Annotated in this window: 44 protein-coding genes (1 of these 44 cut by a window edge); 25 read left to right on the plus strand and 19 right to left on the minus strand. The window is 58.5% G+C overall.

Annotation, left to right across the window (positions count from 1 at the left end):
- From repC to ABWV64_RS14995, 5 genes are all read right to left on the minus strand, one after another.
- Positions 1–338, minus strand: partial view of a plasmid replication protein RepC gene (repC, locus tag ABWV64_RS14975; RefSeq protein WP_353346698.1) — the start only. It extends 718 nt beyond the left edge of the window; the window shows 338 of its 1056 coding nt (coding positions 1–338); the start codon lies at positions 336–338; the stop codon falls past the left edge of the window.
- Positions 339–578: 240 nt separating this feature from the next.
- The gene (gene repB / locus ABWV64_RS14980; RefSeq protein ID WP_353346700.1) at positions 579–1547 is read right to left on the minus strand and encodes a plasmid partitioning protein RepB; all 969 of its coding nucleotides are present in this window, start codon (positions 1545–1547) and stop codon (positions 579–581) included.
- Positions 1547–2746 (minus strand): plasmid partitioning protein RepA, encoded by a 1200-nt coding sequence (repA, locus tag ABWV64_RS14985; RefSeq protein ID WP_353346702.1) that lies wholly within the window; start codon positions 2744–2746, stop codon positions 1547–1549. Before repA ends, repB begins: the two co-directional genes overlap by 1 nt.
- A gap of 342 nt (positions 2747–3088) precedes the next feature.
- Positions 3089–3997, minus strand: coding sequence for a recombinase family protein (locus tag ABWV64_RS14990; RefSeq protein WP_353346704.1), 909 nt, complete (start codon positions 3995–3997; stop codon positions 3089–3091).
- A gap of 59 nt (positions 3998–4056) precedes the next feature.
- On the minus strand, positions 4057–4581 hold the full coding sequence (locus tag ABWV64_RS14995; RefSeq protein ID WP_353346706.1) for a hypothetical protein: 525 nt from the start codon (positions 4579–4581) through the stop codon (positions 4057–4059).
- Positions 4582–4655: 74 nt separating this feature from the next.
- Here ABWV64_RS14995 and ABWV64_RS15000 point away from each other — a divergent pair, with 74 nt between their 5' ends.
- A complete protein-coding gene (locus ABWV64_RS15000; RefSeq protein WP_353346708.1) occupies positions 4656–5228 on the plus strand; it encodes a Crp/Fnr family transcriptional regulator in 573 nt (190 codons plus the stop codon).
- Here the strand turns inward: ABWV64_RS15000 and ABWV64_RS15005 are convergent.
- From ABWV64_RS15005 to ABWV64_RS15020, 4 genes are read right to left on the minus strand one after another with little or no spacing between them, the layout of a single operon-like run.
- Positions 5225–5674 carry a DUF411 domain-containing protein gene (locus ABWV64_RS15005; protein ID WP_234139516.1) on the minus strand — a complete coding sequence of 150 codons (450 nt, stop codon included), beginning with the start codon at positions 5672–5674 and terminating at the stop codon, positions 5225–5227. The two genes, ABWV64_RS15000 and ABWV64_RS15005, sit on opposite strands and share 4 nt — an antisense overlap.
- On the minus strand, positions 5671–6654 hold the full coding sequence (locus tag ABWV64_RS15010) for a cation diffusion facilitator family transporter (RefSeq protein ID WP_353346710.1): 984 nt from the start codon (positions 6652–6654) through the stop codon (positions 5671–5673). Before ABWV64_RS15010 ends, ABWV64_RS15005 begins: the two co-directional genes overlap by 4 nt.
- A gap of 1 nt (position 6655) precedes the next feature.
- The gene (locus ABWV64_RS15015) at positions 6656–7321 is read right to left on the minus strand and encodes a TVP38/TMEM64 family protein (protein WP_353346712.1); all 666 of its coding nucleotides are present in this window, start codon (positions 7319–7321) and stop codon (positions 6656–6658) included.
- Complete coding sequence (locus ABWV64_RS15020) at positions 7312–7764, minus strand: DUF6010 family protein (RefSeq protein WP_353346714.1); 453 nt, start codon at positions 7762–7764, stop codon at positions 7312–7314. The genes ABWV64_RS15015 and ABWV64_RS15020 overlap by 10 nt, the downstream gene beginning before the upstream one ends.
- A 221-nt stretch (positions 7765–7985) precedes the next feature.
- On the opposite strand from ABWV64_RS15020, the gene ABWV64_RS15025 reads away from it, so the two are divergent.
- The 11 genes from ABWV64_RS15025 (at position 7986) to ABWV64_RS15075 (ending at position 17377) form a co-directional block, all read left to right on the plus strand.
- Positions 7986–9182 (plus strand): sialidase family protein, encoded by a 1197-nt coding sequence (locus ABWV64_RS15025; protein ID WP_353346716.1) that lies wholly within the window; start codon positions 7986–7988, stop codon positions 9180–9182.
- Between the two features lie 2 nt (positions 9183–9184).
- Positions 9185–9913 (plus strand): response regulator, encoded by a 729-nt coding sequence (locus ABWV64_RS15030; protein ID WP_353346718.1) that lies wholly within the window; start codon positions 9185–9187, stop codon positions 9911–9913.
- Positions 9913–11364, plus strand: coding sequence for an ATP-binding protein (locus ABWV64_RS15035; RefSeq protein ID WP_353346720.1), 1452 nt, complete (start codon positions 9913–9915; stop codon positions 11362–11364). Before ABWV64_RS15030 ends, ABWV64_RS15035 begins: the two co-directional genes overlap by 1 nt.
- A gap of 145 nt (positions 11365–11509) precedes the next feature.
- The gene (locus ABWV64_RS15040) at positions 11510–12058 is read left to right on the plus strand and encodes a L,D-transpeptidase (protein WP_502902681.1); all 549 of its coding nucleotides are present in this window, start codon (positions 11510–11512) and stop codon (positions 12056–12058) included.
- Between the two features lie 125 nt (positions 12059–12183).
- Positions 12184–12498, plus strand: a complete 315-nt coding sequence (locus tag ABWV64_RS15045; RefSeq protein ID WP_502902682.1) for a c-type cytochrome — start codon at positions 12184–12186, stop codon at positions 12496–12498.
- Between the two features lie 24 nt (positions 12499–12522).
- The gene (locus ABWV64_RS15050; protein ID WP_353346726.1) at positions 12523–13098 is read left to right on the plus strand and encodes a c-type cytochrome; all 576 of its coding nucleotides are present in this window, start codon (positions 12523–12525) and stop codon (positions 13096–13098) included.
- 69 nt (positions 13099–13167) lie between these two features.
- Positions 13168–14007 carry a c-type cytochrome gene (locus tag ABWV64_RS15055; protein ID WP_353346784.1) on the plus strand — a complete coding sequence of 280 codons (840 nt, stop codon included), beginning with the start codon at positions 13168–13170 and terminating at the stop codon, positions 14005–14007.
- A gap of 9 nt (positions 14008–14016) precedes the next feature.
- On the plus strand, positions 14017–15402 hold the full coding sequence (locus tag ABWV64_RS15060) for a multicopper oxidase family protein (RefSeq protein ID WP_353346728.1): 1386 nt from the start codon (positions 14017–14019) through the stop codon (positions 15400–15402).
- Positions 15399–15884, plus strand: a complete 486-nt coding sequence (locus tag ABWV64_RS15065; RefSeq protein WP_353346730.1) for a c-type cytochrome — start codon at positions 15399–15401, stop codon at positions 15882–15884. Before ABWV64_RS15060 ends, ABWV64_RS15065 begins: the two co-directional genes overlap by 4 nt.
- Before the next feature lies 1 nt (position 15885).
- The gene (locus ABWV64_RS15070; protein ID WP_353346732.1) at positions 15886–16614 is read left to right on the plus strand and encodes a DsbA family protein; all 729 of its coding nucleotides are present in this window, start codon (positions 15886–15888) and stop codon (positions 16612–16614) included.
- A 73-nt stretch (positions 16615–16687) separates the two neighbouring features.
- Positions 16688–17377: a L,D-transpeptidase gene (locus ABWV64_RS15075; RefSeq protein ID WP_502902679.1), complete on the plus strand. Its 690-nt coding sequence runs from the start codon at positions 16688–16690 to the stop codon at positions 17375–17377.
- Between the two features lie 316 nt (positions 17378–17693).
- On the opposite strand, the gene ABWV64_RS15080 is transcribed toward ABWV64_RS15075, so the two are convergent.
- The gene (locus ABWV64_RS15080) at positions 17694–17900 is read right to left on the minus strand and encodes a heavy-metal-associated domain-containing protein (RefSeq protein ID WP_353346734.1); all 207 of its coding nucleotides are present in this window, start codon (positions 17898–17900) and stop codon (positions 17694–17696) included.
- A gap of 155 nt (positions 17901–18055) precedes the next feature.
- Between ABWV64_RS15080 and ABWV64_RS15085 the strand changes: the two genes are divergently transcribed.
- The 6 genes from ABWV64_RS15085 to ABWV64_RS15110 all read left to right on the plus strand — a co-directional run bounded on the left by ABWV64_RS15085 (position 18056) and on the right by ABWV64_RS15110 (position 25051).
- Positions 18056–20566, plus strand: coding sequence for a heavy metal translocating P-type ATPase (locus ABWV64_RS15085; RefSeq protein ID WP_353346736.1), 2511 nt, complete (start codon positions 18056–18058; stop codon positions 20564–20566).
- A gap of 13 nt (positions 20567–20579) precedes the next feature.
- Positions 20580–20978, plus strand: a complete 399-nt coding sequence (cueR, locus tag ABWV64_RS15090) for a Cu(I)-responsive transcriptional regulator (RefSeq protein WP_353346738.1) — start codon at positions 20580–20582, stop codon at positions 20976–20978.
- A 56-nt stretch (positions 20979–21034) separates the two neighbouring features.
- Positions 21035–22561, plus strand: coding sequence for a multicopper oxidase family protein (locus tag ABWV64_RS15095; protein ID WP_353346740.1), 1527 nt, complete (start codon positions 21035–21037; stop codon positions 22559–22561).
- An 80-nt stretch (positions 22562–22641) separates the two neighbouring features.
- The gene (locus ABWV64_RS15100) at positions 22642–23604 is read left to right on the plus strand and encodes a DUF305 domain-containing protein (RefSeq protein WP_353346742.1); all 963 of its coding nucleotides are present in this window, start codon (positions 22642–22644) and stop codon (positions 23602–23604) included.
- A gap of 23 nt (positions 23605–23627) precedes the next feature.
- Positions 23628–24395, plus strand: a complete 768-nt coding sequence (locus tag ABWV64_RS15105; RefSeq protein ID WP_353346744.1) for a MauE/DoxX family redox-associated membrane protein — start codon at positions 23628–23630, stop codon at positions 24393–24395.
- The gene (locus ABWV64_RS15110) at positions 24392–25051 is read left to right on the plus strand and encodes a DUF3047 domain-containing protein (RefSeq protein WP_353346746.1); all 660 of its coding nucleotides are present in this window, start codon (positions 24392–24394) and stop codon (positions 25049–25051) included. The genes ABWV64_RS15105 and ABWV64_RS15110 overlap by 4 nt, the downstream gene beginning before the upstream one ends.
- Before the next feature lie 5 nt (positions 25052–25056).
- Here the strand turns inward: ABWV64_RS15110 and ABWV64_RS15115 are convergent, their stop codons facing one another.
- From ABWV64_RS15115 to ABWV64_RS15125, 3 genes are read right to left on the minus strand one after another with little or no spacing between them, the layout of a single operon-like run.
- The gene (locus ABWV64_RS15115; RefSeq protein ID WP_353346748.1) at positions 25057–27183 is read right to left on the minus strand and encodes a protein-disulfide reductase DsbD family protein; all 2127 of its coding nucleotides are present in this window, start codon (positions 27181–27183) and stop codon (positions 25057–25059) included.
- Positions 27184–27636: a rhodanese-like domain-containing protein gene (locus tag ABWV64_RS15120; protein WP_353346750.1), complete on the minus strand. Its 453-nt coding sequence runs from the start codon at positions 27634–27636 to the stop codon at positions 27184–27186.
- Positions 27637–27687: 51 nt separating this feature from the next.
- Positions 27688–28470 (minus strand): DsbA family protein, encoded by a 783-nt coding sequence (locus ABWV64_RS15125; protein ID WP_353346752.1) that lies wholly within the window; start codon positions 28468–28470, stop codon positions 27688–27690.
- Between the two features lie 164 nt (positions 28471–28634).
- Between ABWV64_RS15125 and ABWV64_RS15130 the strand changes: the two genes are divergently transcribed.
- Positions 28635–28934 (plus strand): SHOCT domain-containing protein, encoded by a 300-nt coding sequence (locus tag ABWV64_RS15130; protein ID WP_353346754.1) that lies wholly within the window; start codon positions 28635–28637, stop codon positions 28932–28934.
- Positions 28935–29020: 86 nt separating this feature from the next.
- Complete coding sequence (locus ABWV64_RS15135; protein ID WP_353346756.1) at positions 29021–29521, plus strand: disulfide bond formation protein B; 501 nt, start codon at positions 29021–29023, stop codon at positions 29519–29521.
- Here the strand turns inward: ABWV64_RS15135 and ABWV64_RS15140 are convergent.
- The gene (locus tag ABWV64_RS15140) at positions 29518–30132 is read right to left on the minus strand and encodes a hypothetical protein (protein WP_353346758.1); all 615 of its coding nucleotides are present in this window, start codon (positions 30130–30132) and stop codon (positions 29518–29520) included. The two genes, ABWV64_RS15135 and ABWV64_RS15140, sit on opposite strands and share 4 nt — an antisense overlap.
- Positions 30133–30440: 308 nt before the next feature.
- Here ABWV64_RS15140 and ABWV64_RS15145 point away from each other — a divergent pair, with 308 nt between their 5' ends.
- The 5 genes from ABWV64_RS15145 (at position 30441) to ABWV64_RS15165 (ending at position 35805) form a co-directional block, all read left to right on the plus strand.
- Positions 30441–31187 (plus strand): hypothetical protein, encoded by a 747-nt coding sequence (locus tag ABWV64_RS15145; protein WP_353346760.1) that lies wholly within the window; start codon positions 30441–30443, stop codon positions 31185–31187.
- A gap of 824 nt (positions 31188–32011) precedes the next feature.
- Complete coding sequence (locus tag ABWV64_RS15150; protein ID WP_353346762.1) at positions 32012–33721, plus strand: copper resistance system multicopper oxidase; 1710 nt, start codon at positions 32012–32014, stop codon at positions 33719–33721.
- A gap of 29 nt (positions 33722–33750) precedes the next feature.
- A complete protein-coding gene (locus ABWV64_RS15155) occupies positions 33751–34467 on the plus strand; it encodes a copper resistance protein B (protein ID WP_353346764.1) in 717 nt (238 codons plus the stop codon).
- 94 nt (positions 34468–34561) lie between these two features.
- Complete coding sequence (locus tag ABWV64_RS15160) at positions 34562–34924, plus strand: copper resistance CopC family protein (RefSeq protein ID WP_353346766.1); 363 nt, start codon at positions 34562–34564, stop codon at positions 34922–34924.
- 2 nt (positions 34925–34926) lie between these two features.
- Complete coding sequence (locus ABWV64_RS15165) at positions 34927–35805, plus strand: CopD family protein (protein WP_353346768.1); 879 nt, start codon at positions 34927–34929, stop codon at positions 35803–35805.
- 66 nt (positions 35806–35871) lie between these two features.
- Here ABWV64_RS15165 and ABWV64_RS15170 read toward each other — a convergent pair whose 3' ends face one another.
- The 5 genes from ABWV64_RS15170 to ABWV64_RS15190 all read right to left on the minus strand — a co-directional run bounded on the left by ABWV64_RS15170 (position 35872) and on the right by ABWV64_RS15190 (position 39768).
- Positions 35872–36633, minus strand: a complete 762-nt coding sequence (locus ABWV64_RS15170) for a MauE/DoxX family redox-associated membrane protein (protein ID WP_353346770.1) — start codon at positions 36631–36633, stop codon at positions 35872–35874.
- 11 nt (positions 36634–36644) lie between these two features.
- Positions 36645–37469 carry a DUF6692 family protein gene (locus ABWV64_RS15175; RefSeq protein WP_353346772.1) on the minus strand — a complete coding sequence of 275 codons (825 nt, stop codon included), beginning with the start codon at positions 37467–37469 and terminating at the stop codon, positions 36645–36647.
- Between the two features lie 76 nt (positions 37470–37545).
- Complete coding sequence (locus ABWV64_RS15180) at positions 37546–37950, minus strand: c-type cytochrome (protein WP_353346774.1); 405 nt, start codon at positions 37948–37950, stop codon at positions 37546–37548.
- Positions 37947–39326: a multicopper oxidase family protein gene (locus ABWV64_RS15185; RefSeq protein WP_353346776.1), complete on the minus strand. Its 1380-nt coding sequence runs from the start codon at positions 39324–39326 to the stop codon at positions 37947–37949. Before ABWV64_RS15185 ends, ABWV64_RS15180 begins: the two co-directional genes overlap by 4 nt.
- 1 nt (position 39327) lies before the next feature.
- Positions 39328–39768: a c-type cytochrome gene (locus tag ABWV64_RS15190; protein WP_353346778.1), complete on the minus strand. Its 441-nt coding sequence runs from the start codon at positions 39766–39768 to the stop codon at positions 39328–39330.
- Positions 39769–40459 lie beyond the last annotated feature (691 nt).

Below are 40459 nucleotides of genomic sequence, written 5' to 3' on the forward strand. Positions count from 1 at the left end.
GAGCGAACGCGGTAGCGCTTTCGGTTCGAGCTGTCATTGCGCTTGATGAAACCGAGTTCAACGAAACGGTTTATGTGTCTGCGGAGGGTCCGTTCGTCGATTCCGCCGACGCGCTGGCAAATCGAGTTGTTGGACGCGAAAACCGTTTCGCCGTGGCCTGGTTTCAAGAAACTGAGCATTGCTTGAAGTGTTTGGATATGGCCAGGACGCAGACCGAACACGCTGCGGGCATCTCTCAGCGCCCTGAAGATGGTCCAAATGTCGGTTTCAGCCGCAGAAATTGAGCCGCGTGATGCATCAGCACCAGCGGATCTGATCGATAGTTTTGTAAATGCCATGGCTTGTTCACGACGACCGTTCGGCCCACAACTTCCCAGTCTCTTCCCGAGATTTCGCTCAGAAAAAGGCAATAAAAATCCGTCCACCGAATCGGTGACTCTTGACCGGTTTGCTGGAGGTTGCTACATCATGAGTGCTAATCGAATGATGAGGGCTCTCCAGGGGAAACTTTGGGGGGCTCTTTTCTTTCTGGTCTTCGCTTTTCTCCTCTGCTCGCGTTACTCTGTGTGGCTCGGGGCTTAGGACCCAGAGCCGCTCTCATTCCGCCACTGTTCGAAGAGCTGCAAAAGCGTTGCCTCCGCGCGCTCTTCGATCCATTGGCCGAATTCTGGGTGGTCCTTTTTGGCGATCTTGATGGCGATCGTTTTCTGATCGACTGTCAGCGTTCCCACAGAGCTACCGTCCGCATCTTTGACGACGGACGTTAGGCTGCCGTTGGCTTGTTTCTTGTCGCTACGCGCCTTGTTCGAGCAAGCTGAGTAGACTGCCTGAAACTTTTCCGCGCTTGGAGTGTCGTCGGGCAGGGCGGTAATCACCTCTTTGGCCGTGTTCACCAGATCTATCTTTTTTGAGAAAGCAGCCAGGTCACCCCATTGCCGTCGTCCGATGCCATGTGCCGGCCCTATCTGCTGTACAAGCCCTTCTGGCAGTTGCTCTATGACGACGCGATGATTGGACACGCCCTGCCGTGTCAAGCCGAGAGCATCCTGGATGACGTTTGGCTTGTAACCTGATTCCTGCATCTCTTTGATAAAAAGAGATTTCTCAATGAAAGACGGGTCTAGTCGGAGGTTGTTCTCTTGGCCCTGTGCGATCAGAGATGCGTCGTCATCCAAGGTCCGAACGATCGCCTTGACCGTTCCGCCGACCATGCGGATCGCTGCAAGCCTGCGTCGTCCGTAGATGATGCGGTATCTGTCCGGTTGCGCTGATGGTCGGACCATAATCGGCACTTGTTGCCCATGCTTGCGAATGCTTTCGGCCAACTCATCAATACTGGAATCCTCCAGAACCAACCGATCGCGCAGACCATCCATGTCAATCTGATCGGGCTCGAGGTCCCGAATGGAATTCGCGGTGATTTCGCGCAAAGAGTCGCGCAAGCCGCCAACAGATCCTGGCAGTTTTGCCGCTTTTGGCGGGGTAGGGGAGGGGGCTGCGCTCTCCTTCTCGTCCTTTGGAGGCTGATTGAAGATATTTCGGGCCATCAGCGACGCCCCCATGCCATTTGAATTGTTTGTTCCAACTCATCGCCAACGCCGTTCACGCTGGTCAGAGCGCGATCAATCGTTTTCCTGATGAACTGGCTCGGATCAACTTCGTAGACGGTTTGCTGGGTCATACCGGCGTCCGAGATTGCTGTAGACTTCAGCATTGGCTCAGTCATGACCTGTCCGGCCAAGATCGATCTCAGGTAGCCCGCCATCTGGGTCTGAGGCCCGTCCGACGGCTCGTATCTCGTGATCAAGAACTTTACGAAGTCCCATGTAACGCGCTTGCCAATGGCTTCTTCGACAGCCTTTACCGTTTCCGAAGCAAGTTTCAGGAACTGGCTCATTGAAGCAATGTCGAGCATGCCTGGCACGACCGTTACCAGGAGTCCCGTCGAGGCTGCCAACGCCGTTAGGGTCAGAAAGCCAAGTTGAGGCGGGCAGTCGATCAGCACGATGTCGTAACTCGCCTCAACTTCCTCGAGCGCCAAGGCGAGGCGCTCCGCAAATATGGGCTGCACCCGACGGGCGAGGGCGTTTGCCGTCTCAGTTTCGTATTCCGAGAGCATTAGGCCCGCCGGAACCATATCGAGCTTGTGGAAGTAGGTCGTTTGGATGACGTCGGAGAGTAGAACTTGCTCCTCATATCTCAGAGCATCATAGATTGTGCCGCCTTCAGCGAACTCGAGCTCAGGCCGAAAACCGAAAAAAGTGGTCAGACTTGCCTGTGGATCGAGATCCAAAACCAATACTCGGTAGCCTCGCAAGGCATACCGTTGTGCAAGATGTATCGTCGCTGTCGTTTTTGACGATCCGCCTTTGAAATTGACGACAGATATCACCTGGAGACGATCGCCCTCACGTCGACCAGGGCGGTAGTTTTCTGCGTTCTTTCCAGTGCGCCCCAGAATATCGCGCAACTCATCAATCTCTTGGGCTGTGTAGAACCGGTGTCCGCGGTTGTCTGTATGCACTTCAGGGAAGCTGCCGTCCTTGTGCCGGTTGCGTAGGTTAGATGTGCTCACGCGTAAGAGGCTGGCGACCTCGGTAGAACTGAAACGGCGCAGGGACTTTCGTTCTTCGGGCTCGAAAGCGATCTTCATCTGGCGATCCAAAGACTCAGCCAGATTGTCGGCAAATGCTCCGATGTCGGAAGACCCTATGCCTTGCGCGTATCCAACGTTACGATCATCCATATCCTGCCGCCCACTCTCGGCCTCTGTTGAGGCTCTTGGTCATTCTGACGGTGTACAGCGTATCTGACGCGTTTTGCCGTCAGGATGGGAATGCCACGATCCGGTGAGTCCGGCAAGAAGAATCTAGATGTAGTGTGAAAGTTATCCACAGCACCAATACGTTCAGTCGCTTCAGGATAGTCGCAAACGTTTGATTTTATTGCATTAAGTCGACACGATCGCGCTTCCAACTACCAATCCGAATTGTTTGGATGATTTCAGCTAAACCCATGCAACCAGTGGCACAATTGACCTTTTGACGGCGTCTGGAGCGATAGATTCAGTTGGATGAGTCCCTGCTAGTTACAGTCGGGAGTGAGCCGATTCTGATGAAATTAGACCAAGTCGTTCCGCCCGTTCCAACAGCATCCTGACGGAGGACGGTTGCCAGCTGGTGCGGCCTCGAGGGGTGCGCTCACGCATGGATTCCAACCGGTCGCAGATCGCTTGTAGCGTGATATCCGGGTCCGACCCTTTGATGGCCGCCACGATGGCCGGCAGGCGGTCATCGGTCTCGCGCCGTCCGGCGCGGCCAAGCACTGCATCGGGCAGGAACCCGTCGCGCACATAGGCCTTCACGGCACGGAGCAGTCGGCTTTGTGTCCAATGGCGATCTGGGGGCAGGGGGCCATTGATGATCCGCAGGACGTCCTCCCAAGCCATATCGGGGCGCAAACGGCGCACATGGGGCGCCCAATCCTGCGCAATTTCGTTCAAGCGCTCCATGTAGCCGTCCTGTCGCGCCAGCCGCACCTTGCGCAGCGCAGCGGGATCCTTGGCGCGCAGCCCAGGATTGCCACCAACGCGGCCCTTGGCGCGCGCAGAGGCAAGCCCGGCCTTTGTGCGCTCACGTATTAGCGCGCGCTCGAACTCGGCCGCGGCGCCCAGAACTTGCAGCGTGAATTTGCCCTGCGGGGAAGCGGTGTCGATGGGGTCCTGCAGGGAGCGGAAGAAGGCACCCTTGGCCTCCAGACGCTCGATCACTTCGAGAAGATGCGACAAGGACCGCGCAAGCCGGTCGATTCGCACGACGACCAGCGTGTCGCCCTTGCCAATCCGCTCCAGCACGCGGGCAAGCACAGGCCGCGCACGATTTCCACCTGAGGCGTGCTCTTCGAAAATCTCGGAACATCCCGCAGATTGAAGGGCCTCTGACTGGGGCAGGGGGGTCTGATCCTCTGTGGATACGCGTGCATAGCCTATCAAGGGCATGAAATCGGGCCGTTTGCAATTTCAGGTATTGCTACTAAACGACCCAATGAATCCGCTTCTCAGTTGTTAGATCGTTCTCCTTTTGCCAACATCAGATGATGTTCTTGATGATGTGCCCCGATCGTCATCACTCCGAAGAAGCCCAGACCCTGGATTTGTGCAGCGTCACCATCGACCATCATAGCCACGCCGTCTTCAAGTTCTTCGGTTGAGACATCCCAACCCGTCTCCGCAGCGAGGAAAGGTGCGTGGGCCGGCACCATGGCGCGGATCGCCCCAAGAACATGCTGAGTTCCCCGTATCTCGAATCTGGCTCCTTCGGGGCGTTCGATGACGTCGACCTTGGACTCCGTGGTCAGCAAGTCCATGTCGACGAGATGTCGACGGAGAGCGGCGATATCGACCGCGCTCCAGTCGGTTTCGGGGTCGTCTCTGAGGATCGTCACGATTTCGGTCAGGGCAGCGAAGCCGGATTGGCCGGACTCCTGTGGGTCCGCCATCGTGTGGTCGTTTCCTGAGTGGCTGTGTTGAGCAAACGCAGGGGCTGCAACCAGAAGGGAGAATACCAAAATGGGGAAACGCATGTGTTGATCCTTCGCGAAGATGATTTCGGCAAGCTCTAGCAAGAGCACGGATCTCTGAATATGATTTCAATCATATGATACCTGATCCGTACGCCCGCCTCCCACATTCTGCGCAGAAACGCTTCTCCGCTGAGGCTCGCGAAACCCTCTTTCGGCAAGGCGCCGAGACGACGGGACTGTACATCGTGCTAACCGGGCGGGTGCATCTTGAGCGTGTTGGACCGAATGGCGAGCGTTTCGTGATCCATCGTGCGAAAGCTGGGACGAGTTTCGCCGAGGCCTCGATATTCTCGGAACGCTACCACTGCGACGCTCTTGTGATCGAAGCGGGTGATTTCATGAGGATCGACAAAACTGCTGTCCTAAGAGCGTTCGAAGATGTTGAGTTCGCGCGCGCCTATGGTCGTCACGCTGCCAGACAGATACAGGCGCAGCGACAGCTTCTCGAAATCGTCGGCATTCGAAGCGCGGAAGAGCGTGTGATGGCCGGGCTTGTCGCCGGATTTCTCGATGGCCAAGTTGTCGACTTCGCGGCGCTCTTGCGTCTGAGCCACGAGGCGACGTATCGCGCGCTTCGGGCGCTCGTTGAGGCGGGACGTGTCACAAACCCGTCCCGCGGTATCTATCGTTTACCGGAGGCTTTCTAACTGTGGCTGGCAAAAACGGAGGTTGATCCGTCCGAGCCCACAAGCAGCGTATCAAAGGTATCTCCCGCGCCGGGCCCGCCCATTCCAGGCGAGCTCATCGGCATGCCGGGTACGGTCAGGCCGCGCGCCGAGGGCCGCTCAGCAAGAAGGCGCTCGATGTCCGAGGCAGGCACGTGGCCTTCAATGAAATAGTCGCCCACAACCGCAGTATGGCACCCGGCAAGGTCCGGGGCGATTTGCAGCCTGTCTTTGAATGCGTAAAGCGCGTCCTGATCAACGTTTTCCGCCTCGACCGCGAAACCGGCTTGTCGGACGTGCTCCACCCATGCCGTGCAACAGCCGCATGTCGGTGTCTTCAGCACCTGGATAACTGGAGAGGTGTTTGCCCACAGCGGACTAGCCAGGACTGTAGAGGCCGTGGAAATCAGAAAAACTCGTCGTTTCAATGGTGGTGGCTCCCTTTTGTTTTATCACCAGTTGTAGCGGGGTGCTCGTCCATGTCGAGCGTGCTGCCGCTCGTGTCGCGCGTCACGTCAAGGTCTTGAGCATGTCGTTCGTCGAGGCAGTCGGTCTCAAGTTGCAGGGTCACCATATGGAAGCCATGGTCGCGGGTCAGCTGACTGTACGCGTTTTCAAGAATCTCCGCGGCATCATGCGGATCAGAGTGGCGCAAATGCGCGGAAAAGGCATGTTTGCCGCTTGTCAGGGTCCAGGCATGTGCATGATGGACATCGAGGACACCGTCCAGATCACGGAGATCGTCGATCACTGCATCGAGGTCCGTCTCCTCTGGTGTCCCCTCCATGAGGATGTGAACGGCTTCGCGAATGACGCCAATCGAGGCCCAGAGCAGAACGACCCCGAATGCGGCCCCAAGGATCGGGTCGATTTGAAGAAAGTCGGTGAACTGGATCACCAGGGCCGTCACGATGATCAACAGGCTACCGACGAAGGTCTGGATAATGTGCCAAAGCGCGCCGCGTGCGTTCAGATCGTCGCGGCTCGATTTCCACATCAGGCCGAGCGAGATGACCTCTGTGACCAATCCACCGAACGCCACCCACAGCATAGGACCGGTGGGCAGATGGATCGGATTGCCGAGCCGCATCACGCCCATCCAGATGACGAGAAGCGCCATGCCCAACAGAAAGCCGCCATTGACCAGCGCGCCGATGATCTCGGCACGGTACCAGCCAAAGCTCCGTTGCGCGTCGGCAGGCCGTTGCGCAATACGTTGTGCAATGATCGCAACAAGGACGCCGCCCACCGCAGAGAGTGTATGAAACGCATCGGAGAGCACGGCGATCGAGCCGGTCCAAAGCCCGACGGCGAGTTCGATGACAAAGTAGACGCCTGTCAACCAGGCGGAGATAACCAGAGCTTTTCCGGATGATGGCATATGTCCGGCGTGAGAATGGGCAGCCATGTCAGTCCTCCTTTGGTGTGTTGCCGCGGTCGCGCCAGATCGCGATGACAAGAGACAGGGCCGTGAAGCCACCAAGCGCCGCCGCCGTCCAAGTCGCGGTGCGCGCATCTCCGTTCATCGCTTCACTGCCGAGATGCGCGAGAAGAAAGCTTGCCGGAATGATTCCGGCCAGAGTGGCGACGGCAAATCGCCAGAAGTGCAGGTTGCTGAGGCCCGCCGCATAGCTAATCATGTCGAAGGACAGGAACGGCAGCAGACGGCTGCCGAATACCAGAAACGTCAGCGTATTCTGCGAGCCGAGTAATCCCTCACTCAGCTTCTGTCCGACATGTCTCTCAACAAAAGGTCGCCCTAGTCCGCGCGCTAGCAAGAATGCCGCGACAGCGCCGAGCTCGGCTCCGAGGACAACCAACATCGTCCCAAATGTGTGTCCGTAAGCGGCCCCGGCGGCGAGTGCGACGGGCGCAGAGGGCAGGGGGCTGGCAACGATTGCCACTGTCATGAGGGCGACCACCAAAACAGGTCCGAGGAGGCCTGCGGCATCAATCCATCCTTGGAGTTCCTCGCGTTGCGGAAGATCGATTTCGAAGCCGAATGCATCGCGCCAAGCCAACGCGATAATCAGGAGCACTAGAAGAACGAGAAGAATGAGACGGGTCACATCCATACTCCGTAGAGCAGGATCAAGAAGGACGCCGCCAGCAGGTCGTAGACAACGCAAAGAGGGATGTACCATCCGGGGATTCGCGCAAGTTTGTTCGGCTTGTGGTGGAGCAGGTCCCAGAGAGCATGAAGCGCAAGGCCAAGCGGCAGGGCGAGCCAATGCCAGAGCATCCCTAATACGGCAGCTGTCCCGAAAAGAATGGCGACCGCCAGTTCGGACCAGAACACACGGGCTTTGCCATCCGCCGCGCCGAAACCGATATAAGCTCCGCCAATCAGTGCAAGTGTAACTGCGGCGACAGCGACGGACGCATTCGGCTCGAGGAAAAGATGCAATGGTGCGGTTATCCCGAACAGGCCTGCTCCGACCCATGCTGGCCGATGAACAGTGGCGGTGTTCTGGGATCCGACAACACGGTCGGTGGTGTTTTCAATCTCACGCTTCATGAGACATGACCTAGGGCTTCCAGTGACTGGAGGGTCAAGGCCTCCGTGACGCTTGATACATTTTGCGACAAAGGAAGTTCGGGTCATTCGGGAAAAACCAAACTATTCTGGGCCTTATGAAGTGTGGTTCTGACATACGAAAACGCGCGTGGCCGAACTGGTGGCGCCATGGACCGGTTTGTTTCGGACTGATCGTCGTACTTAGTGCCGCGATTCTGGCAATGACGCCGCATCCGGTCGCCGCACAGATGAGTTCGACGCTCTTTGAACAGATCGAGGATGTGCCCGCACCTTCGCCTCCGGGTGCCAATGAACCGTCACTGACGAGCCATGAGGATACGCTCTACATGAGCTGGATGGAGCAGGTGGGGCCAGAGACCAAAGTCATGATGGCAGTCCGGACGGCCGAAGGCTGGTCCGTTCCGCGTCTCGTACAACAGGGAGACGATCTCTTCGTCAACTGGGCCGATTTTCCCGGAATCGCCGTATTCGACGACGGAACGATTGCCGTGCACTGGCTTCGGGAAATCGGTCCATCGAGTTTTGACTACCAGGTTGAGATCTCTCTGTCGCATGATGGCGGCACGACCTGGGGGCAACCTCTGATCCCGCATGCGGACCGGTCATTTGCGCAGCACGGTTTCGTCTCGATGTGGCCTGCGAAACAGGATGGTTTGGCGGTGATTTGGCTCGATGGGCGCGCCTATGGGGCTGAGGGTGATAAGGCACCTACCGCGCCGGACGCCATGCAGCTGCGCGCGACGATGCTGACAAGCGGTGGTGTGCTCCGCGATGACGTCGCCATCGATCTGCAGACCTGTTCGTGCTGCCAGACAAGCCTCGCAGCGACGGGGGACGGCAAAATCCTTGCCGCCTATCGCGACCGCACCGAGGGAGAGATCCGGGACATCTCGGTTGCACGACTGACCGAAAAGGGATGGGAAACGCCTGTTTCGGTCCACGATGATGGATGGGAATTGTCGGGCTGTCCCGTGAACGGTCCGGCCATCGACGCCGAGGGCGGGAATGCAGCCGTCGCCTGGTTCACGGGCGCCAATGACGTTGCTGCTGTCAAAGTTGCTTTCTCTGACAATGGCGGGCGCAACTTCGATACACCGGTCCGGATTGACCAAGGCAATCCAGTCGGGCGGGTCGATCTTGAACTGCTCGATGATGGGACGGCCCTGGCAAGTTGGGTCGAATGGGTTGAAGGGAATGAAGCGCTCTATCTTTGCAAGGTCCATCATGACGCGGGATGCATTTCACCGGAAATCCTGACCATCAACTCGGCAGGTGCGTCAGTGAATTTCCCGCGTATGGCGCGACTAGGCCGGGACTTCTATCTGGCCTGGACCCAGCCCGACGAGAACGGAGACAGTATTGCAATCCGACGCGCAGTTCTGGCGGAGCGCAACTGATCATGACCTTGCAGCCGCATATCCTCGTCGTCGACGATCATGCCGAGATACGCCAGTCGGTCACCCGATACTTAGAGAAGAACGGCATGCAGGCCACTGCTGCGGGCAATACGGTCGAGATGGATGCCAAATTGGCCAGAGAAAGTATCGATCTGATTGTCTTGGATATCATGATGCCAGGAGAACACGGACTTTCTGCTTGCGCACGATTGCGTCAAGAGAACTGCACCACTCCCATCCTCATGCTCACAGCACTTGGCGAGGATGATGAACGTATTACGGGTCTTGATACGGGAGCGGATGACTATCTCGCCAAGCCGTTCAATCCACGCGAACTTCTGGCGCGCATCAAGGCGATCCTGCGGCGCTCCAATAGTGCACTGCCCCCGCACGGCGGCGAATTGGCCGGGAAACGGGCCCGGTTTGCCGGTGTAACGTTCGACCACGATGCCGGACACGTTATCAGGGAAGACGGCGATACGATCACGCTCACGACAGCTGAGGCGAAGTTGCTTACGGTGTTTCTGGAGCGCCCTCGCGCGGTTATCAGCCGTGATGATTTGCTCGAGCTCAGCGCCGGTCGCGTTGCTGGACCGCTGGACCGGACCATTGACAATCAGGTGTCCAGGCTGCGCCGGAAGATCGAGCCGGATGTGTTGAGACCGCGGATCATCTCGACGGTCCGTAACGGCGGCTATTGCCTGAATTGCGATGTGGAGTTCGAAGCCTGATGCGGTTGGGGTTTCGCACGCAGATTGCGCTTCTTGTCGTTTCGGTGCTGTTCGTTGCCCAGGTCGTGGGGCTTTGGCTGTTCGTCGATGAAAGGTCGCTGGCGGTCCAGGCGGCGATTGGAAGCGAGGCGGCGGGACGTGCCGCCAATGTTGCCCGGCTGATCGAAGGTGCGCCGCCTGAGTTGCACGATGAGATCGTTGCGGCGGCAACCTCGCCTCTGGTGCGTTTTGAGCTTGGCGAGGGTCCATCGGTGACGCACACGCATCACGACGAGAATGGAGCCGTTGAGGCGCGCATCCGTGCGCTTCTGAATGACGGGTATAGCCGCGACATTCGGGTCGAGGTCCACGAGATCGAACAGGGACTCCTGCCTTTGCCCAATCTCTCTCCAGAGATGGCGAGGATGCATGCGGAGATGATGCAAGGCACGCTAGCGGCTATCGAAATGGAAGTTTCAATCGCCATTGCGGGAGGTCGTTGGTTGAATGTCGCTACGCGGTTCGAGAAACCACCGATACAATGGTCATGGACATCCACTCTGTCATTTGCGCTGACATCCGCGGTGCTGCTTCTTGCGATCTTCTGGTTTCTTCTGACACGCTTGACGCGACCACTGAACGAGCTCGCGGCGGCGGCCGAGGAATTCGGTCGTGGGGGCGGAGAAGGACCGATAACGCCGGTCGGTCCGAGCGAAGTCCGAAACCTGACAATCGCTTTTAATGACATGCAGGCGCGGCTCGCGCGTTTCGTAACGGACCGGACCCGGATGCTCGCCGCACTCGCGCATGATCTGCGCACGCCGCTGACAGCACTGCGGGTCCGGGCAGAAATGGTGGACGACGTCGAAACGCAAGAGGGTATCTCGGCGTCGCTCGATGAAATGCAGGATATGGTTGAGGCCACGTTGGCCTATGCCCGCGGTGTTGGGCAGGGCGAAGACCTGCAGCGCATCGATGTGGCGGAATACCTCTCGAACATCCAAACGGGGACACATGGCGGACTCGATCTGCGAATGGGGCCTGAAGCGGTAATGCAGATAAAGCCAAAGGCGATGCGTCGTGCGTTACGCAATCTCATCGACAACGCGCAACGGTACGGGGAGGATCCGGTCCTGTCCTGGGATGTGACCGGTGCTGGCGTCGAAATCCGGATCGACGACACAGGACCGGGCATCCCCGAAGGTCATATCGCTGACGTGTTCCAGCCTTTTCAGAGAATCGAACAATCCCGCTCTCTCGACACTGGCGGTCATGGTTTGGGCCTTTCCATCGCTCGTAGTATTGTTCTTGAACATGGCGGGACCATCGAGTTGTTGAACCGTGACGAAGGCGGGCTCCGCGCACGGATTATCCTGCCCTTGGCAATGCCTCACACGTCAATGTCGGAGCAAAGCGCGCAGGTCGATCCCGTTTCAGACGGCGCTTTGCCTGCTCAAAGGAGCGAAGACTGATCGGTTCTGTTGCATCCCGCTTTGATACATTTCCTTACAAAAAAGCAGGGCCCAAAGCGTTCCGAGAATGCGTGAAGTTCGATAGAAAACAAAGCGTTCGACATGGATATGAGGCACAACCATGCAGACAAGAAACCGATTTGCGATGTCCCGGCGAGCTTTCACAGGAAGCTTGGGGGCGGCGGTAATGCTTTCGCCATCCATTTCGGCGGCAGAAACAAGCGACGCTGTACGTCGGAACATTTCATCTTTTCGGACCCACGCCTGGGAAGACCACTTTGACACGCTCGGGGTCGGAGTGATCATTTCGGACACGTCGTCGAAAGTGCTCCAACACTGGACGGCTGATGGAGAAATGCGACTCTACCCGACCTCTGTTCCGATGTCGGAGGAGTTGACGCGGCGTGGGTATACCGAAGTCGTGGAAAAGCGAGAAAACCCGAGTTGGGCGCCGACACCTTCAATGCGCGAACGGAACCCGGAATGGCCTGCACGTATTCCGGGCGGTGACCCGGAGAACCCGCTTGGAACGCGCGCGCTCTATCTTTCGTGGCAGTACTATCGAATTCACGGCACGCAGGATACGCGCAAGATTGGCCGGCGATCCTCAAACGGATGCATCGGCCTCTACAACGAGCATATTGAGGAAGTGTTCGATCGTGTTCCCGTTGGTACTCAGGTCAAGCTGATCTGATGGGAAAGTACACTGTCATCGCACTCGCACTGGCGGCATTGCTGGGTTTGGGCTTTTGGTGGTCAGGGAGCAACGACACCAACACTCCGGTTGCTGCAAATGTCTCGGATAGCCCTGGCCCGGCAATGGTGGATGTCACGGTTCCAGATACGCTCTCGGCCAACGCCGAAATCGGAAAAGTGGCGTTTGAAGCGAAATGTGCGGTGTGCCATGGCGCAAATGCCGCCGGTCAGGACGGCGTGGCGCCACCGCTTGTGCACAAGATCTATGAGCCCAGTCACCATGGCGACGCAGCGTTTCTGCTGGCGGCGAAGAACGGGGTGCGGGCTCATCATTGGCGCTTTGGAAATATGCCGGCGGTCGAAGGCGTGACGGATGGAGATGTGAAAATGATCATTGCCTATGTCCGTGAGCTGCAACGGGCGAACGGTATCAACTGAGAACCGAGCAGAAGGAGAAGCAACATGAACGTAAGAATTTGGATGACGGCCCTCGTTGCTTCATCAGTTGGCTTGGCCGCATTGGCGCATTCCGGTGCGACCGGTGTGATGAAAGAACGAATGGACGCGATGGGCGAGATGGGAGACGAGATGAAACGTCTCGCACCCATGATGCGCGGGCAGACCGAGTACGATCCTGACGTCGTGCGTAATGCCGCCGATACGATGATCGGGCACGCCGGGGCGCAAATGACCGAATTGTTCCCTGAGGGCTCGAATGGGGAACCTTCCGAGGCGCTTGATACAATCTGGGAGGATTGGGAAGAGTTCACGGCGCTGGCAGAAGCGCTCCGGACCAGTGCTGAAGGTATGAAACTGGCGGCCGACAATGGTTTGGCAGGGCAGGGTGAGATGCCGGGTGGTGGCATGATGGGATCCGGCCAGGGTATGATGGGAACCGGGCAGACCATGATGGGTGCCGCTCCGACGCAGATGATGACCACAGAGATGCTGGCTGAAATGCCGGTCAATGCCGGGTTCATGGCCGTGACGCAGACCTGTTCGGCCTGTCATCAGAAGTTTCGCGCAGAGGATAACTGACGCGTGTCGCGCCTGTTCAAGTCTTTGCTGCTCGTCGGTGTATTGGGTCTGGCCAGCGTTGCTGGCCTGATGGCCTGGCCGATCGGAGTCGAACCTCCGAGCGCGCTTCAGGAACTGGAAGGCAATGTTGATCGCGGCGCATATCTTGCACGCGCCTCCGGTTGTATTGCCTGTCACAGTGATTTCGAGGCAGGCGGCGCGCCCTTGGCAGGAGGCGCACCTCTTGAGACCGACTTCGGGACATTCTATCCGCCAAACCTGACGACCGATCCCGATCATGGGATGGGGGCCTGGACAATTTCCGATTTCGCGCGGGCCGTCCGGCAGGGTGTTTCGCCTACCGGTGACCCGTATTATCCGACCTTCACATACCCTTTCTACGCGGGCTTCACGGACCAGGACATCGCCGACCTCTGGGCAGCATTCCAAACCGTCCCTGCGGTCCCAGAACCATCGCTTGAACACGAGGCCGGGTTCCCATTCGATCAACGTTGGGGATTGAAGCTTTGGCGCGCCGCCTACCTTTCGGAGCCGGATACAGCTCCAGAGGCAGGCCGCAGCGAGGCCTGGAATCGCGGAAAGTGGCTCGTGAGGGGGGCTGCCCATTGCGGTGCCTGCCACACGGACCGGAACTTGGCAGGCGCGCGGATCGCGAGCCGCATCTTCGCCGGAAACGACAGCTTACCGGGTGACAAGCGCGCGCCCTCCATTCTGGCCTCCGATCTACAGGCCGGGGGTTGGGACGTGGACAGCTTGGCCTATGCCCTGCGCACTGGGATCACACCCGAAGGCGATGTTTTTGGGGGAAGCATGGCAGAAGTCGTCAATTATGGAACAGCGTTTCTGAGTGATGCCGACCTCGCTGCGATGGCAAGCTATATCATGGACAACGACTTGTCCGAGAACTGAGAGCACTTGATGACCCTGAAACTCAACCGAAGACAGTTCATCGCGACAGGAACAGCATTCGCTGCCCTTGGGGCGAGAAGTGCCGCGGCCGCTTCGCCCGAGTTGAACGCGCGTGTCGCCGATATTCAGCTTTTGCCGGAAAACTACGGCTCAACGCGTATCTGGGGTTTTGAAGGCATGGCGCCGGGGCCGGAAATCCGGGTAGTGCAGGGTGCAAGGGTGCAAAGGCGATTGGTGAACGGTCTGCCCGACGTGACTTCGACACATTGGCATGGCATCCGCATCGACAACTCCATGGATGGTGTGGCCGGTCTCACCCAGGAAGCGATCGCTCCTGGAACATCATTCGACTACGATTTCATTGTGCCTGATGCGGGGACCTATTGGTACCACGCGCACAACCGCTCGTTCGAGCAGGTGGCGCGCGGCTTACACGGCGCTTTGATCGTCGAAGAGCCCGACCCCCTCGACATCGATCACGAAGAGGTCCTGGTTCTCGACGATTGGCTCATTGATCCCGACACGGCTCAGATCGCGGAGACGTTCGGGGCGATGCATGATCTGAGCCATGCGGGGCGGCTCGGGAATTACATCACGACCAACGGCAAGTACAACTTGTCCAAACCGGTCAATCGTCATGAGCGTCTTCGATTGCGCCTGATCAATGCGTCGAACGCGCGTATTTTCCAGCTGGCACTGGACGGTCTCGAGGGCTGGATTGTCGCCTTGGATGGCATGCCCCTGGCCCAGCCACGGGAGGTCGAGGGGACCTTCCTGCTGGCTCCCGCGCAGCGAATCGACCTTATCGTCGATGTTACTTCCGAGACGGGTGGGGCAGGGCACATCGTGCAGTTCGACCGCAATGAGAGTTTCTCGCAGGTCGCGTTCGAAGTGACAGGTGACGGTGCCAAGTCGCGAAGAGCCGCGCCGGGGCCGCTTCCACCGAACAACCACGCCATGCCCCAACTGGCAGGGGCCCGCGATCTGAGTCTCCTCATGGAAGGCGGCGCGATGGGCGGCATGCGTGGCGCGATGATGGGTGGGCGGATGTCGTCGATGCGCGAAATGATGCAATCTGGAAACTTCTGGGCGTTCAATGGCAGCGTCGGCGGCTTGGACGGTGCGCCACTCGCATCCTTATCACACGGCGAAACAGTGCGTCTGAAGATCACCAATGACACTGTGTTCCCCCACGCAATGCACCTGCATGGCATGCACTTCCACGAGATATCGCCTGATGGCAGCCTTGGCCCGCTTCGGGATACCACGTTGCTGGAACGCGGTGAGGTCCGAGATATCGCCTTTGTGGCGGACAACCCCGGCAAGTGGCTGCTGCATTGCCATATGCTGTCGCATGCGGCCGCCGGCATGATGACCTGGATCGAAGTGGCATGATCCGGGGAACGGCGATCCTCGGGGTAGGCTTGGTCCTTGTTGCTTTAGCCAGAGCTTTTTTCTGGACGGCGGATGCAGCAGGCTCGGGTCTTGGTGTGATGCCGGAAGACGTGGATATTGCGGCGGGTGAGGCGTTGTACGCTGAGAATTGTGCGGCTTGCCATGGGGCCAATCTGGAAGGGCAGGATGACTGGCGAAGCCCGGGCGAAGACGGTCGCCTGCCGGCACCTCCGCACGACGAGACCGGCCACACATGGCATCACGGAGATCAGGTTCTTTTGGAGTACACGAAACTCGGGGGCCGCGCGCTGATGGCTTCTCAGGGTATGGAATTCGACGGCGGCATGCCCGGCTTCGGTGATCAACTCTCAGACCAGGAGATCTGGAACATTCTTGGATACATCAAGTCGACATGGCCGGAGCGCGTGCAGGAGATGCAAGCCGTGCGAACCGAAGGTGAGACGCGGAAGAGGGAAAATTGACATGAATTTGGTTTGGAAACTGGTGGCGGTGATGGCCCTGATCGTCCCGATTGCCGCGCAAGCGGAGAGCTTGAGCGAAGATCGCGTGAAGGAACTTGTTCTCGAGGCCATTCGCGAAAACCCCGAAATCGTTCTCGAGGCGGTGCAGATCATCGAGCAGCGGGAACAGCAGCGCCAAGCCGAGGCTGCGGCAACTGTTCTGTCGGACAATCGCGATCTTTTGGAAAACGACCCGAACGCGCCAGTTCTCGGTAACCCAGAGGGCGATGTAACGGTCGTCGAATTTTTCGACTATAACTGTCCCTACTGCCGTCGGGTGAAGCCTTACATTGAAGCACTGCTGGAAGAAGATCCGAATGTCCGTCTGGTCTATCGGGAGTGGCCGATCCTTGGCGACGGGTCCGTTTTCGCAGCGCGCGCGGCGCTCGCGTCGCGGGAGCAGGGCAAATACGAAGAGTTTCATTGGGCTCTGATGGGAATGGCAGGGCGGGCAGAAGAAGCGTCTGTCATTCAAGTCGCGGAACAGGTCGGATTGGATATCGCACAGCTGCGACGTGACATGGAGGCGCCTGAGATCGATGCGCATATCGCGGCGTCGATGGAACTCAGCCGCGCGCTTGGCTTTAACGGCACGCCGTCATTCGTAATCGGCGACGCTCTGGTGCCCGGCGTCATCGAAGCGGACCAGATGATCCAACTTGCCGAGGAAGCCCGCGCTGCGGGACAATAGTTGCGGGCAAATTGCACGTGGCAGAGCAGCCGATACCTAACCAAGACTTTTTCAGCGACTGAACGCAGGTAAGATGAGTGACAGAGATACAGCAATAACCCGTTTGCCGCGGCGACACTTTTTGGTCGGAGCGACAATGCTCTTTTCTGGACCTCTCGCCATGCCACTGGCGGCATCACCCTCATCTCCGCGAGACATGTGGGAAGTTTGGGATGCGCAAGTTACTCCCCCCGGATACGAGCCATCATCATCCAATCCATGGGGGGTTCCTCCACGTTTTCTTCCGGTTCGCGTCGAAGCAAAGGCTGGCCTTATCCCGGGAGACATCCACGTCGATGCCGTTGCGCGGTACCTGTATCATATCGAGCCAGGCGGCAGCACGGCCATGCGCTACGGCGTGGCGATCGCGCGCGGGTCATTGTACGAACCTGGCGTCTACACGATCCGGCGCAAGGCCAAGTGGCCGACTTGGCGTCCGACGGATGAAATGATTGAACGTGATCCAGATTTGTACGCGCAGCATGCGGACGGAATGGACGCAGGCCCGACTAACCCTTTGGGGTCGCGTGCGCTCTATCTCTACGTCGGGAACAGGGACACCTATCTGCGTATCCATGGTTCACCGCAACCGAGATCGATTGGCGGTCGCGCGAGCTCTGGATGTGTCCGTATGATCATGGCGCATATCAACGATCTCTATCCGAATGTTGAAACCGGCAAGACCGCGCACCTTTACCCGCCCGAAGATGTGATAGGCGGCTGAATTCAAGACCTGTGCGCTGGCAGTATCTGGAGTTAGCTGGCGGCTTGGCAAATCGGATTGCCCCGGGATGTTCTCAACGGGAGCCACGTCGCTTCGACAGGACCATCGTGTAGATACCAAAAGCAATTGTCATTCGGATCGAGCCGCACCTTGGCAAGATTCTGGTAGGGCGCAGCGAGACCGACAAGTGGCTCGGGCAATTCCGTGAAAGCCCCGTCCGCATCGACAGCTGGTGCTGTCGCGCAACCGGTCAATGCCAGCGCGACTGCCACCGTGTTCAAGGCTATAAAGGCCGGTCTGGTCCGAACCTTCATTTTCACTGACTGCCCTCCAGGGCGGTCGAAGGATACCCGGCAGTCGCGAGAACTTGAGAAATGGCATCGGATGAGACCGCCGTCTCGATTTCTGCCGTGCGTGCGTCCAAGTCTGTCCGAAGGGTTGCCGTCGGGTCTGCGGCTTTCAGCGCTTTTTCGATCGTGGCCACACAGTGGCCGCAGCTCATATCAGGAACGTGGAATTTCATGCGAGGTCCTTTCGTAGATTGAAGATCAGATAGAGATTCCAGTTGGTGGAAGGCAACAAAAGAAATTGGCTCCAAGAAAATTGCATCCTACCCCTTGAGATTCCAGTGACTGGAAGCCCTATGTCAGGATCGAAGCCAATTCGAAGGGATTCGTTATGACCCATAACACGCACACCACATTGAGCATCGTTGGCATGTCCTGCGCGTCGTGCGTGGGCCGTGTCGAAAAGGCCCTTTCAGCTTTGCCAGGCGTTTCGGATGTCTCGGTCAACCTCGCATCAGAACAGGCACGCCTGTCGGTCGATAGCCCGGACCGTCTGCAAGATGCCGCGCATGCGCTCGACACGTTGGGGTACCCGGCGCGTACGGCCCGAATCACTCTGAACATCGCGTCCATGTCTTGCGCGTCCTGTGTTGGGCGAGTCGACAAAGCGCTCGCAGATGTGCCAGGTGTACTGTCGGTCACGGTGAACCTTGCCGCAGAAACTGCGGTAATTGAGTACCTCGAAGGAGCGGTTACACCTGCCGAACTGATGGCCGCGACATCCGCCATTGGCTACCCGGCGGAAGTCGCTGAAGCGAACGCCAGCCAGTCACGCGTCGAACGCAAGGCTGAGGAAGCGGATACGCTGCGCCGCAACGTCTTGCTAGCAGCTGCGCTGACCCTTCCTGTCTTCGTGCTGGAAATGGGGTCTCACCTGATCCCGGCTTTTCATATGGCCATCGAAAACAGCATCGGGACGCAAACCTCCTGGATCATCCAGTTCGTTCTGGCGACCATTGTCCTGTTCGGCCCGGGGCGGCATTTCTTTGCCAAGGGCATACCGGCGCTGCTGCGCGGCGCACCAGACATGAACAGTCTTGTCGCCGTGGGAACGGGGGCCGCATGGAGCTACTCTATCGTCGCCACCTTCCTGCCTGGACTCCTGCCAGAGGGTGTGCGTGCGGTTTATTTCGAGGCCGCCGCTGTCATTGTTGTGCTGATCCTGATTGGCCGCTGGCTCGAGGCACGTGCCAAAGGGCGGACAGGCGCCGCGATCCAGGCCCTTCTCGGGCTACAGGTGCGCACCGCGCGTGTCCTCCGCGATGGTGAAACCGTTGAGGTGGATGTCGATGTGCTGAGAAAGGGCGACACGATCCTTGTACGTCCAGGCGAGCGCATTCCGGTAGATGGAGAGGTCCTCGAGGGATCAAGCAACGTCGATGAAAGCATGATCACCGGCGAACCTGTTCCTGTGACCAAGGCTGCGGGCGCAACGATAACCGGCGGTACGGTCAACGGCACGGGCAGCCTGACTTTCCGGGCGTCTCGCGTCGGCGCTGATACGACGCTCGCGCAGATCATCCGTATGGTTGAAGACGCGCAGGGCGCCAAACTGCCGATCCAGGGGCTCGTAGACCGCGTCACGCTCTGGTTCGTCCCTGCCGTCATGGCCCTGGCCGCCCTGACGGTGGTAATCTGGCTGGTGGTCGGCCCCGATCCGGCGATCACCTTTGCGCTGGTGGCCGGGGTCTCCGTGCTCATCATCGCGTGTCCCTGTGCCATGGGGCTGGCCACCCCGACCTCGATCATGGTGGGAACGGGCCGGGCGGCCGAGATGGGCGTGCTGTTCCGCAAAGGAGACGCCCTTCAGGAGCTGTCGAATGTCGACGTGGTCGCGCTCGACAAGACAGGCACGGTGACAGAAGGCAAACCAACGCTGACGGATGTGGTCGTCGCCGAAGATTTCGACCGGGAACGCGTACTCGCCCAGATCGCCGCCGTAGAGGACCAGTCAGAGCACCCGATTGCCGAAGCCATCGTCCGTGGTGCGCGGAGTGAAGGTATCAGTGTTCCGTCTGCCTCGGGTTTCCGGTCGGTGACCGGCTACGGGGTCGCGGCCATGGTCGACGGTCAGGAGGTCATGGTCGGCGCAGATCGCTACATGCTCCGCGAGAATGTCGAGATCTCCGCTCTCATCAACACCGAACAGGATTTGGCCAGTTGCGGTCGTACTGCGCTTTATGCAGCGGTCGATGGTAGGTTGGCCGCCGTGATCGCGGTCGCCGATCCGGTGAAACCCGCAAGCCGCGCTGCGATCTCCGCCCTGCATGACCGTGGCTTTCAGGTCGCCATGATCACCGGCGACAAGCAGGAGACGGCGGAGGCCATCGCACGTGAGACCGGGATCGACCATGTGATCGCTGGTGTGCTGCCGGACGGCAAAGTCGCGGCGCTTGATGACCTTAGGGCAGGGGGACGCAAGATCGCTTTCGTGGGCGACGGCATCAACGACGCCCCCGCGCTTGCACATGCGGATGTCGGCATCGCCATCGGCACCGGTACGGACGTGGCGATCGAGTCGGCCGACGTGGTTCTGATGTCGGGCGATCTGCGCGGTGTTGTGAATGCGGTGGAGGTGTCCAAGCGGACGATGTCGAATATTCGGCAGAACCTGGTCTGGGCGTTCGGATACAACGTGGCATTGATCCCGGTGGCCGCAGGGGTGTTGTACCCGGCGTTCGGGCTTTTGCTGTCGCCGGTCTTTGCAGCGGGTGCGATGGCGCTGTCTTCGGTATCGGTCCTGACCAACGCCCTGCGCCTGCGCCGCATCGCGCCGGCGATGAACGAACAACGTTCACCTGGCAGGCATATCCCGCAAACCAAGACCCAACCAGCGGAATAGGAGGCTCGTACCCATGAACATCGGAGAAGTCGCGGAACGCTCGGGCATCCCGCCGAAGACCATTCGCTACTACGAGGATATCGGGCTAGTGCGCCCGCAACGAAGTGGCAATGGCTACAGGGCGTTTCGCGAAACCGATCTGCACAAGCTCGCATTTCTCGGTCGCGCCCGCGCTCTCGGATTTTCCATCGAGGACTGTCGGACTTTGCTCAGTCTCTATGAGGACGAAAGCCGGGAAAGTGCGCAAGTCAAGGCGGTCGCTGAAGAACACCTGAAAGCGATCGACGACAAGATCGCGCAGCTTCAATCCATGCGCGAGACACTCTCGCATCTGGTCAGGTCATGCCACGGCGACCATCGCCCGGACTGTCCGATCCTTAGCGATCTGGCGGGCGGCCCGGCGGGAGCCTGAACGACGACACCAGCGTGTAGCAACGGGCGAAAGCGCCCTTTTGAAAGCATCAGAAAATGAAGTCTCTTTCGAGGCGCACCTTCCTCTCGGGCTCTGCGGCGATGCTCGGCATGGCAGTTCTTCCGGCGCGTTTCGGCAGCCCGGTCAACGCGCAGATGGGCGCGAATAATCTTCAGGTCACCACCCGAACGCTCGACATTGGGGGCAGGGCGGCGACGGTCAAAGGAATTCTGGATGGGTCTGGAAGATCCGGTCTGGTTCTGGATCCCGGTGCACGTTTTCGGGTCGAACTGAGCAACGCTTTACAGGATGAGACCATCGTGCACTGGCACGGACAGATTCCGCCGAACTCCATGGACGGTGTTTCAAACACCGCGCCCATGATCGCACCGGGGTCCAGCCGGATGTTCGATTTCGTGCCGCGCCCGGGCACCTATTGGATGCACAGCCATGTTCCGGCTCAGGAGATCGATCTTTTGGCAGCGCCCCTCATCGTGCGCAGCGCCGAGGACGCGGGAAGCGATCGGCAGGAAGTGGTGATGTTCCTGCATGACTTCTCTTTCAGGTCCGGGGAAGAGATTCTGGCGGATTTTACCTCTGGCGCTGCGATGGATCACGGTATGGTTCAGCATGGCAGCCGCATGGAAGCGACGCCGCGTCGGATAATCGGTAACCACAGTGCGGACCCCATGCAGGTACCTGGCAGCGCCGGAATGGATCATGGTGCGATGGCGATGCCCGGCATGGGTCATGGCGGCATGGCTATGGACCTGAATGATTTCGAGTTTGACGCGTATCTTGCGAATGACCGGACACTCGACGATCCTGAGGTTGTGCGGGTTGATAAGAGGGGCCGTGTTCTTCTTCGCATCATCAACGCTTCTTCGATGACTGCGTTCTGGATTGATCTCGGAGATGTGCAGGGCGATCTGGTAGCTGTGGACGGAGACCCGGTCGAGCCCCTGCGCGGCTCGCGGTTCGGGCTTGCGATGGGACAACGGGTGGATATCGAACTCACGATGCCTGAAAGCGGGCTGGCGGTGCCGGTTCTCGCTCTCCGCGAGGGCGCACAGGAACGGACCGGGCTCATCCTTGCGCCAGCGGGCGCTGAAGTTTCAAAGCTGGCAAACCAAAGCGACAGCACGCATCCCGCGTTTTCAGGCGATGTTGCGATGGAGTTAGCTCTCCGTGCGAGGCACCCGCTCGACATCAAGCGCCCGGACCGGACCCATATGGTGATGCTCGGCGGGGCGATGGCGCCCTATTCCTGGACGATCAACGGCCAGCTTTGGGGACGCCACACACCGATTGCGGTCCTTCAGGGCGAACGGGTGGAAATGATGTTTCACAACATGTCGATGATGGCGCATCCGATGCATCTACACGGTCATGTCTTCCAGGTCGTTGACATCAACGGAACCCGCATCGCAGGCGCTGTCCGCGATACAGTTCATGTCCCCGCGATGGGAATGGTGACCGTCGCCTTCGACGCGGGCGAAGTGGCGCCGTGGATGCTACATTGTCACCATATGGCGCATATGGCGACGGGCATGATGACGGAACTGGATGTCAGAGCCCCCTGAAAAGAAAAGATAATCCTAATTATTCGGAACCCTCCAGCGCTGGAGGGTTGTTTCTGTAGAAACTATTTCGGAGGATCATCATGTCTGACGCAACGCATCAGAATACTCAAGCAGCGACTGCCTCACACGGTGCGCGGCAGATTGCGGGGGACAAAGCATCGGGGCATTCGACGTCATCCTATGGCAAATTCTTTGCCATGATCGGCACGTCGACGGCGATCATGCTCGCTCTGATGTACTTTGATACCTACCAGTGGACTCATCTGTTCTGGTCCGAAACACGCTTCTACATGGCCTTCGTGATGGGTGCGGCCATGGCCCTTGTAATGCTGACCTTCATGCTCGGTATGTACAAGAGCAAGGCGATGAACGCTGCAATCTATCTCGGATCAATCGTCGTTTTTGCTGGGGCTCTCTGGCTTGTTCGAAGCCAGGTTACAATTGGCGACACCAGCTTCATGCGCGCTATGATCCCGCACCATTCCATCGCGATCATGACGTCGTCGCGATCGAACCTGTCAGACCCTCGCGTCCAGAAGCTTGCTGATGAAATCGTTTATGCGCAAGACAAGGAAATCGCTGAAATGCGATACCTGATCGAGGATATCGAGGCAAATGGCGACGGGACCGAGGAGGAGGCACCTGAAGCACAGATCGTCCCGCTTTCGGAGGCGCTGTCGACCGCCATGGTTGCCGCCATTGATCCGGAATTCCTGACCGAGGCCGATATCGCCAAGCTGTTTCCCGATGGCGCGGCCTGCACGTTCAACTTCACCGCCACAGCCGAACCTACTGTTGCCATGGGCGACGTCGACGGCGAAGCGGTGGCTCTGATGAAGCTGAGCGGCGACCTGATCCGCCTCTCGGCCTCGGAGACTGCGAGCGATGGCGCTGTCTCGCTTTCGACTGATGGGATGGCGGTTTCCATAACGCCGACCGAGGACGGGTCTTCGGACGACGCACTTGCCAAGTCGACGCTGATTTACACGCTCGATGCCGGATCCCGAGCCGGGTTCATCGGCTGGACACGCTGCAACGCGTGACGTCAAACCGACAGGAGCTGATCATGCCGAAAGATACCGTATCCGATTCGAAAAAAGCCGTTCTCTATCGAATGGTGATGAAGGATCACCTCTGCCCATACGGGCTCAAGTCGAAGGATTTACTTGAGCGGGAGGGCTACGAGGTAGAGGACCACCACCTCACGTCTCGCGCGGAGACCGACGCATTCAAGAAGGAGCACGGCGTCGAGACGACGCCTCAAACCTTCATCAACGGTGAACGTATTGGTGGGTACGACGCGCTCCGGAAGCGTTTTGGACAGGAGGTGCGAGGAGCGGACGAAACCACCTATCAACCCGTCATCGCGATCTTCTCGGTTGCTTTCCTAATGGCGCTCGGGCTGAGCTGGGCTTCCTTCGGGTCCATTTTCACCTTACGCGCCTTTGAGTGGTTCATCGCAATCTCAATGTGTTTTCTCGCGGTTCAAAAGCTGAAGGATGTCGAAGGTTTCTCCACGATGTTCTTGAACTACGATCTATTGGCGCAACGGTGGGTCCGTTACGGATATGTATACCCATTTGGCGAGGCGTTGGCTGGCATTCTCATGGTCGCCGGTGCTCTCGTTTGGATAAGCGCGCCCGTTGCATTGATTATCGGGACCATAGGCGCTGTTTCGGTCGTTAAAGCGGTCTATATCGACAAGCGGGAGTTGAAGTGCGCCTGCGTCGGCGGAGGCTCGAATGTACCACTGGGATTTGTGTCGCTGACCGAGAATTTGATGATGATTTTCATGGGGCTGTGGATGCCTGCACGCGCACTTGGGTGGTTGTGAAAAACGTGATTGATACGAGAAGGACGATCTTCGCGGCGTTGCTTGCGCTGCAACCTGGGCTGGGGTTTGCCGAAGCGCTCGTGGAGTTCGACGGCAGCTGGAGGGAGCAGGGGTTCTTAAGGCTGTTTTCCAACGACTACGTCCAGCGAGGAGGACAACTGGACGTGGTTTCCAATGGGACAGTTTCACTCTTGTGGCGGCCGGTCGATCAATCTGAACGAGACGCTGTTGAGGCCAGATGGGCGTGGCGCGTGCAAGAGGGCGTCACTGCGACGGATCTGACGGTCAAGGGGAGCGACGATCGCAATCTGTCAGTTTATTTCGTCTTTGTGGATGAAACCCGCGCCGACGCACTTTCTGGTGGAAACGCCAGGCGGATTTTGCGCGAAGAATCCGCCCGCGCTCTTATCTATGTGTGGGGTGGGGCACATGAAGTCGGGTCCATTTTGCCCAGCCCATATTCTCCACGGCTGCGCACCAAAGTCCTGCGTACAAGCGGCTCCGGGGAGCATCGGGAAAGCGTGGATCTGGCAGGAGATTTCAGAGCAGCGTTCGGCGATGATCCTGGTACACTGATTGGTCTGGCCATATCGGCCGACAGCGACGACACAGATGGTAGGATTGTCGCTTCAGTAGCGAACCTGGTTCTGAAATAGTCTCGTCATTCGTTTCCGGGTTTTCGTGTTGAAGCAGCGGCCAGCGCATCAATGACAACTGCTTGCGTCAGAACTTCTGGCAGCACCACACCGGACGGCGCCGCTGGGCCGAACACGATATTGAAAGGAATGCCGTAGCGTCCGTGGCGTTCAAGGAAGCGGGCGATCTCGTCATTCGGTCGGGTCCAGTCGGCCTGCATGGCAATTACCGTCTCGTCGCTCAACCTGCCAGCAATCGGCCCACGATCCAAGATGAGCGTTTTGTTGGCCTTGCAGGTTAGGCACCAATCGGCGGTGACATCCACAAACACGGTCTGGCCCTCTGACACGTATCTTGCGATCTGTTGCGGCTCGAACGCCTGCCAGTAGGTTTTCGCTGTCGGATCTTCGGGCCGGGATTTATGCGTGAACAAACCGACCCAGATCAGGGGCAGTATGAGACTCGCGGCGACCAGACTGCTTCTAGAAGCTCCGCGTGGCCGACCTGTCTTGAGCAGCAGGATCAGAACAGTGGTGCAGGCGGCGACGAGCGCAGCGCCAGGCCACCCCGCTAGCCCAACAAGTATGAAAAGCAGCCATCCGGCAGTCGCTAACAGGAGAGCCCCAAGGCCGGCTTTAACGAACAGCATCCAACGGCCAGGGCGGGGCAAACGCTCGACCAAGGCGGGGCGTGCCGCAATGAACAGGTAGGGCGACGCCAGTCCGATCCCGAGAGCGGTGAAGACGACGAGCACATCGGTCGCGCCGCCTGCCAAGGCAAAGGTGATCGCTGTCCCAAGGAACGGCGCAGAACACGGGGTTGCCAGAACGGCGGCAAGCAGACCGGTGCCGAAATCAGCCGCATACCCGGAACGTGTACTGTTCGCCCCGAGGCGATTCTGCATGCCAGACGGCAGGGAAATCTCAAACAATCCGAACACGTTGGCTGCAAAAATGGCAATCACGATGAACATCAGTGCTACGAAGACGGGATTCTGGAACTGGATACCCCAGCCAACCGACACGCCGACCCATTTGAGGCCGAGAACGAATATCGCGAGCATCCAGACGAATGTCAGGACACCCATTCCGGTAAACAGAAACCCGTTCCGAATGATCCGTTGAGATTGGCCTGATGCTTTCAGAACCGAAGCGAGCTTGATCGACAGGACAGGCAATACACAGGGCATCACGTTCAGGATCAGACCTCCCAGAAAGGCGATCGCAGCGATCGTTGCCAACTGAAGTGCGCTGGCACTCGATGATGCTCTTTCATAGGGCGGGGCAGGGACGTCGGTACTCAAAACCACCGGAGCTGTGACCGCCCGTCCGCTATCTGTCACCGTAAGGAACGGGGTTGTATGCTCGTCCGACCACGCGTTCAGAGGAATGCGAGCCCATAAATCTGATCGATCGCGGTTGAGCCGGATATCAGGCTTGCCGAACGTCACCAGAGGCCCGAATTCGGGAAAGACGTCGACGATCTCGAATGGTCGGTCGCTTTCGGCTGTGACAACGAGTGCAGAAGACTTCTCGTCATGGGCCACGGTCGTGATCCTGATATCGCTTTCGTCCGCGTTCGCCGGAACGCGCGCAACGAAAGTTGCGATTGCGTCGGCGGACACTTGATCAATGCCAGTGCCGCTCGGTACATCCAGAGCCAGATCGAAGGCATGAGGGACGCAGACATCGGAACATGTCAGGAGCGTCACGCTGGCGCGAAGCTGCAAGGGCTTGCCACGGTCTTTCAGCGTCGCTCGGATCGGCAGGACGACTAAGCCAGAATACCCGAAGTTCTCGATGCCGAAGGCCTCAAAGCGATCCGGTGCAGGCCACAGGATTTCGGCAGAAGCGAAATTGGAAGAATCTTTCCAGCCAACTTCCGGGGCCAGACCCACCTCGCCGGGCGTTCTCCAATACCCTTTCCATCCTTCACCATATTCAAGAACCAGTCCGAGAGAGGCAGAGGCTGCATCCGGTGTGATGCCATCCTCGGCTGAAATCAGGCGAGCGGTGACCGCCGGGTTTTCAAAAACATTCGACTCGGCGGCTTGCGCGACATCCAGATGTGCGAGCGTAACCCACACTGCGAATATGGCCATGATGCGCGTAGCAAACCATTTCAATCGCGGTGTCACCGCCTCTTCCGCCATTCAGCGCAGCGCTTGCGGCATCGCTGCGAGTGCCGTTTCGAGATCGGTGATCGGCAAACCACGCGCGATCCAACCGGGACCGCGGCGCGAGCCAAGCATTCCCTCGGAGACATCGATAAAGCCGGTATATCCGGCACGTTTGAGGGCTGCCAATAGCTGCGCACTGCGACCGCCAGTGGCGCAGATCAGCGCGACGGGCCGTCCAGCCGCGAGATCACGTGCCGCAAAGAGCCGCTGTTCAAAGCCTCGCTCGTGCATGTTGACCGGCCAGGCTCCCCTCGCAAGGCCCGTCTCTGCCCATTCGGCACGAGTGCGAACATCCAGCAGAGTTATTGCTTCCTCATTGAGCGCCTCGGCAACTTCTGATGCCGACCAAATTTCGCGGGTCGCAGCCCGTGTGACACTAGGCAACACCATCGCAGCGGCGAGCGCGCAGAACTGTCTTCTATTCATGGTATCTCCAATTCTCGTCACGCACTTGTCGGCCTCCGTGACTGAAATCGATCACACTGTGACGCACGCTGCGTTCCAACCCTCTTCTCTTTCCAGTTCGATGATCTTTCGCACCATTTTGTCGCTGATCTGCCCTTGAACAACCGTACGACCAATGACCAGCGCCGGCGTTCCAACAAAGGCGAACACACGCGCAAGCGCTGAGCTGTTTTCCAACTCCCGCACGACTTCGGGACTCTCCATGTCCGCGACCAAACGTTCTTCATCGACTCCAAGATCGCCCGCGAGACGCGAAAGATACTCCGGCGTTGCTTGGAAGGGCGTTGTCATCAGCCTCTCGTGAAAGGCGACATACGCCCCTTGACGCTTTGCCGCGAGGGCTGCTTTGGCAGCCAGATTTGAGCTATCACCCAACAAGGGAAGCTCGTGCCATGCGACAGCAACCTCGTTTGGCATCGCGTTGGTCATTTCCGCAAGCCGCTTCGTCTGAATGCGGCAGTACGGGCAGTAGTAGTCTGAGAATGACGCGATCGGCACCCTTGCAGGATTGGTTCCAAGTTCGCCGTAGAGAGCGTCACAGACACTGTTCGAGACACGCTCGAACGCAGCTTCCTTGCGAGCGATGACGGCATCGCTTTCGCGGGTACCCAGCCCTACGAATGGATCAAAACCGCCTGACGTGTCACCCGCGACGTACTTCCGAAAGCCCGCGGGGGTATTGAGCGGCTCCAGTTCCAGTTTTTCAGGCAAAAGCGACGGCACTGTGCGCAGAGCCGCGTATCCCGCGAAAATCGCACCGAGTGTAATGAGCGTCGATCGCTTTCCAGAATCCATGTCCTTACTTCACCTATCTCTGACTGAGACTGGCAGTACCGCCATGTCCGGGCCACGGTCAACTTTACAAACTGATACATTTCTCGCCGTGAAAACAGGCTGTTGACCGGGTACCAAAGGCTGGGGTCGATGGTCAGCGACGCCTTTTGGACCAGGAGGTGAAAATGTATCGATTGGGTTTGCTTGCAGTGCTTTTCGCGACACCTGCCTTGGCCGATCCAAACGGCTACGGGCACATGTCGGGCTGGGGATATGGGATGGGCATGATGTTTGGTCCTATCCTTTGGATCGTTGTCCTGGGATTGGTTGTTGCGGGTGTCGTTTGGTTCGTTCGCAATACGGGTAGTGGATCGAGCGTGCGCGGAAAGTCTGACGCGATGACGGAACTCGATTTGCGTTTCGCGAAGGGCGAAATAGACGCTGAGGACTACACCGCTCGAAAAAAGCTGCTGACCGGCGAATAGGCATGCGGGTTATTGCACAGCGCGAGGGTTTAAGCTTTTCGCCCAACGAACCTAGGGCCAAACCAATCTGACTTTACGAGGCATAAGTGACAGGCAAACAACTTGGGCTGCTCGCTGCCGGGGGATCCACTGCTCTTCTTCTGGCAGCATTCGTCTTTCAGGCACTTGGATATGCACCATGCGCGATGTGCATCTGGCAAAGGTATCCCCATGCCCTGGCGATTGGGGCAGGAGTGTTCTTGGCCATTGGACTTGCTCCACTGCTTTTCCTAGCTGTTGGCGCCGTGTCCGCAGCGACGACCGCTGTTATCGGAGTGTACCACACGGGTGTCGAACGTGACTGGTGGCAAGGGCCTACATCTTGCACCGGGTCCGGACTGGATTTCTCGAATATGACCGGCTCGGATCTTCTCCCATCTGCATCTTCGGGTCCGTCCAACCTGGTCATGTGCGACGAGGTCGCCTGGGAGTTCCTTACTCTATCAATGGCAAGCTGGAACGCACTTTGGAGTGCTGTTCTTGCCGGGATTTGGGTTCTGGCGATTGTGCGAGCAATCGCCCAGAGGCGGTCTGCCGTGCCTACCTAGGCCTCCAGACGAACGAAGACGGTTGCCAGAGCTGTCAAGCAGGCCGCCCCGGCTACAAATATCAGAAGCGCGAATGCGACCGATCCGATAGGTTCGGGAAAGAAACGAACGACCGGTGCGAGGCGTGATGAGCGGCAGGCCGCTGAAACATAAAGAGGGATAGCGCTTACCAAAGTCGCATAGAGATAGACCCCCGAGATGTTCTCGAATAGCGCGGAACGCGCTAGTGTTGGAGCTACAACCTGCAAAGCTGTTGCACGGCTTCCGCCAAACGATCCGTACCAGTCGGCTGAAACAACGTAGATTAGGGCGTGAAGACCAATGAAGATACCGAGTCTGGAGAAGAAGTCGACGACGATGTAGGCCCCCGGATCGCGACCGCGACCGCTACCGGAACGTTCGTGAGACAGTGCGAAGAGAAAGAAACCGACGTAGTTGACCATCACGACTACTGGCAAACCGTTCGGCAAAACCTGCCGCAAAAATCGCCCTAGAGCGGGACCTCCGCCAGCCAAAGCGGTTGTAAATCCAGGCGAAAGCGCAATGTAGAGGACTAAAACCGGCAGCAATCCTGCGAGACTGAATAGCAGGACGTTTCTGAGAAATGCCATTCCCGGCATGCGGGTGGAGAAGTGCCGTTCCAATTGAGCAGACCAAGCTTGAGGTTTGTCTTCAGTCTAGCTTCAAATGAAGGCGCTTTGCCAATGATTGATAACCAGCTCTACTTGGTAATTCCGTCGCGCGGCAACGTGCCAAACTCTGGGCCGAACCATGCCGTTTTTTTACTACAAGACGGCTTTCAGGCGGCCAGGCGCGCCCTTCAACATTTAACATAAACTTCATTATGCGACTTTATACGTAGTGTTGCAATGGTATATTATCGTATGTATGTTGAGGTCTGTCACAGAGGGTCCTCAGCATGCGTCATTTACTCAAGAAGCTTCTTCCCTCGGTCGTAGTCGCTATAACCGTGACAGGCCTTTCTCTACCGGTGTCCGCCCGAGCGCAGACATACCCGATCGATTGCGCGATCCTCTTGTGTCTCTCTGGTGGTTGGCCCGCTTCCGTCCCTTGTGCTCGGGCTCGCGCCGAATTCATCCGGCGGATTACGCCCTGGCCGGTGAAACCGCCATTGCAAATCTGGCGCTGTCCCATGGGCGCGTCCTATGAGACCTCTCCTTCATCAAACAGTGCAGCCCGCATCTTTGAAGCGTTCTTCCAGAACAAAAGCACTGGGCCGCGACATTCTTTTCCAGCGCAAGACGCCGCTACCCCGATTGAGGCTACTTGGCGCACTCCAGGAGCCCCTAATGACTTTGTACTCGCCGATAGGCCCGCCCAGCTCGTTCAAGATCGCGCGGACATCGATATCAGCGGACCTGAGTTCAATTTCGTGCGGTCCATCCGTGTCTATGATGTCCGTTATGCGCGACAGCATGAATCCGGACGTGACGGCGACTGCAAACGTAGCGCCACCGTGGTCGTCGGCACATACGGAACCCAAGGCGATTTCGCCTGGCAGAGGTCTTCCATCACCGCCCTACCCTCCGCCCATATCGGCCTCGAACGCTGGGGCCAAAATTGCCCCAGCATCTATCACCGTTCTGTCTTCGTCGACTGGCGTGACTATGAAGGGAACTACGGCTTCGAGCAGGTGAACTACTAGCGCCAACAAAGACAGCATTGGCGTTCATACGAGTCGGCCTAAGTGCTCGGGGCTACTCAATCACCGATCGTTCTCTGCTTTTGATGCCAAGGTCGGCTGTGCGGACCTTCCTGCCATTCGCTGCGACCGCAGCTTGAGGCGGGTAGAGCGTCGGCCATGCGCAATAGCGGATGTCGATTTCAGCTTACCGCTTCACACATAGTCGTGAGCTTCCAGCGACTGGAGGGCTCTTTCCGACTTGACGACTGACCATCGGGAAGTGTTTATTGTCGATGGACGAAAGGAAACTGTGTGCTCGGTAGGGTCTTCATCATTCTTGTTGCGTTGCAGCTCGTTGTTACGAGTGCATTTGCGCATGTGATGCCGATGGCCGAACATTGTGCAGAGCCTGCGGCTCAGCATGTGCATGGTGACGAAGTATACGTTCTTCAGGATCCGATGGCCGACACTGCCTTCGAGACTGAGCAGCAGCCAAAGCCAATGGGACTGCTTCATTGTGCCAGCGTTGCTTGCACAGATCAGTCTGGAAATACGTCTGCTGTCGACCTGCACAAAGATTTCCGGATCGCGGACCTGGACCCGACCGAGCCCAGCATGGCTCTGCAGTCCGTTCTTCTTTCCTTCCTTCGACCTCCTCTGTCCTGATCGCGCCTGTCTGGCGTTGATTGCGGCGTAGCCTGAGCGGCTACGTCAGGCAATCCCATCATTTGTGGCCTTTTCGGGTTCAAACCTCCGGCCCATCTGATCCTTCTCCCTTCCTTCACTGCTCAACAGTGATCTCCTCTTTGCGGGGCCATCTATTGGTCCGCGCTCACGGAAAACACATGAAACACATAAATTTTCTGCGGCCTCTCGCCGTAGTGCTGGGGCTTGGCCTCGGCCTGCCCGCGCAAGCTGGCACTTACGACATCACAGTCGACAAGGTCCGGATCGACACCGGAACCTTCAAGAAGAACGGGATCGGCTACAATGGCAGCCAAACTCCGACCATCCTGCACTTCCAGGAAGGCGAAGACGTCGTTATCCGCGTGAAGAACAATCTGCGCGAAAGCACGTCCATCCATTGGCATGGTCTGATCCTGCCGTTCCAGCAGGACGGGGTGCCGGGCATCAGCTTCAATGGTATCAAACCAGGAGAGACCTTTACCTATCGCTTTCCTATCGAGCAGGCAGGCACCTACTGGTTCCACAGCCATTCGGGTTTCCAGGAGCCTGACGGTGCCTATGGCGCCATCGTGATCTCTCCGAAGGGCGGTGAGGCCGTTCCGACGGACCGCGATTATGTGGTGCAGTTCACGGACAAGCACCCGCACAGCGGATCGCGGATCTTCCGCAACCTGAAATCTTCGGCAGACTATTACAACCGCGCGCAACGCACGGCGCAGGACCTGATCGAGGACGCGGGTGCCGAGGGTTTGAAAGCCGCCCTTCAGGATCGGAAGATGTGGGGTGCCATGCGCATGATGCCCACGGACATCGAGGATGTTCAGGGCTTCACGCCGCTGATCAACGGGGCCAGCACCCAGCAGAACTGGACCGGCATCTTCAAGCCCGGCGAAAAGGTGCGCCTGCGCCTGATCAACTCCTCGGCGACAACCTATTTCGATGTGCGCATTCCCGGTCTGAAAATGACGGTGGTGCAGGCCGACGGCAATGACGTGCGGCCGGTCGCGGTGGACGAGTTACGCATCGCAGTGGCCGAAACCTATGACGTTATCGTCCAGCCGCGTGAGGCCAAAGCTTATTCGATCATCGGCGAGAGCGCGGGCCGCACTGCGATGGTGCGGGGCACGCTGGCAACGTCTGAAGGCATGGTTGGCCCCTACTACAAGATGCGGCCTCAGCCTCTGCTTACCATGGCAGACATGGGGGGCATGATGTCCGGAATGAATCATTCGGGCATGGACATGAGCGGGTTCGACATGTCGGGGATGGATCACTCCGGCCATGACATGAGCGGCATGGATATGTCCGGCATGGATATGGGCGGTATGGATATGGGCGGTATGGATATGTCCACGGGCATGCCCGTCGTTCCTTCTGAGGGTGCGCCGGGCGCTGCCTTCTATGCACCTGGCAGCGGGCTGATCCCGACGGCGGCAAATGGCGGCAAGTTCCTCGGCTACGAAGACCTCACCGCGCGCAAGCCGCTTTATCGTGATCGTCCCGCCACCCGAGAGATCGAGATCCGCCTCACCGGCAATATGGAACGCTACATCTGGTCCATCAACGGCGTGAAATACGAGGACGCCGATCCGATCCGCTTGAAGTACGGCGAGCGCGTCCGGTTCAAGTTCGTCAACGAAACCATGATGGCGCATCCGATGCACCTGCACGGGATGTGGACGATCATCGACACCGGCAAAGGGGCATACGACCCCGTGAAACACACGGTCAGCGTCGCGCCTGGAACGACGCTCTACACCGAGACCGAAGTCGACGCTCCCGGCCAGTGGGCGTTCCATTGCCACCTCTCTTATCACGCGGGGGGCGGCATGTTCCGCAAGGTCATCGTCGAAGGCGGCCCGTCCTGATGGGCACGTATTTCAAGGAAACCAATCACATGAAAAAACTACTACTTGGAACGGCCCTCGGGCTTCCGCTTACGCTGACTTTCACCTCAGTCGCGATGGCTGAGGTGGGCGTTTCCCCGACAGTCTGGGGCGTGCGTACCGAAAAGTTGGAATACCGGATGGGCGATGAAGGGAGCTCCTTTGCCTGGGGGATCGAGGCCTGGACGGGCAATGACGAGCTGCGGCTCGTCTGGAAGAGCGAAGGTGCAAAGATCGAAGGCGGCGGTTTCGAAGAGATGGAGAACCAGATCCGCCTCCAGAAGCCGATCACCGATTTCTTTGATGGCTTCGTCGGGGTTGCTGCCTCCACGCCGGACGGCGCGCCCGAGCGCTACTATGGCGCTTTTGGCGTCACCGGCCTTGCGCCGCAGTGGTTCGAGGTCGAGGCGGCGCTCTACGTTTCCGAATACCCCTACATCGGGGCGGAAGTGGAGTATGAAGCTCTGCTGACCAACCGGCTGATCCTGACGCCGTCTCTCGAAGTCAGCCTGCCGCTGGCGGATGATCCCGCGCGCGAAATCGCGGCGGGCGGCGGCTCAGTCGAGCTGGGACTGCGACTGAGCTACGACCTGATCGGCCGCAGCGTTTCCCCGTACATCGGTGTGAATTACGAGCGCGCCTTTGGCGGAACAGCCGACATCCTGCGCACTAACGGCCACGGCATTGATGATCTGACCGGCGTGGTCGGCGTCAAATTCATGTTCTGATGTTTCTTGGCCCTCATCGGCAGCTGTTGACTACCCAATGCAGCACCGCTGGGGGCCACCACTTTAACCCAAACCAACCAAAGGGAGATTCCCAATGAAACTACGTACTATCCTGACTTCCGCCGCGCTGTCGGTCAGTCTTGCCCTCAGCGCAGGCGCTGCATCGGCACACGGCAAGGGCATGATGACCATGCCGGGCAACGGCCAGACGGTCGGCGCGGACACCAAGGTCATGCACCTAATGTTCAAAGACCCCATGAAGATCACTACCGTCACGATGAAAGCGCCGGACGGTAAGACCTACAAGATCAACGGTCCTGCTGCGAATGAGTCCGTGAAAACCTGGGAAGGCAAGCTGCCCAAGCTCGCACCGGGCAATTATAAGGTCGATTGGCGAGGCATGTCGCCGGACGGCCACCCGATGAATGGCAGCTTCGCGTTCAAGGTAGCGAACTGATCATGGGCGGAGTTCTTGCCGCACTGGAACCGGTGCAGATCGCCTCGATCCTCGTCAAGGCGGGGATGTATGTCAGTGTCCTGCTTGCGGCGGGCTCCGTCATTAACCTCTGGCTCCTCAAGGAGCTGGATACCAAAGCAAGCCGTCGCCTTAGGCGGCTTGCTGCATGGTCAGCTGTGGGGGGTATTGTGTTCAGCGCATTGAATATCCCACTGCGCGCGGCCTTTTTCTACGGCGGCTTCGGTGGTGCGCTTGATCCGATGATGCTCCAGATTGCCTTGTCCAGTCCACTTGGGCTGTCAGTAGAGGCAGGCATTCTCGGTCTTATGGCTATCGCGACCATCGTGTTCAATCGCGGTTGGACACGACCTGTGGCGGCCCTTGGTGTTGTTCTTGTCGCCATCAGTTTCGCGCTGCGTGGTCATGCAACCGGAGATCCGAGGTTGGCGCTTTCGACGCTTTTCGTCATCCACATCCTTGCTGCCAGTTTCTGGATCGGGGGCTTCTATCCGCTCTATGACATGGCTGGGCGCGGCAACGAGGCAGCGGTGCGCACTGTCGAACGGTTCGGAAAGGCGGCGCTTGTGATGGTCGGGCTGCTTGTTGCTGCAGGTGTGGTAATCTTGGTAATCCTTGCGGGCAATCCAGTCGCGGTCCTGACCCAACCCTGGGGGCAATTCCTGATGCTGAAACTGGCAGTGGTAGCTCTGCTTCTTGGCCTTGCAGGTATGAACAAGCTTCGGCTGACACCGAACTTGGTTGAGACAGGAAACGCGGGCCCGCTGAGGACGTCGATCCGTTGGGAGGTGGTAGCCTTTCTTATGATCCTGCTTGTCACCGCGACCTTTACCTCCACCGTTGCGCCGGAGCACGTCGGCTAAATCAGCAAAGCTATAGGCTGATCAGTCGGAAACGGGGGCATCACGATGACGCCCCCGTTTCTCACCTCATGCGCCGAGGGCTCGAAGGCCCACCCAGAGGCCCATCACGATCATCATCAAGTTCTCGGTCAGGGAAATGAAGCCGAGAGGCACGTTTGAGTTCCCACCCACGCAGGCACATTTCAACTCGCGTTTATCGACGTAGACCGCCTTGAACACGCTGACCGCCCCGATAGTCCCGATGAACAAGGCAACGGGTGCGGAAATCCATGTCAGGATGCCCGCGGTCATCAGGATGCCAGCCAGCGCCTCGCCGTAGGGATAGACCTTGCCGTAGGGCACCCAGCGTTTCGCCAGCAGGTCATAGTTCAGGAACATGGTCGAGAACTGCTCGACATCCTGAAGCTTCTGGATGGCAAGTACCGTCATCGACAACGAGATAAACCACTGGAAGCTCTGCCAGGTCAGGATCGTCCCGTATTGGTGCCACGCCAGTCCAAGCGCCAACAGAGCGCAGACTGAAAAGATCGCGATGACGGGACGGTATGTCGTATCACTCTGCTCTTCCTTGGGTGGGTCGATCCCGAGGAAGACGCGCAGGTCGTCATGACCCCCGATCCGTTCCCCGTCGATAAAGGTCTGGGGCGTTGTCTTGACGTCATGCTCGCGCTTGAAGGCTTCGGTTTCTTCCTTGGTCTTCAGGTGGTGGTCGTCGACGACGTAGCCCTTACGTTCCAGCAGATCCTTGGATTTCAGACCAAAGGGGCATGTGTGCTCAGGCATGACCATGCGGTAAAGAACGGCGGTTTTCGTGGTATCATTTGCCATGATTATCTTCCTCAATTCGTGCAGGTGTACTGACCGCGGAAACCGGCCTCGTAATCAGGGCCCGCGTTGATGACGAAGTCCTGAAGGCTGTCACCTTCCGTGTCGTGCACTTGTATCGTGATTGGGTCAGCCGTGAAGCTTTCTCCCCGGCTATCAAGTTGGACGAGATCACCGCTTATCTTGACCAAAGCAGTGTCGTTCCCCGACACGAACACAGGCAGGCTCGTCTCGGTGTAGGTGAAGCTGCAAGCGGCCCCGTCTGGGAAGACCTGAGCGATATCAGCCTGCGTCAGGAACTCCGGATCAATCCTGGAGACGACCTCGCTAGACAGGGCGTCCTGAGCAGATTTCAGTTCGGCTGTCAGTTCATCTTCAGCAGGGGTCGCTTCTCCATTCGCCGAAATGTCCGCGATCAAATAACGCATCTCCGCGATTTCCTTGTCTTGGGCGTAGATGATGTCATCCGCAAGGATCCGCACCCTGGGATCGGTAATTTCCGCGCGGGAAGAGGTCATGATGGCGATCGAATGGTGTGGAATCATCGCCCGCATGTAAGAGCGATCTTGCACCGTCACCTGACTGCGAACCAGCCAGAGTGCCGCTGCAAAAACGATGATGGAGCCCGCGAAAATCGCGGCATTGAGTGTGCGGTTCTTGTACATGCCGAGCATGAAGGCCAGCATGACAAAAGCCATGACCGCCCCCATGACGATTGCCATGTATGCTCGCGTTTCCGACCAAAAGATATGGCTGACCAGATACGTGTTCAGGTACATCAACCCGAACATCAGGACCGTGGACACGGCAATCATCAGGAAATAGCGGGAATAGGCCATCGTCACCTCCGTGTGGTACTAGGGGAACAACAACCTTCCAGTGGGGGAATGTTCCCTAAGAGTTGATTTTTTCGGCCTACTCCTGCTCAGTTCTTTCACGTTGATAGGCGCGTTCGCGCTCCGGCCAGGTGGATTTGATGTAATCGAGGATCGCTCGAATTTCCGCATCCCTCAGGCTGTCACCAAAGCCGGGCATGTCACTCTCATATTCCCCACCGACCACTGCGGCAGTCCCATCCCGCGTGATACGGAACAAGACGTCGTCGCCATGATGCCAAGTGTGGCCCGTTGCATCATGGGGTGGCGCAGGCAGGCGTCCTTCAGGGCCGCGACTGCGCCAGTCCGGTTGCCCCTGAAGCTCTGCCCCGTGGCAGGATGCGCAGTGCTGTTCATACAGAGATGCGCCATTCATGTCTTCCTCTGCCGCGACAGCGTTTGCCACGCCCGCAAGCGCCGCTGTGAGTTCGAACAGGCCCTTCATGTGATCATGATCCAGTTCGTCATGCCTGAAGCTGCGTGACCCAGCATATGGCAATGCAGCAGCCACTTTCCCGGATTGTCCGCAACGAAGGCGATTTCAGTCGTCTCGTTGGGCATGACCAAGACCGTGTCACGCAGCGGACCAAGGCTTTCATCTTCCTTGCGGACCCTGAAATGCATCCCGTGCAGGTGCATCGCGTGCGGGAAGATCGTGTCATTGGTCATGCGGATGCGGGCCGTCTCGCCGCGCGACAGGGTGGCAAAGGGCGTCTCCCCCAGCCCGGCCTGTCCGGCCAGCGCCCAGAACTGTCCTTGCTGCACCAACTCCTGCCAGCCCAGTCTTTGTCCGTTGAAATTCGCATTCTCCAAGCCCCGCATCGCACCGCCCTGCAGCGGCATCTCTAGGACAGGCGCGGTGTCGATGCCCTTGATCTCCATGCGCGGATTGCGTGGCAAGGGCTGAGGCGCACCGCGCGGCACTGACGCAGCACGGCCTTCAACAGAGACTTTGGCCAGCATGCGCCAAGTATCATCCCCTGCGGCAAAGAGAAGTCCTGCGGTTTCCCCTTCCTCGGCGGTGACATCGACGATCAGGTCCATGCGCTGAGCCGGAGCAAGCACAAGCGTATCCGTCACCGGTTCCGGCGCGCCGAGAGGCATGCCGTCGAGAGCCACCGTCCAGCCGGTCAGCCCCTCCAGTTTCAGGCCGAAGATCTGCGCGTTGGCCGCGTTGATCAGCCGCAGCCGCAGCCGCTCGTTCTGCCGCGCCGAAAGCCTGTAATCATAGCGCCCGTTCACCCCCACGAGGTTGCCAATCCGGCCTCCGTGGCTGCGCGTCATCGGCGCTGCGAAATCATCGACGAAGAGACCTGTATCGGGGTCCAAAAACCAGTCGTCGATCATCAGGACCTCGTCTCGGTCCACATCCGGCGGTGTTACCTCTTCGATGATCAGACCGCCGGAAAGCCCTCGCGCGACCTGTTCCACCGAGTTGGCGTGCGCGTGATACCAGTAGGTTCCTGCATCGGGCAGATCGAAAGCGTAGTCGAAGCTCTCACCGGGCGGCACCGCGTTCTGGGTCAGCCCCGCGACACCATCCATGGCGTTGTCGATACGGATGCCATGCCAGTGAACCGAGGTCGGAACCTCCAGCGTGTTCACCAGTCGTCGCTGCAACCGGCTGCCCTGAGCGGCGCGGATGACCGGGCCAGGGATCGTACCGTCGTAGCTCCAGACCGGCGTGGCCGGATAGGTATCGGGGGCAAGCTGGGCCGTGGCCGCTTGGGCCGTCAGGAGGCGCATGTCTTGAGCGTAGGCCGGGCGTGCCAGCGGAGCCAATGTCAGACCAGCGCAGAACGCGCGTCGTGTCATCTTCATATCACTTGATCCCATTCGCACGCTGTACTTCGCGAATATATGCGGTGATCGCGATTACATCCGCACGCGTTACCTCGGGCTGCGGCGGCATGTCTCCGAATTTCCAATGGTGCGCGCGCACGCCGTTCGCAGCAGCCATCTGGAAGGCCATGTCGCCATGGTGCGACGGCTCGTAGATTTTGTGGATCAGCGGCGGGGCGATCCCCATTTTCCCGGCGGCATTTTCGCCATGGCAATCCGCGCAGACCGCATCGAACGCCCGCTTCCCCATCGTCCCCTCGGGCGACAGCGTATCGGGAAGCGTGACGGCCACCATGGGAGCGCCATCCGCTGGCGCCGTGGTTTCCTGAACCGGGGCGGTTTGCTCGGAGGAGCGGGTGACTGCATAGGCACCAAGCGCCACGGCAAGAACCGCGGCCCCGGCGAGGGTGAATTTGTTCATGGGAGTATCCTGTCCTGCACGGCTTTGCGGGCCGCGCGCTCTGATGATGGATCGACCGAAATCAATCCGCGTTCAACTGGAACTGGCTCAGGCGCGAGGAGGAGGGAGATCCAATGACAGGCTTATCGTCGTCCCATTTTGAGGCTCTGGCCACGCATGACGGAGCTGTAGCAGATCATCGTCACGCAAAGGTTGAGTATTATCGAGAAGGGCATGGGATGCGCAGTTCGCCATATCATCGCAGGATGCGTCAGCGTCTTGGTGATGATCGGGGGCCTGCCGATCCGTGGAAAACATACCTTCTGGGCAGGCCGCACAATCGTGCATTGCACGCCCTGCCGCAGACCTTTCCGGCAAGGCGGCCAGCATCATGAGGCTGGTCAGGACGATGACGGCGAGTAGGCGCATATAGACCCTCGATTTCAGCATTAAAAATGGGTTCAGATGACGGTTAAGTCAATCCCAAAACGGTGCCACTTCCTGTGCGCCAACTCGGTGGCGCGCGCGGTCAATAAGCGCGGTGCCATCTTAGTATCGGCGTTTAATGATTTGCAGCGCGGGTAAGTAGTGCCGCGGAAGGGCTGAAAACGGGAAATGCACCCGCAGTGGAGCATCGGCACGGTCACGGGAAGATTGGGTTCAAAGTATGAATTCGCTGCGTTTTACGCAAAGGTCCGCACTGCGGGACTTG

The sequence above is a fragment of the Litorivita sp. NS0012-18 genome (genome assembly GCF_040371945.1).
Taxonomy (GTDB): domain Bacteria; phylum Pseudomonadota; class Alphaproteobacteria; order Rhodobacterales; family Rhodobacteraceae; genus Litorivita.

Bases quoted from the DNA above. Each gene is read 5' to 3' on its own strand.
- ABWV64_RS15065 (WP_353346730.1), top strand. From the start codon at position 15,399: ATGATCCGGGGAACGGCGATCCTCGGGGTAGGCTTGGTCCTTGTTGCT.
- ABWV64_RS15145 (WP_353346760.1), top strand. From the start codon at position 30,441: ATGCGTCATTTACTCAAGAAGCTTCTTCCCTCGGTCGTAGTCGCTATA.
- ABWV64_RS15185 (WP_353346776.1), bottom strand. From the start codon at position 39,326: ATGAAGATGACACGACGCGCGTTCTGCGCTGGTCTGACATTGGCTCCG.
- ABWV64_RS15105 (WP_353346744.1), top strand. From the start codon at position 23,628: ATGCCGAAAGATACCGTATCCGATTCGAAAAAAGCCGTTCTCTATCGA.
- ABWV64_RS15060 (WP_353346728.1), top strand. From the start codon at position 14,017: ATGACCCTGAAACTCAACCGAAGACAGTTCATCGCGACAGGAACAGCA.
- ABWV64_RS15020 (WP_353346714.1), bottom strand. From the start codon at position 7,764: ATGAAGCGTGAGATTGAAAACACCACCGACCGTGTTGTCGGATCCCAG.
- ABWV64_RS15035 (WP_353346720.1), top strand. From the start codon at position 9,913: ATGCGGTTGGGGTTTCGCACGCAGATTGCGCTTCTTGTCGTTTCGGTG.
- ABWV64_RS15000 (WP_353346708.1), top strand. From the start codon at position 4,656: ATGATACCTGATCCGTACGCCCGCCTCCCACATTCTGCGCAGAAACGC.
- repB (WP_353346700.1), bottom strand. From the start codon at position 1,547: ATGGCCCGAAATATCTTCAATCAGCCTCCAAAGGACGAGAAGGAGAGC.
- ABWV64_RS15100 (WP_353346742.1), top strand. From the start codon at position 22,642: ATGTCTGACGCAACGCATCAGAATACTCAAGCAGCGACTGCCTCACAC.
- ABWV64_RS14990 (WP_353346704.1), bottom strand. From the start codon at position 3,997: ATGCCCTTGATAGGCTATGCACGCGTATCCACAGAGGATCAGACCCCC.
- ABWV64_RS15160 (WP_353346766.1), top strand. From the start codon at position 34,562: ATGAAACTACGTACTATCCTGACTTCCGCCGCGCTGTCGGTCAGTCTT.
- ABWV64_RS15115 (WP_353346748.1), bottom strand. From the start codon at position 27,183: ATGGCGGAAGAGGCGGTGACACCGCGATTGAAATGGTTTGCTACGCGC.
- ABWV64_RS15015 (WP_353346712.1), bottom strand. From the start codon at position 7,321: ATGGATGTGACCCGTCTCATTCTTCTCGTTCTTCTAGTGCTCCTGATT.
- ABWV64_RS15095 (WP_353346740.1), top strand. From the start codon at position 21,035: ATGAAGTCTCTTTCGAGGCGCACCTTCCTCTCGGGCTCTGCGGCGATG.
- ABWV64_RS15150 (WP_353346762.1), top strand. From the start codon at position 32,012: ATGAAACACATAAATTTTCTGCGGCCTCTCGCCGTAGTGCTGGGGCTT.
- ABWV64_RS15170 (WP_353346770.1), bottom strand. From the start codon at position 36,633: ATGGCAAATGATACCACGAAAACCGCCGTTCTTTACCGCATGGTCATG.
- ABWV64_RS15130 (WP_353346754.1), top strand. From the start codon at position 28,635: ATGTATCGATTGGGTTTGCTTGCAGTGCTTTTCGCGACACCTGCCTTG.
- ABWV64_RS15070 (WP_353346732.1), top strand. From the start codon at position 15,886: ATGAATTTGGTTTGGAAACTGGTGGCGGTGATGGCCCTGATCGTCCCG.
- ABWV64_RS15050 (WP_353346726.1), top strand. From the start codon at position 12,523: ATGAACGTAAGAATTTGGATGACGGCCCTCGTTGCTTCATCAGTTGGC.
- ABWV64_RS15040 (WP_502902681.1), top strand. From the start codon at position 11,510: ATGTCCCGGCGAGCTTTCACAGGAAGCTTGGGGGCGGCGGTAATGCTT.
- ABWV64_RS15125 (WP_353346752.1), bottom strand. From the start codon at position 28,470: ATGGATTCTGGAAAGCGATCGACGCTCATTACACTCGGTGCGATTTTC.
- ABWV64_RS15025 (WP_353346716.1), top strand. From the start codon at position 7,986: ATGACGCCGCATCCGGTCGCCGCACAGATGAGTTCGACGCTCTTTGAA.
- ABWV64_RS15190 (WP_353346778.1), bottom strand. From the start codon at position 39,768: ATGAACAAATTCACCCTCGCCGGGGCCGCGGTTCTTGCCGTGGCGCTT.
- ABWV64_RS15180 (WP_353346774.1), bottom strand. From the start codon at position 37,950: ATGAAGGGCCTGTTCGAACTCACAGCGGCGCTTGCGGGCGTGGCAAAC.
- repA (WP_353346702.1), bottom strand. From the start codon at position 2,746: ATGGATGATCGTAACGTTGGATACGCGCAAGGCATAGGGTCTTCCGAC.
- ABWV64_RS15165 (WP_353346768.1), top strand. From the start codon at position 34,927: ATGGGCGGAGTTCTTGCCGCACTGGAACCGGTGCAGATCGCCTCGATC.
- ABWV64_RS15080 (WP_353346734.1), bottom strand. From the start codon at position 17,900: ATGAAATTCCACGTTCCTGATATGAGCTGCGGCCACTGTGTGGCCACG.
- ABWV64_RS15055 (WP_353346784.1), top strand. From the start codon at position 13,168: ATGGCCTGGCCGATCGGAGTCGAACCTCCGAGCGCGCTTCAGGAACTG.
- ABWV64_RS15010 (WP_353346710.1), bottom strand. From the start codon at position 6,654: ATGGCTGCCCATTCTCACGCCGGACATATGCCATCATCCGGAAAAGCT.
- ABWV64_RS15175 (WP_353346772.1), bottom strand. From the start codon at position 37,469: ATGGCCTATTCCCGCTATTTCCTGATGATTGCCGTGTCCACGGTCCTG.
- ABWV64_RS15045 (WP_502902682.1), top strand. From the start codon at position 12,184: ATGGTGGATGTCACGGTTCCAGATACGCTCTCGGCCAACGCCGAAATC.
- ABWV64_RS15085 (WP_353346736.1), top strand. From the start codon at position 18,056: ATGACCCATAACACGCACACCACATTGAGCATCGTTGGCATGTCCTGC.
- ABWV64_RS15140 (WP_353346758.1), bottom strand. From the start codon at position 30,132: ATGGCATTTCTCAGAAACGTCCTGCTATTCAGTCTCGCAGGATTGCTG.
- ABWV64_RS15030 (WP_353346718.1), top strand. From the start codon at position 9,185: ATGACCTTGCAGCCGCATATCCTCGTCGTCGACGATCATGCCGAGATA.
- ABWV64_RS14995 (WP_353346706.1), bottom strand. From the start codon at position 4,581: ATGCGTTTCCCCATTTTGGTATTCTCCCTTCTGGTTGCAGCCCCTGCG.
- ABWV64_RS15120 (WP_353346750.1), bottom strand. From the start codon at position 27,636: ATGAATAGAAGACAGTTCTGCGCGCTCGCCGCTGCGATGGTGTTGCCT.
- ABWV64_RS15075 (WP_502902679.1), top strand. From the start codon at position 16,688: ATGAGTGACAGAGATACAGCAATAACCCGTTTGCCGCGGCGACACTTT.
- ABWV64_RS15155 (WP_353346764.1), top strand. From the start codon at position 33,751: ATGAAAAAACTACTACTTGGAACGGCCCTCGGGCTTCCGCTTACGCTG.
- cueR (WP_353346738.1), top strand. From the start codon at position 20,580: ATGAACATCGGAGAAGTCGCGGAACGCTCGGGCATCCCGCCGAAGACC.